A 57,671-nucleotide genomic window follows, 5' to 3' on the forward strand; every position below is an offset into this window, starting at 1 on the left:
AAGGCGTTGCCGTCGCTGTCGCTGAAACCAAAGTCGGCTGCCGTGAAGACGTAGCTGCCGTTTTCCAGTGCCACCACCGTCTTGTCGGTGCCGGCCGGTGCATCATTGACAGCGGTGACATCGATGCTCATCGTGTTGGGCGATGCATCCAGATCGATGCCGCCATTGGCCGTGCCGCCATCGTCGCGTACCTGGAAGCTGAAGCTCGCATAGGAAGCCCCGGACGCGCCGGCCGCCGGCGTGAAGACCAATCTGCCGAGGTCGATATCGGCCTTGCTCACGAAATCACCGGCATTCACGGCAACACCGTTGTTGGTCAAGGCCCCGGCACCCGGCACGGTCGTGATCTTCACCGACAGCAAGGCGTTGCCGTTAATATCACTGAAGCCGAAATCCGCCGCTGTAAAGGTATAGGCAGCATCTTCAAGCGTCGTCACCGTCTTGTCGGTGCCCGCCGGCGCACTGTTGACGACCGTGACATCGATCGTCATGGTATTGGGTGACGCATCCAGATCGATGCCGCCATTGGCCGTGCCGCCATCGTCCCGTACCTGGAACGTGAAGCTGGCATAGGCAACTCCGGATGCGCCGGCCACTGGGGTGAAGACCAGTTTGCCGAGGTCGATATCGGCCTTGGTCACGAAGTCGCCGGCATTCACGGCAACACCGTTGTTGGTCAAGGCCCCGGCACCCGGCACGGTCGTGATCTTCACCGACAGCAAGGCGTTGCCGTTAATATCACTGAAGCCGAAATCCGCCGCTGTAAAGGTATAGGCAGCATCTTCAAGCGTCGTCACCGTCTTGTCGGTGCCCGCCGGCGCACTGTTGACGACCGTGACATCGATCGTCATGGTATTGGGTGACGCATCCAGATCGATGCCGCCATTGGCCGTGCCGCCATCGTCGCGTACCTGGAACGTGAAGCTGGCATAGGAAGCTCCGGATGCACCGGCCGCTGGGGTGAAGACCAGTTTGCCGAGGTCGATATCGGCCTTGGTCACGAAGTCGCCGGCATTCACGGCAACACCGTTGTTGGTCAAGGCACCGGCGCCCGGCACGGTCGTAATCTTCACCGACAGCAAGGCGTTGCCGTCGCTGTCGCTGAAACCAAAGTCGGCTGCCGTGAAGACGTAGCTGCCGTTTTCCAGTGCCACCACCGTCTTGTCGGTGCCGGCCGGTGCATCATTGACAGCGGTGACATCGATGCTCATCGTGTTGGGCGATGCATCCAGATCGATGCCGCCATTGGCCGTGCCGCCATCGTCGCGTACCTGGAACGTGAAGCTGGCATAGGAAGCTCCGGACGCGCCGGCCGCCGGCGTGAAGACCAGTCTGCCGAGGTCGATATCGGCCTTGCTCACGAAATCACCGGCATTCACGGCAACACCGTTGTTGGTCAAGGCCCCGGCACCCGGCACGGTCGTGATCTTGACCGACAGCAAGGCGTTGCCGTTAATATCACTGAAGCCGAAATCCGTCGCTGTAAAGGTATAGGCAGCATCTTCAAGCGTCGTCACCGTCTTGTCGGTGCCGGCCGGCGCATCATTGACAGCGGTGACATCAATGGTCACCGTGTTGGGCGACGCATCCAGATCGACACCACCATTGGCCGTGCCACCATCGTCCTGCACCTGGAAAGTGAAACTTGCATAACCGGTTCCGGACGCGCCAGCCACGGGCGTGAACACCAACAATCCGCTATCGATGTCACTCTTTGAAATGTAGGTGCCGGCTGCAAAAGTCGCCCCATTCAAGGTAAGCGTTCCCTGGGAGGGCAATGTGCTGATCAGCACGCGCAATAATGTGTCAGCAGGCGTATTGCCGGGATCCGTGAACCCAAAGTCGGCGGCACTGAACGTGTAGGCAGTACTCTCGATCGTCACCACCGTGTTATCGGCGCCAGACGGCGCACTGTTTGTCCCGGGAACTTGCAGAAGCTGCGAAAATTCCGAAGTATCGCTTGTTGTTTGGTCGGTGGCGGTTACAGAAATCCATTCTCTGTAATGCACGGACGCGGCCAGCGTCGTATTGAAGGATGCATTGCCGGAACCATCGGTCGTGACGAGGATGGATCCAAGATAACGCTCTCCTTCTCCATATCCTGTTCCGTCGGGATTGCTGTTGGCAAAAACCTCAAGCCGGTACGTGCGCGAAGCATTGCTATTAAGGGTACCTGCGATAACGACGCTTGCCCCCGTTTTTATCGCGCTGGTCAGAACCGGGGAGTTCTGGAGATTATTGGCTCCGGTGTCCGCGTCACCGACATCATTTGCACTTACGCCCGAGGGAGTGAGGTCGATACCCAAGCCAGTATTGTTATATATCGAGTTTCCAAGTATCCGGTTGCCAGTCGCTGTGGTACTGAACAAGTAAACGCCGTTGCCGCCATTGTTGGCGATGATATTCCCAGCACCGGCCGCCGTCCCGCCAACCGTGTTGTTGAGCGCCGCTCCCTGGAATCGGATACCGTCGCTCGCATTGGCGAGAGCAGCAGAGCCCGTTGAATCGGTGCCGATATAATTCCCCTGGATGACATTGTTGCTGGAAGCGCCGACATAGATTCCATAAAAGGCATTGCCGGAGATGACGTTTCTTGCCCCCGCCGTCGCGCCACCGATTGTGTTGTTGTCGGAGGAACTGGAAAGATAAATGCCTGCGCGCGCATTGCTTATCGCGCTATTCCCGGTTGCATCCAGACCGATGTAATTTCCGAGAATGCTGTTGCTGGTGCTGCTGGTTGCGAAGATGCCATCCCGACCGTTGCCCGAAATGACATTTCGCGCGCCAGCCGAAGAGCCGCCAATGACAGTGCTGCTTGCGGTATTCAGGTGAATGCCATCACTCGTATTTCCGACTGCGGCAGTTCCGGCCGCGTTGATACCAATGTAATTGCCAAGGATGCTGTTGTTGCTGCTTTGTTCGATGAGGACACCGTAGTTGGTGTTGCCCGAAATGATATTTCTGGATCCGGCCGCTGCCCCGCCGACCGTATTGTTGCTGGATGCAGAGTAAATCCAGACGCCGCTGCTCCCATTTCCGATTGCGCCAGTACCGGCAGCGTTCACGCCTATGTAATTGCCGAGCACCGTCGTGCCATTGCTCGCATTGATCTCCAGGCCTGCGCCGGTGTTGCCAGAAATAATATTTCCCGCGCCGGCTGCGGTGCCACCGATGATGTTGCCCGACGCATTGGCCACCTCGATGCCGGCCCCCGCATTGGCGATCGCGCCGGTTCCCAAGGAATTCACACCAACATAGTTGCCCAGAATGACGTTGTTCGAGCCCGAATCGATGGATATCCCCGGCCCCCCGTTACCTGAAATAACATTTCTGTCCGCCGCACTGGTGCCGCCGATCGTGTTATTCGACGCGCTGGTGAGATCGATCCCGAAGGTTCCGTTTCCGCTTCCGGCCGTGCCAAGGAAGTCCGTGCCGATATAGTTTCCGGCAACTGTGATGTTCGATGCCTGAAAGACATAAATTCCGGAGGATGTGAAATTGTTGATGATCAGACCGCGTACGCTGCTGCCCGAAGCGCCGGACAGAAACGTCAAACCATCTGCGCCTGCGCCGGCCGACGAGCCATCCAATTCGATGATGGGGGCAGACGTAAAACCAGGTTGTGTAGTGCCGTCGATGTTGACAACGTCGGCGATGTTGGGAAGTGCCGAAGCGAGAGAAATCGTCTGCAGACCGGAACCGATATTGAAATTGATGGTGTCCGTGCCGGCATTGGCATTCGCATCATTGATTGCCCGGCGCAAGGAGCCCGCACCGGCGTCATTGGTATTCGTGACGCTGTAAGTCGCCAGGACCGCATTGAATTCGGCCCTGGCGCCGAGGTCAGGCGCAAGTGCCGATTCGATTTTGCCGGTGGCGAATTCAAGCGTCCAGTCACCTCCCAATGCACTGGTGCCTGTCAGGTTTGCGCTGGCATTGATATCCGCACCAGTCAGTTGACCAAGGGCCCTGACAAAATCGCGCCCGGACTCGTCGGCAGCGACATCGCAACCATAAAGAAGAATGTCGCCATCCTCGCGCAGTGCATCGCCCCACTTCGAAATCGCAACAGCGTTGCCCAGCAGGCTCCGGCTGTCGAGGTGGGTATCGCCGATTTGAAGCGCGCCATCCTCTCCATGCGAAATGAGGTGCACCGCATCCAGATTCCGGTGCAGTCCAAGAACCTTGCTGATTTGCTCAACGCCATCCTGCCCGGAGTCGAGTATGACGACTTCCAGTGAACGCGCATCGGTATTGCTCGCCGCGAGCCTGCGTGCAAGTTCCTCCGACCCGGCGACGGCGCTATCGATGAATACGATCTCGTGTCTCTGCCGACTTTCAGTTTCGGATCCATCGATCGTCGATTGGCTCAAGGATATCGGCGCCAGCACGGAGCTGCCAATGCGATCGACGTTGTTGAGACCATGATCTCCAAGCGGCAGCGCCAAGCCACCGCCCAACAGCGACGATGCGTCGGCGGAATAGAGAATACGAGGCTCAATCGCCTCGACGATCAACGAGCTCGAATCAAGCCTTGCGGACATGCTCTGCTCCTTCACTCACTGTCTTGCCGGCACAGCTTGTACTTGCTGTGATACTCGGTCGATTCGAGGCGCATTCGCGACCTCTCCTGAATGCGAGGACTGTGCAACGCTATCAGCGCCGCCGGCCGGAGCCGGCGTACCGTGCTTCGGTTTTTGCCCATTCCCGAAATCGGCGACACAACGCAATCCCGCAGGAATGCTGTGGTCCGGGTTCGGCAGGCTCAAGCGGGCACGAAATGTGTTGCTGGCGGCATCGATCACGCGATCGACCAGAACCACCTTTGCGATCAGGCTCTTCTCGCCAGTGATATCTGTCTTGAGTTTGACTGGTGCGCCAACGGCAACATTGCCGAACTCCGCCAAGGGCAGGACAACTTCAACACGTAGCGGGTCTATTTTTGCGACACGCACGATCGGGTCCCGTTCCACACGCTCGCCTTCAGTCCGGTAACGGTCCACCACTATGCCCGCAAACGGGCTGGTAATACTGCGTTGCGCAAGTTGGGAGCTGGACAGCGCCAATTCCTGCTGGGCGATGGTTTTTGCTTCCTGCGCTTGCGCAACGCGATTTTTCGCGATCCTGGCTTCCGCTTCGGCCTGATCCACCGCTTCTTTCGAGATAAAACCCACACCCGCCAGCTCGCGCGCGCGCGCAACTTTTGCCTGCGCAAGGTCATGTCCGGCGATTGCTGCCTTGAGGTCCGCCTCGGCATTGGCCCGTGTGGACGCGACGGCGACGGAAGCACGTTCGATATCGGCCCTCAGGTAGGCCACCACTTGCCCGGCTTTGACAAAGTCACCTCGCTCCACCGGAATTCTTTCGATAATTCCGATGGAGGGTGAGCCGATCTCCGTCACTTTCTCGGGTTCAATCAAGCATGCCAGCGGCGCCGCCCATCCGTATCGCCCCGCCATCAACACCACGACCATCGCTGTCTTCAGTACTCGCATAGCGCTCCGTCCCCGCTCCATTGCATCACTCATTCCGGCCAATAAAAGCAAGCTGCCGATCTCTCCAACGATCATTCAAAAACAAAAGCCAATGCTCTCGGCGTCGCAATCTTTCCCTTCCGGCTTGCTCGATCAAAAACAAAACCGTGAGCCAGCGCGGCAATTCAGAGGCAGCCTCAGTCACACGTCCGAATCGCGCAGCAATCTTCGCGAAAAGAGACATCGATGACAGGCTGTCCTCGACGCAATACAACTGCTCCACGCTGCCCGGGTCCCCCTGCCGCGCGCAGCGGCCATATAGTTGCCGATCAATGCGCCGGGAGTCGTTCGATTGGCACACAATCACATGCAGTCCGCCCAGGGCAGCAACATCCGCGCCGAGCCTGATGTCGGTACCGCGCCCGGCCATGTTGGTGGACACCGTGACTGCACCCGCTTGCCCGGCTTCGGCGATCGTGCGCGCCTCGTCGGCATTGCAACGTGCATTGAGGACGGCATGTCGTATGCCGGCGCGCGCAAGCTGTTCCGACAATGCCTCGGAATCATTGACCGAACCAGTGCCAATCAGCACCGGCTGCCCCAATGCAGCCAGTTCACGCACCCTGCCGACGACATAGCGCCATTGCAGGGATTTATCCAGGAACACGCGGCCGGGAAGAATTCGGCGCCGACACGGAAAGAGCAAAGGAACCTGCACCACCGGCAAACCATAAATGGCAAGCAATTCATCCCGCGCCTCGGACAGCGTCCCGCTTACGCCGGACAGGCGCAGATATCTGGAAAAGAAACGCTGGAAGGTAATCTGCGCTGCGGTTTGTGCGGGTTCGGTCAAGGGGCAGTTTTCCTTTGTCTCGATCAGTTGTTGAAGCCCGCTTGACCAGACCCGCCCCTCTGCCGGACGCCCCGTCGTCTCGTCAATGATGATTACCTGTTTGTCGCGCACCAGGTAATGCACGTCCCGCACGAACAGATGCTGCGCAGCCAGAGCAAGGCAGAGTGTCTCCTCGCGCCGTCGCACTGCGCTCCATCCCGCCCCCATGTGCCCGGCGAGAATCTCGGCGTGCCGTTTCCCCTCTGCCGTGAGGCAGGCTGTCCGCTGGCGATACTCCAGCAGAAAATCGCGATCTTGACTGAGCTGTGCTGCCAGGAACAGCGCCTGCCGGTAAAACGCCGACTGTTCTCGATTCGGCGCCCCCTCGCTCAGGATCAATGGCATGCGGGCTTCGTCGATCAACACACTGTCTGCCTCGTCCACGATCGCCATGCACAGGCCGCGCAATCGATGCTCTGCCGGCCCCTGGTCAATGCCCCTATCCGCTGGCGACGCCAGATGATCCCGCAAATAATCGAAGGCCAGCTCTTTTGCGGTGCAATAGGTGATGTCGCAGCGATAGGCTTGTGCGCGCGGTTGGGTAGACATGCCGGAGATCACCGTGCCGACAGTCAGCCCGAGAGCATGAAAAACTGGCGCCAAGCAGGCAGCATCTCGTTCAACGAGGTAGTCATTGCTCGTCACCACGTGAACCGGGATGCCTGCAAGTGCACAAGTGGCGGCGGCGACCGCGACGGCAAGCGTCTTGCCTTCCCCTGTCTGCATCTCGATCAAGCGCCGGTCCAGCATTAACCACGCCGCCAGGAATTGCGTATCGTGCAGCCTCAGGTTGAGGTACGCATGCAATGTGGCATCGATCAGACCGAAGACTTCTGCAACCAGCTGCGTTTGCATTCCATCCAGAATGAGCCGGGAACGCATCTGGCGAATGCCGGCGGCGACAAACTCCTTGTCACATCCGATCAGCCTGGCCCTTCTCTGGTGAATCAGGCGAAGGAAGCCGGCTCGTTCCCAGGAAGCAGGCGATCGCGCACTGGACAGCCGCGCACGAAGCAGTTCCACCGAAAACAACGGCGACGGTTCGCGCTCACGCACTCGCTCGGGATAGGCTCCGTAACGCACGCCAGGTCGCGGAATGCTGAGGGTTTTATGCATCACTGCGCCGCCATGGAAAATATTCTCAGGAATAACTGCCGAAATCGCCAGACAACAACCTCTACCAGTGGTTTGGCGTCGTAGCTGAAACGAACCGCAGCACGGCTTCCGGCGTGCATGAGGCTGTACTCCGGCACTTGAACATCCACCAGGAAAACCGGCTCCAGCGCGGTCACACCCTCGGGATCCGCCGGATCCGTGATCAGGCTGCCGCCTCCACGATCGCCGATAGCCTTGCTGGGCAGTGTGCGTGTCGCCGCGGGCTCCATTCGCACCAGCCGACCCGCAAAAAGTTGGTTGCCGGTTTCGGCCAGCCGCACTGAAATCGCACGCGCTTCCGATCCTATGCGGCCAATATCATCTTGAGAAACCGCGACCCGCACCGTCGCACTGTCAGGGGCCAGGACATAGGCGACGAGCGCGCCCTTCGGCACATGCCGGCCCAACAGCTCGTCCTGATGCGGCAAGACAAACCTGCCGTCGACTTCGGCGCGCAAGGTCAGGCCGGCGATAAGTTCATCAAGCTGCGCAAGGTCCGCCCGCAGACGCGAAATCTGGTCTGACGCATTGCGGCCTTGTTGTAGTGATGTCTGCCAACCGTTGGCCTGTTCGGTTTCTGCCGCTGCGATCCGAGCCAGCAGGCCTCGCTTCTCGGCAAGCAGATCCGGCGCATCGATGCTCACCAACGCCTGGCCCTTGATCACGTGCTGGCCGTCTCGCGCCAGGATGGCGGCCACCTGGCCCGCGCTACCGGTCCGCACTTGCGATTGTTCCGGTAGCCATACGATTCCCTTCGCCACCGCCCCATCCGGCACGGGAACGAAAAACAAGGCGCCGAACGCAAGCACGACCGCACTCGCGACCGCCGCAAGCCTTTTCCAACTTTGGCTGCCGGTTTGCACTGCGATGGAGAAGCCGGATATCCAGCCCCAGGTTGGACGCAGGAGCAATACAAAAGCCAGCCATAGCAGCGCTATCAGTCCAGCCAGAATTGACTTCGTCACGACCCATTGCACGATGACGACCGAGATCGCGAGACGGTAGAGCCACGACGACGGTGCATAGAACACGAGCCAGAAGAGTTCGCTGCCGTGCACCGGTTTGCCGCCGCCGCTCCCAAGGAGATAACGTGCGCGTTGTGCCCACCAGTTCTGGCTGCGTGAAGCCAGATTCGGCAGTTCGATAAGGTCGCACAGGATGTAATAGCCATCGTAGCGCAGCAATGGATTGCCGTTGAACATCACGGTGGATACGCCACCGATTACCATGACCACAAGGGCCAGGTCTCGCACCAAGCCGTCTTCCGTCAGGCTCCAGACGCCTAATGCCAGTGCCGCCAGCGCCAGTTCAACCGCAATACCGGCGAAACCGACCGCGGCACGCCGCCACTTCGCGCCAAGTGCAGTCGCAGCTGACGCATCGACATACGGCGCAGGCACCAGCAGAAAGAAACCGATACCTGCCTCTTTTACTCGCCCTCCCCAGTGGCGCACCACGAGCGCATGCCCGAGTTCGTGCAGAAACTTCATTGCCGGATAGGCGGCCCATGCCAGAAACAGGCAGCGCGGGGTCAGTAGATGGATCTTCGCATACGCATGGATCTCTCCCCAGTCGAGTGCGGTACGCGCCAGCGCCCATGCGACAAGCACACACCAGGTCCAGGCGGTTACCCGATGCATCAATATGGACTTCAGCGGCGACAATTTATCCAATAGCGATTCGGGATTGAACAAGCGCAGCCGGAACGCAAACGGATTGAGGCCCGTAATACGTTTTCGCTTGCGCTGTGCATGTTGATATTGCTGCAGCATCGACAAGTCGGGCAAGCTGTCGAAGAGCACCAATCCGATTTCCAGCAGTTGCGCGAGCACGGCAATCACTTCGTCTTGTGTCGGCGCATCGTCGCCAAGCGTGCGCTGCAAGCCTGTCCACAGCGCATCGAGTGTGTACTCTCCGTTGAAACGCCCAATGAGCTCATAGGCCTTCCTGTTCAGGCGATAGTGCTGTCCGCTGATCGGGTGCGTGAAGACAAACCATTCCTCGCCGCGCAGGATTTGTCGTTGAATACGGGTTCCTGGTTGCAGGCGCGGCGTCAGCGGCCCCACGCGGTACCAGTACGCGCTATACAGCGAGCCCTCTCCTGTAGGGTGAGTCATCCGAGCCGGCTCCAGATGGCGTAGACCAGAGCGTGCCAAACGCCGGCAATCCATTTCCAGCCCACCGGCTCGCTGCCAGTGGTGATTTTCGCGACGCCTTTCAGTCCGGGCGCCAGGCTCGCAATGCGCCCTGACTCCACTGCAGCTTCCACTTCGAATACGTTTTTCCCCTCCGGTGTGACGTTTGCGACCGGCGTCATCCGCAAAGTCCGAATGCGGAAGGTTTCGGAAGGAAGGGCAGCCAACACGAGCGTGCCGTCCTGCCCGGCCCGGATATCCGAGATATCCCGTTCATCGACTTCCACAATGACGCGAAAACCGTCACCTTTCGACAAAGTCAGCAAGGTATCACTGCGCTTCAACGGAGAACCCAGCATCTGTGTCAGATCGCCTTTGATAACCACGCCGTCAAATGGCGCAATCAGCCGGGTCTGAGACAGCTGATTGTCGATAAGATCTCTTTGTGCGACGACCTCATCCAGCTTCGCGCTCCGGATCGCGACTTGGGTGCGATCTGCTTTTACCATTGCCTCAGCAAGCGAATTTTCAAGCTGAGCGGCTTCAGCTTCGACCTTCCGACGCTGGGCAAGCAGGGTGTCTTCGTCCAATACCGCCAGCAGCTGGTTCGCCCGTACGCGATCGCCCGGCCGCACCCGCACTTCTTTCAGGTAGCCGTCAATCGGTGCGGTGATGAGACGTTGGACCGATGCTTCAAGCCGAGCCTGGCCAGATATCTTGTTCGGGAACGGAATGATAAAGAACATCACTGCGCACAACATCGCAAGCGCCGTGCCCGCAATCCGTATCTGCCGCGGCCTGGAATCGGATTCAGCAAACGGATTGGGGCGAAGCATGCTCAACAACCGAACCCACAGAGGTCGTTGCAATGACCATTTCAGGTAAAGCAGCGGCCCGATATCCGAGGCGAGTTTTTTCAGCAGCCAGATCTGGTCAAAATCCGAGGCATCGGTCTTGCAATTTTCCAGTGTGATAGCGCCGATCAGTACGCCCTGTCGAGCCAACGGCACGGTCAGTACATTCGATAGATTATTGCGTCGCGCCAAGTCCGCATGAGCGACGACAATATAAGGGAAGTCGCTCAGGGAATGCGGATAGGCCAGCAATGAATCCTGCAGCACGCTCTCCTCCATTGCTGCAGCGACTTCCGGCAAGACCGCATCGACCATGTCCTGATAGTGGCGCGAAACAGCGCACACCTTGACGGTATGGCCGTCGACGAATCCCAGGCTCGCCCGGTCGCAAGCCGTCACTTGGGTCAGCCTGGACAGGAATTCCGACGCAGCGAGCGGGAATTCCTGCTCGACGAGCAATGGGCGAATCAGCGCAAGAAAGGCTGCGATACGGTCCGCAGCTGATTGCAACGGCGTTGTGTCATTTGGCTCTATCATCCGGCACCCGCTGTCTCAACCTGCCTATTGCCATACCGAAATTTTCTGAATTCCTGCAAGTTCCTTTGACGACCATCGTCACCGGCAATCGGAATTCCAGTCGGCGCTATCCTCAGAGAGCAGGATGCGGCACCGGCCTGAACCGCCAACGGCGACGAAAATCGCAACCCAGCTTGTCACGCTGCAAGGCTTGAAGGCTCTGTATCCGTGAAATTCGGACGAGGAACACTGTGGCGCAATCATGCAGTGTCGATTGTTGTCAGGCAATCTATACGAAAGTATGGAGTGCTTTCCCTCCATCTCAGCGATGCTTCACCCAAGCTTTGTCCTGAGCTGCGATCCGACAAACGAGGCGCCCGTATGAAATGCCAACCGCTACAGGTGGTTACGGCGGTCACATGGCAACACCAAAGTCGGCGCAACGCCTTGATACTCTTCACTTTCCACCTCGCGCACATACTTCCGTATAGATGCTTTAAAGATAACTGGCGGTTACTGTTTCCATCATGCAGACATATTTCCGCAGTGCGGAAACCGGTATTGAGAAGACAACATCCTCTGGCCCAAGCAACTTGTCCGATACATCTTTCACGCAAATTGCAGTCGACCAGAACTCATTTTTGAAATGCAAATCGTTGCAAAGCGCTGGGTACTGTGCTCGCCATGAACATCGCAAGCAATTTAATTCTGACGGAAGCGAAGCGCTGCGACCTCGTGCAGCAAGCCGATGTCGTCCTGGAGCATTTGTCCGCAATGGCGCAAGAAATCACCACACAACTCGATCCCGCCGCGATCTTTCAGGCGCTGAACCTATATCTGCATGAACTCGTCAGTGCAGATTCATTCCTCGTCTATTTACTCGATCCGAATACCCTGTCCTTGAACCTGGCATTCGGCGTCGACGCCGACAAGCCGCTTGCGCCGCACCGCATAGCGCTTGCCGATTCCACCTCCCACGCGGCGCGCTGCGTGCGCGAACGTCGCAATCTTGCAATTGATGCTCCGCGCTTTGGCGGTCAGGATCATGGCCTCTGTTCGCCCACCTATTCCAGCGCCCTGTTCTTTCCCCTGAGGGTTGGCAACAATGTGCTTGGCGTCATGAGCATTCAGTCGAGGCAACCGCATGCTTTCGGTGATCGAGAGCAAGGGATTTTCCAACTCTTGTGCGCGTATGGCGCCATCGCGCTCGACAATGCTGCAACACACGGCCAGCTCAAGGAAAGCTTGACGATATTGCGCGAAGCGATGGACGAGAAGCTTGAACTGGAACATGCCAATCAGAAGCTGAGGGAGGCCAGTCTTACCGACTCGCTGACCGGCCTGCGAAATCGGCGCGTTCTGCATGAGCATCTGGATGGCGATATCCGCGCATGCCTGCGCCGCTATGACAAATGCTTGAATGATCGGTCGCAGGGATTGCCTGACGAGGCAGACCTCCTCTTCTTCATGGTGGACATCGATCATTTCAAGGAAGTCAACGACAATCATGGTCATGCTGCGGGTGACCGGGTGCTGGTGCAACTGGCGGAACGTCTCCGCGAAGTCTCACGGCATTCCGATTACCTTGTTCGCTGGGGTGGCGAGGAATTCCTGATCGTGGCGCGTTCAGCCAATCGCGCCACTGCCGCACAACTTGCTGAACGCATTCGCACCGCAGTTGCGGGCCGCGACTTTGTCCTGGGCGACGGCTTGAAGGTGGCAATTACCTGCTCTGTCGGGTTTTCCTGCTTTCCTCATTTGCCTACAGATCCTCACCTGCTGTCCTGGATTGCAACCGTAGGCCTCGCCGATCAGGCCTTGTATCGCGCAAAGATCGAAGGGCGCAATACGTGCCGGGATGCATACGGCGCCACGCCCGAGCTGTCTGTTTCTGTCGTACGGCAGGCCGCACCATCGTGCGACACCTTGAATTTTCACATCTAAACGGCATTTGCTCGGGCTTCCAATGAAACTGTTCGCGCGCGATGACGAGGTCATGGAGCTGGAGGCCGAGCTGCCGTCACAACGCGGTGCTGATCAGCTGAAGACTTTGGTCGCGTTATCGTGGCACCTGCGCCAACGGAATACGCGACGTGCGCTTGCCCTGGGCGATGCAGCGAGCGTGTTGCTCACCCATATCGTGTTGCCCGAATACGAACGTCTGCGAATCGATGCTCGCTTGCTATTGGTTCGTGGCGAAGCCAAATGGCTGTTTGGCCGGTTGGACGAGGCCGAGGAGCGAGCAAACGAAGCACTACGGATATTCACGCTGCTTGACGACGGAGTCGGTATTGCAGACGCACATTGGCTGCTTGGATTCATCGCGAACGAACGTGGAGACCAATCCACCTGCATCGCCGAGCTGGCATTTTCCGCGAGAGCATGCAGCGCCGTCGACGGCTTGCGCTGCACCGCCGCAAAATTTGCGCTGGCACGTCTCGCAGTACTTCTCGATCGTGGTGCCGCACAGGCGCGCTGGAGCAGTCATGTCGACGCTCCACTCTCATACGTCGACCCCAGCCTGGAAGCCCTTGCCGACGATTTCCGAACGACGCTCGCTTTTGAGTCAGGCGATTTCAAGACTGCACTTGCAACCGGGATGCGCACCTATGGCGCGGCGCTGGCGACCGGTCAGATCAAGCGAGCCATCATTGTGTCCGCCCGGATTGGTACTGCATTTTCCAAGCTGGGCAAGCTTGACAGTGCTCTCGAGTGGATGCAACGCGGCCTTGAACTCGCTCGCTCCGCCGACTGGCCAATCAGCATTGGATGGTGTCTTGTAAATACCGGTAACACCTTGCAAATGCTGGACCAACCGGCATCGGCGCTCAGCCTGCTGAATGAAGCTCTGGACATATTGAAGCCGTTCCCCGCCTCGGAGGTATATACGATCGCGCTTCGGCACAAGAACATTCTGACGATTCAAGTCACCGACTATACAAATTCGGCAGATGGCGACAATCCACGCCACCCTCTCTCGACTTCACCTTTTCTGCTGTAGCAGCTCTACGGGACGACTGATCGTGCAAAAGCCACCCCCTGTCGACCTCGTGCAACGACGCGGCAGTTCCTCGTTCTTCACGCTACATTGCAACCGTGATCAAAGAACATACTTCTGTATAAATTGCAAAGCGTCAGTTAAATGTTAATTTCCACACCGCGGAAAGTAATTTGATTCACGGAAATTGAAACGAGAAATTCTCATCACGAATGACAATGGAACCAGGCATTTTTGCTTTCACTTCCGGATATCTCAAGAAGACTTGGCACTTGACGATGGGACATGCGAATACTGAGCACCAGACCTCAACAAGAGGCACGGCGCAATCGACTAGCGGCACTTCTCGACACCGGAAAAATGCGATCCATTTCGGCCGGTACCCAAGCCGGCTCCCAGGATTTTGCACATTTCCGTTTCGCTTGCATCACTTGTTTCACTTTGAACCTGACACGCGCAAATCCGCATCTTTTCGACGAGGCAGCCGCAAGGTCGCATTTTGGACTGCACAACACAACTTCAATTCATGGGAAAGCCGCGTATGAAATCACTGCTACTTCTTATTGCCGCATTGCTCGCTTCCAGCGCGGCGCCCGCCAATACCGACATCGGCGTCATCAGCTACTGGGGTACTAACCAGGCGCTCTATGACCAGTTGCCGGAGGGCTCGGTGGCGCTTGTCAATCCGGACAACGGCATATTCGTCTCTGCAGGCCAAACCAAGACGCTTGTTCCGAACCTGAGTGACTACAAGACGATTGTGAGAAAGGCCGCGCGGCGCGATATAGCCATGCTCGGTTATGTCCCGACAGGCTACTTCAACCATACTTGTGACGCGATCGGCCAGTGCCAGACCTGGGAGAGGATCGAGGCGCAGGTTCAAGCGTATTTCACCAACATGCCGCGCCTGGAAGGCATCTTCTTCGACGAAGCCGCTCCCGCAGCCTGGGATTGCAATGCGTTCCCTGCCGAATACCAGCGCCTGCGCGACATCGTCTATAAATACAAGGGCAACGCAACGATCGCGTTCAATGCAGGCGTGCCGGATAACTGTGCAGTGGCGGGTGCGGAAGCGGGCGACATCCTGGTGTTGTTCGAAAGCGATCAGAACGCTTATGCCGCGCAAGCACAGAACGTTCAGGTATCCACCACGACCGCTCTGAACAAGGGTGTGACGACCTGGCATCTGATTCATTCCGTGAAGACCCTGGACGGCCTGAATGCCGTTCTCGCCCAAGCGAAGGCGACCAACGTGGACTTGTTCTATGCCACGGATATCGGCGGGAACTGGCAGGCGGGCGAAAACACCTGGGGCTCGCTGCCCTCCTACTGGCAGCAAGAGGTTGCTCTGTTGAGCGGCGCATCGGAACAACTCGCGCCGACCTGCAGCAGCTTGGCATCCGCACCGTCCGGGCAGATCGTCAGCAAGGTCAGGTGGGAAGATGTCGGCAAGCCTGGCTATATCTATATTGGGGCCAGAGATACGAACGGTCGCACCTGGATGCATGATGGGCGTACCTGGACCGAATACACGACCGGCACCCGGAGCGTCTACACCTCGCAGACCATCACGGGCCTCCTGTCGCTACCCTATGATCGCGTCTCAGCCCTGCTATCCACCTTGCCCGCCACGCCCAAGGCGGTCTGGACCGCCTACGCACTGGCGGATGACAGGGATCACCTCAAGAGGAAAAAGCGTATTTGTGTGAATCGATAAGCCGCCACGTCGCTCCTCCCACGTGCCGGAATGTTCCATCGGATCTTTCCGCTGCTCGCCGTGGGTTGCCGGAGTGGCGACAGAAGCCCGGCTAAACCTGTGTCCCAAGGCAGAAAGGACGAGGCGGCACAGTGGAGTGAGGGAGAGTTCGTCCGTTGTTCTGTGCCGGTCGGCAGCGCTACCCTCGCATTTTTATAGAAAATAGAACAATATTCAACTCAGAAGTAATATATGACCTACGGTCACCACCACGCATTCACATCACTTGGCTCATGACAAAATCTGCACTCATCGTTGAGGACCACCCTATCTACCGCGACGCGCTCATGATGTTCCTGCGCGGCCTGCTGGGAAATTCCAGTGTGATCGCCGTAAGTTCGACTGAAGAGGCGCTTTCCCTGTCCAGCAACCTGGATGGCCTCGCTCTGATACTGCTCGATCTGGGACTCCCCGGAATGCACGGCGTGGAAGCGGTGGCCTCGTTACATCGAAAGTATGCAGATGCGGCCATCGTCGTCGTTTCGGCTTCAGAGGATCGCCGCGAAGTGGCCGCAGTGCTGCGAGCAGGCGCAAAGAGTTTTATCTCCAAGGCGGTGTCGACAAAAGTGATCTCGGAGGTGGTCGCGAAGGTCCTGGCTGGCGAGCGGCTCGAGTCGGAGTGGATTACGGCCAGGGGCAATCAAGCCGTCGGGGATGAGCCCTTGTTAATGCTGACCCCACGTCAGCGAGAGACGCTCGTCTATCTGTGCCAAGGCCTCTCCAACAAAGAAATCGGCCTTCGATTGGGTGTTGCGGAAATCACCATCAAGACCCATATTTCATCAATCTTCCGCGCATTGAATGTCGTCAATCGAACCCAGGCAGTGCTTGCTGCGCGTCGATTCGGTCTCTACTCTCCCGGCGCTGAGGAGTGAACGAATTCAAGCGCCACCTTGGAATCGGTTCCCGGCGCCAAAGACCATCGATTCGGCTTCCAGGCCTTGCAACGCGGGAGCGGGCCGGCCGGTGACCGACCGGCGCCGCGTCCGGTCAGCCTTGCTTCATCGCGGCATGTGAATGCCAACGCAGACGATCGTATTGCCGGCACCTTGCTCGCAATACGATTTCTTGGGTTCGTAGACGTTCGTGTTGGGATTGTTAAACTTGTAGGGGCCGTACCACCCCGGTCCCTTGCTCTTGACCATGTCGATCATTCCCTTGATGAGCGCGTTGCCGTCGACATCTTTCATGCCGATCAGGTTCTTTCCGACCATCTTCGGATTGGCGCCTTGCGCAAGGCAGTTGCCTTCGAAGTCGTAGACAAAAACGTACAGATCGCGGTCCTTGAATGCCCCATCGGGATGATCGGTAAAGCTTTTGTAGGCTTTTTCCGGTCCTGCCGATTTGATCAATGCGACCGCCTGCTTCACCATGGCTTGTGCTTCAGCTTCGGAACCGCGATCGCCCGCCGCTAACGCTCCGGCCGAGATAGCAAATTGCGCTCCCAGTACTGCTACCGCGATCATGCTTTTCTTCATGTGTGTCCCCTTGTGCTTGTCTTAATAGTGATAAATCACCGCGTTATTGATTTTAACTATCTTTCTTTGCAGCAAGATTCAATTTACCATATGACCAATAAATTTCAAGCGAAATCGTTCTCCCTGTCGCCGCAATGCAAATCCTGACAAATGCCGGCGGTGCCGTTCGCACTGGCGAACTCGCTGAATTACAATGGGATCGCTGATTGCCTGTCAATGCGGCAGCCCGTTCGTGGCTGCCGCAGCGTGTTCCGAATTGAGGCGTCGTTACCTCAGCGGTTGGGGATGCGGTAAATCGCGTTGTTGCGATCGGCGCTAAAGTAGACATTTCCGCGTGCGTCGATCGCGACGCCCGTTGGGATGTACGACGGCGGCATGCCTGCACCACCCTCGAAGCCAATCGGCAAATCGCCCGCGATCACCCGGCGCGTGCCGCCAATCGGGTCGATTTCAGTCAACTGCCGTGCTGCCGCTTCCGCAATGATAAGGCGCCCGTTCGGCGTTTCGGCCAGGCCTTCCGGCAATTTGAGGCCTTCCGCGACGACCGATTTGCTCCAATCCTTCGTGTTGATGCGGATCAGCTTGCCTGCGGCGACGGTCACATAGAGATTGCCATCTCGCGCAAGGATTAACTGCACCGGCCCCTCGAGCCCCTGAAGCACGACTTCCCGATTCTTGTAGCCGTCGCCGTTAAGCCGCACCAGATTGCCCGTAGCGATTTCGGATACGAGAACCGAACCATCCGGCAGTTCAACCGCATCGGTCGGCGCCTTGAATCCGCCCAGCTCGGCAACAGTCTTCATGGCCCCGCGGTCGATGATTTGCAGGCTGCTGGTAAACCAGCTTGTCAACAGCAAGTGCTTGTCGCTGGCGCCGACCGTGAACGGATATTCCAGATCGGAGTCCTGCATGCGCTTGATGTCGGTGACTTTGCCTGTTTGAGTATCGACCGCTCGCAGGGCGAAAATGTCGGCGACGTACAAGGTCTTTCCGTCCGCAGAGAGCTTGAGACCGCCCGGCACGGCGACTTCGCCCTTGGTGATATAGCGCGATTTTCCGCTCGCGGGGTCGACTTCCTCGATCGAGTTGTCCGCCATGTTGGAGACATAAATGTGGTCCTGCTTGTCGATCGCCAGGTTGTCGAGCGCGCTCTTCAATTGCGCGACGGTCGTCTTGCTTCCGCTGGCCGGGTCGATTCGCACCAGCTCTCCGCTTTTGGTATCGACTGCGTACAGATTGCCTTTTGAATCGAAGTTTGCAGCGGCAGGCGTCTTCATGCCGGATGCAAGCGTCTTCACTTCACCCGAATCAGGATTGACCTTCACGATCTGTCCCTTGAACCAGAGCGGTCCGTAGATCCAGCCGTCCTTGCCGACTTCAAACCCGTTCAGGCCGCCCAGCTCCTTCTTGATCAGGCGCGGCGGTTTCTGACCGCCGATGTCGATCTCCCACAGCGCATCGCCGAGGAACACCTGCGAGGCGTAAAGACGTCCATTTTTCTGGTCAAAGGCAAGCGAATTGATGCCCGTCAGATCCTTGGCCAAGACCTTGATCGGCGCAGAATCGGACTCGCGATAGCGCAGCACGCCCTGAAGAAAGGAAGTCCATGCCAACTCGCCCTTCGGGCCGATCGCAATGTCGTCCGCCTGCCCCTCTGGCGCAGGAATGAAGACCGATGCCTTGCCGCTGTTGCGATCGACTTCGTAGATCGCACTCCCGATCACGCTGCCGGCGAGCAAACGCCCCTTTGTGTCGACGGCCAGGCCGTGAACGCCTTTGAAGTTCGACGGAGCGACGAGCACTTCGGGCTGTCCGTATTCATGCATCGTGGAAGGTGAAGTCGCGCATCCGGCGACCAGCGTAGAAAGGCCGAACAAGACTGCTGAAGCAATTCGATTGCACATGGTGTCTCCTGATTTTTATTAAGGGCGGACGAAAATATCGGCGCTGCCAACCGGTTCTTGTACCGGCTTGAAGGACGCAAGCTCCCGTGGATGCTGTGATTTTGATAATCCACGGCAAGCCTGCAGGAGAAAAGCTTAAAAGGATGACCACACCATATCCAATGATTTCCTTTGATATTCGGATATGCATTCCGTGCATGGAGTCGTCGCATCAGGAAAAACCCTTGCACCTCGCTTGCGTGGACGAAGAGACTGACGGTGAGCCCCGCCGTGCTGGGGAAAACAAGCTCGCAGCGCTGACTTGACATCGCGGGCCAAGCGCAAAAAGTTAGATTGTTTCCTCTGAAAAATGATGATACATAGTAAGCAACGGCGATTTAATCGGACCGTTGCACTTTGGGGCGCCGCAGCTTCACCCGTGAGTCTGGGCACGGGCACATATAACAACTAAAGAATTATCGCCGCGCGCCGCCCCGGGAAAAATGACGAAAAACAACCCTCTGGAGGCAATATGTTTGGAAAAAAACTATTGGCGGCGCTGTCCGCCTGTGCGCTCGTCGGCCTTGCGTCCGCCGGCGAGGTCAGGATCGGATCAGTAACCGGCATTACCGGTCCCAATGCATCGACTTCGCATGACGGCATAACGATTTTCAGCGGCTACCTGTCGATGATCAACGACAAAGGTGGCGTCAACGGAAATACCTTGAAGGCGGTGGTCAAGGACGATCAGTATGACCCGGCAAAGACGGCAGCGATGGCCGCGGAAGCGATCATGAAAGACAATGTGGTCGGTCTTGTAAACGCGGTCGGTACCGTCAATACCATCGCGGTCATGAAAACCGGGGTCCTGAACAAATACAAGGTCCCTCTGGTCGGTGTCTTCAGCGGCGCGGACATTATCCGAGGCCCTGGTTCCGAGCAGATTTTTCATACACGGGCCAGCTATACCGATGAAGTCAAGAAGATTGCGCGCCTGTCCTCGACGCTCGGTTTGAAACGTGTCGCGGTGCTGTACCAGGACGACGGCTTCGGCGCCGGCATCCTGCAAAGCATCGGCCAGGCTGCGCAGGAATATGGCTTCGAAGTCATCAACAAGACGCCTTACAAGGCTGGCGAAACCGATTTCTCCTCGCATGCCAGGCAAATCATCAGCGCAAAGCCGCAAGCGATTTTCCTGATGGCCCTGCCTGAAGCGGTCATGCGCTTCATGAAAGTCTACGACGCCCCGGTCGGCGCATCGCAGATCTATACCTTGTCCTTCGTGCCCGCCAATATGCTGGCTGCCGTCGCCGGCGAACGGCATGCACGCGGCGTGGGCATCAGCCAGGTAATTCCGAACCCGAGTTCGACCACCCTGCCGCTGGCCAAGGACTTCCAGACATTCCTCAAGTCGAAATACGGCAAGGGCGTTCAACCCACACCAACCAACTTCGAGGTCTACATGAATGCGCGTCTGATGGTCGAGGCCGTACGCATGGCCGGTCCGAACCCGACCGCCGAGAAAGTCACGAAGGCGCTGACATCGATGAACGGCTACATGCTTGCCGGCTATCCGATCAACTTCAGCGAAACCAACAGACTGGGAACGCACTATCTGGATATTGGTGTCGTCGGTGCAGGCGGACGACTGAATTATTGATCGCTGCATGAGGCTGTGCCCCGGATCCGGCAGCGTTCGGATTCGACCAAGGCCGACAACGCATCAACATCAAAAGGGAAGGAACGCGCCAAGCGTTCCTTCCCTTTTTTTCCATGCGAGGAGGTTCTGTCGTTTTATTGTGCAAAATGCTAAACTGCAGAGCGAACCAACTGAGCGCAAAATTGACAAAGCACACAAGCCGTCTTGTCCCGCATGAGAGAAAACATGAACGATACGCTTGATCCCGATTCACCGAAAGCCGGAGAAGACCGGTACTTCATCACCGCGCTGTCGCGGGGTCTCGATGTGCTGGCGTGCTTCCGCGCAGGGGATGCGTCACTGAGCAACCAGCAGATTTCGGAGCGCTGCGGATTGCCCAAGTCGACCGTGACACGCATCGTCTACACGCTCATGAAACGCGGCTACCTAGTACAGGTCGAGCCGGGTGGCCGGTATGCGCTGGGGACGGCCACGCTGGCACTGGGCAGTTCAATGCTGGCGCGCATGGATATTCGCCAGTACGCTCGGCCGCTGCTGCAGGAACTGGCGGATTTCGCCGGCGCCACCTTGGCACTGGGCGTGCGCGACAGACTGTCAATCATCTATACCGAAGTCGTCCGCAGCACCGCGACCCTGGCACTGACCCTGCAAGTCGGATCGCGCATTCCGATTGCCTCATCCGCAATCGGCCGCGCCTATCTCGCCGGCGCACCCGAGCAGGAACGCAATGCCATCATGCGCCTTGCATCTGAGCTCGACGAGTCGGCTGCAGACGCAGTGCGCGAGGGGCTGGAACGCGGCCGACAAGACTATGAGAAGTATGGATGCGCCACCTCGTTCGGCGAGTGGCAAAAAGACGTGAACGGCATCGCCGTCACCTTCCGTTCAGTCGGAACGATTCCGGTGCATGTGCTGAACTGCGGCGGTCCCTCGTCCAGCCTGTCGAAAGAATTCCTGCTGAACGACGTCAGGCCGCGCTTGCTGGCCCTCGCCCGCAAACTCGAATCGTCGGCGCTTTCCTGACTGTTTTCCCGTTGCGGACAGCAGCCCGCCGAATCCTTCACCGTCTGTCCGTCCAAAACGGTCCATCACGGAATTGGCGAAGCGCTTCAGAACAGCATCGCCCCCACATGAAATGGAAGTGCCGCTGACGGACGGCGGATGATGGCGGCGATCGTCCCGCGCAAGCCTCTCACTTCGCCGCGAAAACGCCGCTCGCACGGAGAATGCGCTTCTCACCGACCTTGAGATAGCAGTTGGCGAATGCCAGCCGCGAACCGATCTTCTGTATATCCACGTGGGCCTCGACCCAGTCGCCGGGATGCGCGGCTTCGACAAAATCGGTGGACAGATTGACTGTCACCATCGGCTTTTCATGATTGGCGATCGTGATCGCGATGCCGAGCGCGCTGTCCGCCAGGGTCATCAGCATGCCGCCATGCGCCAGCCCTTTCACGTTCGTGTGTTGCGGCCCCACCCGCAAGCCAAAGACGAGCTGATGGTCGCTGATCTTCTTGCAGTACACCGGACCAATCATGGCGAGGAACGCACTTCCACGGTCCATGGGTTCAAAGCCCTCGGGAACACTCGGCGAATCACCGGCCCGGACAGCGGACGGCATGCAATCGATACTCTTCATTTCCTGTTTACCCGATAAAAGTTTCGCACTGTGGAATTGCCACTTGATATTCGGAACCATTATGCCCAAAAACTTACAAATGGGCATTTATTCGCCAAGCGACGAATTCTACCGCGATTGCTCGCCTCATCATCCTGTTCTCCTCGGGAAAACTGGAACTTATCAAGCCCGGCTTTACAGCTTCACAACTGCCTGCTAACATCGCAACATCATTTATGGAACATCGTTTTACTCTGCAAAACAAAGAGCAGCAAGCGACCTGACAGCGGTCGCTCGCAGCCGGAACAAGACCACCTCCAGGGCATCCCGCCAAGCGAAGATGGCCGTTCATCACTCCAGGAAGCGAACAGAAAGAACACCGCCATGGAACACGCCGAATACACCATCAACCACGATGTCGCAGTCATCACCCTCAACAACCCTCCGATCAACGGTCTCGGACTCGATCTGCGCCGTGCCATCATCGCCTCCATCGAGCGTGCAGCCGACGACCCGGCCGTGCGTTCGATTGTCCTGATCGGCTCGGATCGCGCCTTTTCCGGCGGTGCGGACATCAAGGAATTCGGCACGCCCAAATCGAGCCAGGAACCCAATCTGCTGACCGTCATCCGTGCCGTCGAGTCGTCTACGAAACCGGTGATTGCGGCGATTGCCGGCGCATGCATGGGGGGTGGCCTGGAGCTGGCGCTCGGTTGCCACTTCCGGGTCGCCAGGCCCGACGCGCAGATCGCGCTGCCGGAGGTCAAGCTCGGCATCCTGCCCGGCGCCGGCGGCACGCAGCGTCTTCCGCGTCTGGTTGGGCTGGAAACCGCGCTCAACATGATCGTGTCCGGCAATCCGGTGCCAGCGTCGCAACTCAAATCGACCGCCTTGTTCGACGCCATCATCGAAGGCGACTTGCTGAATGGCGCGATCGACTTCGCCCGCAAGGTAATCGCCGAAAAGCGCCCGCTGAAACGCGTGCGCGACATCAGAATCAACGAGCCGGCTGGCGAAGCCTTCCTGCAGTTCGCGCGCAACACAATCACCGCCGCCGCCAGGCACTTCCCTGCTCCGCTCAAATGTCTCGATGCGGTCTCCGCTTCCTATTTCAAACCCTTTGATGAGGGCATGAAGATCGAGCGCGAGGCTTTCCTGTGGCTGCTGAATTCACCGGAATCGCGCGCCCTGCGCCATGCCTTCATCGGCGAACGCGCAGCCGCCAAGATTCCCGACGTTCCGGCCGACACGCCGACGCGCAAGATCGAACGCGTCGCGGTGATCGGCGCTGGCACCATGGGCGGCGGCATTGCGATGAACTTCCTCAACGCCGGCATTCCCGTCGTCCTGCTTGAAATGAAGCAGGAAGCGCTCGATCGCGGCATCGCGACGATACGCAAGAATTACGAAAACACGGTCAAGAAAGGCAAGCTCGCCGCGGACAAGATGGCGGCTCGCATGGCACTGCTTGCGCCATCGCTGTCCTACGACGACATCGAGGATTGCGACCTGGTGATCGAAGCGGTGTTCGAGGACATCGGCGTGAAGGAACAGGTGTTCAAGAAGCTCGATGAGGTCATGAAGCAAGGCGCGATCCTCGCCAGCAATACTTCGACGCTCGACATGAACAGGATCGCCGGCTTCACGAACCGGCCACAGGACGTCGTCGGCCTCCACTTCTTCAGCCCAGCGAATGTGATGCGCCTGCTTGAAGTCGTACGCGGCGAGAAGACCGCCAAGGACGTGCTCGCTACCGTCATGCAACTGGCGAAAAAGATCAAGAAGGTCGCAGTAGTGTCGGGTGTGTGCGACGGCTTCATCGGCAATCGCATGTTGAAGTTCTACCGCAATCAGGCCAATGAGCTGATGGAAGAAGGTGCATCGCCGCAGCAGATCGACCGCGCACTGGAAAAATGGGGCATGGCGATGGGGCCGTTCCGCATGGGCGACTTGGCGGGTCTGGATATCGGCTGGTCGATTCGCAAGCGGCTCTACGCGGAAAATCCGGGCATGAAACGCTCGGTGATCGCCGACCAACTCTGCGAACTGGGTCGCTTCGGACAGAAGACCGGAAAGGGCTGGTATCGCTACGAGCCGGGCAAGCGCGACGCGCTGCCTGATCCGGAAGTCGAGGAAATCATCGCCGCCGCACGCAAGAGCGCCGGCATCACGCCACGCAAAGTGAGCGATGAGGAAATCATCGAGCGCTGCATCTTCGCACTGGTCAATGAAGGTGCGCGCATTCTGGAAGAAGGCATTGCCGCGCGTGCTTCCGATATCGACATGGTGTATCTGACGGGCTACGGCTTCCCGGCCCATCGCGGCGGCCCGATGTTGTATGCGGAAACCATCGGCCTGACCAAGGTGGTGGAGAAGATGCGCAATTTCGCGGCACAAGCCGGCGGCGATGCCGTTTTCTGGAAGCCGGCGGACTCGCTGGTGCGCCTGGCCCAGGCCGGCGAATCATTCAACTGATCTCACTGACAGGAAAAACTACCCATGATGAGTGACGCTGTCATCGTCTCGACCGCCCGTACCGGACTTGCGAAGTCCTGGAAAGGCGCATTCAACATGACCTATGGCGCGACGCTGGGCGCACATGCAGTGCGTGCTGCCGTCGAGCGCGCCGGCATCGACCCGGCCGAAGTCGAGGACGTTCTGATGGGCGGTTCGCTGTCGGAAGGCACGACCGGCGGCAACATTGCGCGTGCCATCGCCTTGCGCGCCGGCTTGCCGGTGACCACCGCAGGCGCCACCGTCAATCGCTTCTGCTCATCCGGCCTGCAGACAATCGCCATGGCTGCGCAGCGCGTGATTGTCGATCGCGTCCCCGTCATGGTTGCCGGCGGCGTCGAATCGATCTCCTGCGTGCAGAATGAAACCAACCGCCACATGCGCATGGACCCATGGCTGGTCGAGCACAAGCCCGAAATCTACTGGAGCATGCTGCAGACAGCGGAACAAGTGGCGAAGCGTTACAACATTTCGCGCGAACGCCAGGATGAATACGGCGTGCGCAGTCAGTTGCGTGCTGCAGCGGCGCAGGCCGCCGGAAAATTCGACGACGAAATCGTGCCGATGACCACCACCATGGGCGTGGTCGACAAGGAAAGCGGCCGCATCACGACGCGTGAAGTGACGATTGCCGCCGATGAAGGAATTCGTGCCGATACCACGCTGGAAGGCGTGTCGAAGATTCGCCCCGCCCTGCCCGGCGGCGTCATCACCGCAGGCAATGCCAGTCAGTTCTCGGACGGTTCCTCGGCATGCGTGGTGATGGACAGCAGGCTGGCGGAAAAGCGCGGCATCCAGCCGCTCGGGATTTTCCGCGGGTTCGCGGTTGCCGGCTGCGAACCCGATGAAATGGGCATCGGTCCGGTGTACGCCATTCCGAAGCTGTTGCAGCGCAATGGCTTGAAGATGGACGACATCGGCCTGTGGGAACTCAACGAAGCGTTCGCCGTGCAGGTGCTCTATTGCCGCGACAAGCTCGGCATCCCGGACGAACTGCTGAACGTCAATGGCGGCGCCATCGCGGTCGGTCACCCTTACGGTGTATCCGGCTCGCGTCTCACCGGTCATGCGCTGATCGAAGGCAAGCGCCGCGGCGCGAAGTATGTGGTCGTCACGATGTGCATCGGCGGCGGCCAGGGTGCTGCCGGCCTGTTCGAAGTCTGCTAAGGGGAGCACGATGAGTGTCAGGGAGTTGTTCAAGCTGGATGGCCGTGTGGCACTGATCACCGGCGGATCGCGCGGACTTGGCCTGCAGATGGCCGAAGCACTGGGTGAAATGGGATGCAAGCTGGCGATCACCGCGCGCAAGGCCGACGAGCTGGCCGAGGCCAAGGCGCATCTTGAAAAACTGGGCTGCGAGGTGCTGACGATCGTCAACGATCTCGCCAAGGCCGAGCAGATTCCCGCCATGGTCGATCAGGTGCTGCAACGCTTCGGCACTATCGACATCCTCGTCAACAATGCCGGCGCCACCTGGGGCGCACCGGCGGAAGAATATCCGGACGAAGCCTGGCGCAAGGTGCTGGGACTGAACGTCGATTCAGTCTTCTTCCTGTCGCGCGAGGTGGCTCGGCGCTGCATGATTCCCAACAAATTTGGCAAGATCATCAATATTGCGTCGGTCGCGGGCCTGCGCGGCAGTGCGACCAATGTCAGCACGATTGCGTACCACACTTCCAAGGGCGCGGCAGTGAATTTCACCCGTGCACTCGCATCGGAATGGGGCAAGTACAACATCAACGTCAATGCGATCTGCCCCGGTTTCTTCCCCTCGAAGATGTCCGCCGGCTTGCTGGAAAAGGTCGCGGAAGGCGTCATTGCGCGTGCCCCGCTGCACCGCATCGGCGGCGACGAAGACCTGAAAGGCGCGGTTGTCTTCCTCGCCTCCGAGGCATCGCGGCATATCACCGGGCAGGCCTTGGCGGTGGACGGCGGCATCACTGCGGTGTAAGCACGCGACGGCTATTCCTTTCCAACTTGCCTCTCAAGGCTTCAAGGATTCACACACTTACCCTCTCATGAGCCAGGACAACAACCTCGCACGATTTACCGGCACGCGGCCGGTAGCGCCACAGCATGCCTTCGACATCGCACGGCTCGCCGCCTTCATGCGCGAACAGGTGGAAGGTTTCTCCGGCGAACTGCAAGTCGAACAATTCAAGGGCGGGCAATCCAACCCGACTTTCTTGCTCAGCGCCGGCGGCAAGCAGTATGTGATGCGCCGCAAACCGCCGGGTACCTTGCTGCCCTCCGCGCATGCAGTCGACCGCGAGTACCGGGTGATCACAGCGCTGGCCAGGACCGACGTGCCTGTGGCCAGAACCTATGCGCTGTGTGAAGACGATTCTGTGATCGGAACCGCCTTCTACATCATGGACTATGTACAGGGCCGCATCTTGTGGGACCCGACGCTGCCGGGCATGCGGGCGGACGAGCGCCGCGCGATTTTCAATGAAATGAATCGCGTGATCGCCGCGCTGCACAGCGTCGACTATGTCGCGGTCGGACTGGAAAGCTACGGCAAGCCCGGCAATTATCTGGAACGGCAAGTCGCGCGCTGGACCAAGCAGTATCGCGCCTCTGAAACGGAGCGTATCGACGCTGTCGAGAACCTGATCGAATGGCTGCCGAAGAATATTCCGGCGGGCGATGAGACGCGCATCGTGCATGGCGACTTCCGCATCGACAATGTGATCTTCCATCCAACCGAACCGCGCATTCTCGCCGTGCTTGACTGGGAGCTGTCGACACTGGGTCATCCTTTGTCGGACTTTGCGTATCACTGCATGACCTGGCGCATGTCGCAGGACAATGCACGCGGCCTCGCCGGAGTGCCTTTGCGCGAGCTCGGCATACCGACCGAACAGGAATATCTGGCTGCGTATTGCGAGCGCACCGGACGGAAGGAAGTGTCGAAGTCTGCGTGGGAATACTATATGGTATTCAACATGTTCCGCCTTGTAGGGATTCTTCAAGGCATCACGAAGCGCGCACTGATCGGCAATGCCGCCAGCGCCGAAGCAGCGCAGGCCGGCAAACGCACCCGGCCACTCGCCGAGCAAGCATGGGCGCTGGTGGAAAAAATCGAAGCACAATAGTCGCGCGACGAGCGCCTCGGACAAACAACCCTCTACTGGAGACCAGCATGACATTCACTTTTTCGGAGAAGTCCCTCGATCTGCAAAAACGCGTCAAGGAATTCATTGATAACGAAATCATCCCGGCTGAACACGCTTACAAGGAAGAAATGGCCGCCGCACGCAAGGACGGTAATCCCTGGATCGTGTCGCAGACCATCGAAGGACTGAAGGTGAAGGCACGTGCAGCGGGCTTGTGGAATCTATTTCTGCCGGAATCGAAATATGGCGCCGGCCTGACCAATTTCGAATATGCGCCGCTGTGCGAACTCATGGGGCGCATGTCGATCGCGGCCGAGGTGTTCAACTGCGCCGCCCCCGATACCGGCAACATGGAAACCCTGGTGCGCTATGCGACGGAAGAGCAGCAACAGCAATGGCTGGTGCCCCTGCTCAACGGCGAAATCCGCTCCGGTTTTGCGATGACTGAACCGGCCGTTGCTTCCTCGGACGCCACCAACATCGAAGCCCGCGTCGAGCGTGACGGCGACCATTATGTGATCAATGGCCAGAAGTGGTTCACCTCCGGTGCCAGCGATCCGCGTTGCAAGATCCTGATTTTCATGGGCAAGACCGATCCGAACAGCCCGAACCGCCATCGCCAGCAATCGATGATCCTGGTTCCGACCGAAGCACCGGGCGTGACCATCCTGCGCAACATGTCGGTATTCGGCTTCGATGATGCACCGCATGGCCATGCCGAAGTGCGCTTCGAGAACGTGCGCGTACCGGTCTCCAACATCCTGCTGGGCGAAGGCCGCGGCTTCGAAATCGCACAAGGCCGTCTTGGCCCGGGCCGTATCCACCACTGCATGCGCCTGATCGGCCGCGCCGAAGTGGCGCTGGAACTGATGTGCCGTCGCACTCTCGCGCGTACCGCGTTCGGCAAGAAGATCGCCGAGCAAGGTGTCTGGCGCGAGCGCATCGCCAATTCCCGCATCATGATCGATCAGGCCCGCCTGATGGTGCTCAACGCTGCGCACATGATGGACACGGTCGGCAACAAGGTCGCCGCCAAGGAAATCGCAATGATCAAGGTGATTGCGCCGAACATGGCTTGCCAGGTCATTGACTGGGCGATTCAGGCGCACGGCGGTGCAGGCGTGAGCCAGGACACCCCGCTGGCGCATTCCTATGCGAGCGCGCGCTCGATCCGCCTGGCCGACGGCCCGGACGAAGTGCACCGCAACGCCATCGCCAAGCTGGAACTGGCACGATATATCGAACGTTGATTGCCATAGAACCATCCATGTCCGACCGTCATTTTGCATTCTGGCCAGCCGGCCATGCGAGGCACCTCACGGCGCCGCAGACCAATTTGTTCTACAACGTGGAAGTGTCAGCCACGAGGTATCCCGACAAGCCTTACATTCTGTTCTATGACACGCCGATCACTTTTTCCGAGTTCAAGGACGAGGCGGAGCGCATTGCCGGATATCTGGAACAGGTATGCAAGGTGAAGAAAGGCGACCGCGTCCTCCTGTACATGCAGAACAGCTCGCAGTTCGTGCTCGCGTATTACGGCATTCTTCGGGCCAATGCGGTGGTCGTACCGGTCAATCCGATGAACAAGACCAACGAGCTGCTCCATTATGTAAAGGACACGGGTGCCACGGCCGCGATCGTGGCGCAGGACCTGTTCCAGCAAATGGCGCCGATGCTGGAGCATGGACTTGAAAACATTCTGGTGGCGGCGTATTCGGATTATCTGAAGCGCCCAACCGGCCTGAAGGTGCCGGATTTCGTCGCCGCTCCGCGTGAGCCGCTCGCCGGCAAGGGCGTCACCTTGTGGAACGATATGCTGGAGCGCAAGTTGCGTCCCGGCCCGTTGACTGTCGGACCGGATGATCTGTGCGTGATGCCCTACACCTCCGGGACAACCGGCCATCCCAAGGGCTGCATGCATACGCATCGCAACGTCATGTTTTCCCTCGTCGCGAGCATGCAGTGGTTCAATACAAACCAGGATGCGGTGACACTGAGCGTGTTGCCTTTCTTCCATGTGACCGGCATGCAGGGCAGCATGAGCGGTCCGCTGTATTACGGCAGCACCATCGTGATCCTGCCGCGCTGGGACCGCGAAGTGGCGGCAGAATGCATCCAGCGCTACCGGATAGCGACCATGCAACTGATCTCGACCATGGTCGTCGACCTGCTGGCCAATCCGCGCATCGACGAATACGATCTGTCGAGTCTGCGCGGCATCCGTGGTGGAGGCGCTGCGATGCCGGAAGCGGTCGCGCAAAAGCTCAAGGATTTGCTGGGTGTCGCCTATGTCGAGGGCTACGGCATGTCCGAAACGATCGCGGCTACCCATATCAATCCTCCCGACCGGCCCAAGAAGCAATGCCTCGGCATCCCGATCTATAACGTCGATGCACGCGTGGTGGATACCTCGGATTTCCATGAACTGCCGCCAGGTGAAGTGGGCGAAATCGTGGTCAATGCGCCGCATGTCATGCTGGGTTACTGGAATCACCCGGAAGCGGCGAAGGACGCCTTCGTGCAGATCGACGGCAAGCGTTTCCTGCGCACCGGCGACCTGGCAATGACCGATGAAGACGGTTATTTCTTCATGATGGATCGTCTGAAACGGATGATCAATGCATCCGGCTTCAAGGTCTGGCCGGCCGAGGTCGAGACGCTGTTGTATCAGCACCCGGCGATCCTGGAAGCCTGCGTCATCGCGGCACGCGATCCCAAGCGCGGCGAGACGGTCAAGGCCGTGATCGTGTTGCGCGAGGCTTATCGCGGCAAGATTACCGAACAGGAAATCATGGACTGGGCACACCAGAACATGGCCGCCTACAAGAGTCCGCGCATCGTGCAATTTGTCGACAGCTTGCCGAAGTCATCGACCGGCAAGCTGCAATGGCGCGAGCTGCAGGAGCGCGAGACAGAAGTCTGAAAGAGCAGTCTGACAACGGAGGAACATGATGCGATTTGACAGCAAGGTAGCTATCGTCACCGGCGCGGCCAGCGGCATCGGCCGGGCGACAGCCCGACGTCTGGCAGCAGAAGGCGCTTTCGTGGCACTGGTGGACCGCAATGAAGACGGGCTCGCGGAAACAGCGGCGACGCTGCCGGATCAGTCCAGGGTCTGGTATCGAGCACTCGATATTTCGCGCGAAGAAGAAGTCGAGAAATGTGTTGCCGACGTCTTCGCCAAATGCGGACGGATCGACGTACTTTGCAACAACGCCGGCATTGCCGGCGGCGATTATTCGAAGATCACCGAAACCGACACCGAGGTCTGGCAGCGAATTCTCGCGGTGAACATCATGGGCGCAGTGCATTTCACCAAGTATGCGGCACGCATCATGCGCGATCAGCGCAGCGGCGCGATCGTCAATACCGCATCCGTTGCGGGCGTACGATCGGGTGCCGGCGGTAATGCCTACAGCGCTTCAAAGGCAGCGGTGATCAATCTGACGATGACCAGCGCATGCGATCTGGGCGAATGGAACGTTCGCGTCAATGCGGTATGTCCGGGCCTGATTGAAACCGGGATGACGGCGCCGGTATTCGAGCGTGCCCGTGCCGCCAACAAGGAAGACAAGCTGGGCTCGCGCTGCGAACTGCGCCGTTACGGCCGCCCGGAGGAAATCGCCGCCGCGATCGCGTTCCTGGCGAGCGACGACGCGAGCTATATCACCGGTCAGGCACTGCCGGTCGACGGCGGCAATACGGCTTCGCTCAACCTGCCGGGCATGAAGGTGTGACTCCCGATTCTGCCGCTTCGCTCATGAAATCCGAAGAAGCGACTGCCGGGGAAGCGGCGCCATCCCGCCCACAGCCGGAGGAAAAGCAAGATCGCGCTTTCGTGGTCGCGCTGGCGCGCGGGCTGGATGTTCTCACATGCTTCAGCGCGGGCGACGACATCCTCACCAATACGGAAATCGCGCGCCGTTGCAAGCTGTCGAAGTCGAACGTTGCCCATCTCACCCATACGCTTGCCCAGCTCGGCTATCTGAGCCATGGCGAAAACTATCCGGGCTACCGCCTCGGCACCGCCACAATCGCGCTTGGCAGCGCAACGCTGACCCAGCTCGACATCCGGCGCATGGCGATGCCCTTGATGAAGGAACTGGCGGAGTTTGCGCGCGCCGATGTGTCGCTCGCCGTGCGCGAGCGCCTGAGCATGTTCTGCATCCAGACCTGCCGCAGCCATGCCGCCTTGACGCTGGGCCTCGATATCGGATCGCGCATTCCGATGGCGAAATCGGCCATGGGACGCGCCTGCCTGGCCATGATGCCCCAGGCGGAACGCGAGGAACTCCAGGAACGTTTGCGCGAAGCCGAGGAGATGCACTGGCCCGAGATCGTCGCGGCGATCGACGCCGCCGCGGTGGAATTTCGGGAATCCGGTTGTTGCGTGTCGCTCGGTGAATGGCACGGCGCCAACGAAATTGCGGCAGCCTTCAGTCCTGGGGATCGGTTACCGATCGTCGCAGTCGGCGTCGGCGGTTCGGCGCACAACCTCACGCCGGACTTCCTGCGCAACGAGATCCGGCCGCGTTTGCTGGAACTGGTGCGGCGGCTCACCTATCCTTTGCGCGGCGCGGTACGATTCTGAACTCGGGATCAGTAGGCGCTCAAGCGCGCCCAGCGGTCTGCGTGGAAATTCGAATCACCCAGCAACTCTTGCGCGACCCGCTGGCGCTTCATGAAGAATCCGATGTCGAACTCGTCGGTCATGCCGATACCGCCATGCATCTGCACGCCCTCTTGCACCGCAAGCAGTGCCGTCGCACCGGCGCGCGCCTTGGCTGCGGACACGATGGCCGCTGCGCCGCTGTCTCCTTCGTCCAGCATCTGCTGCCCGCGAAGTACAAGTGAACGGGTAATTTGAATCTCGCTGTAGAGGTGCGCGGCGCGATGCTGCAGCGCCTGAAACTCGCCGATGATTTTGCCGAACTGCTTGCGTTCCTTCAGGTAATCCAGGGTCCGTTCGAAAGCGGCATCGGCAATCCCCAACAATTCGGCCGCCAGCGCAATGCGTCCGATGTCAAGCGCATCGTCCAGCACGGGCCAGCCCTGCCCCGGCTTTCCGATCACCGCGCCGGAACTCACATCCACTTCCGAGAAGTCGATGCGTGCAGCATTGTGCGCATCGACCATGACAGTCCGCTCGACGTTCACACCAGGCGCCTTGCGATCGACCAGAAACAAGCTGATTCCGCCTTGATCACCTTCCGCACCGCTGGTGCGCGCGGCGACGATCAGCGTATCGGCGACATGTCCATCGACTACAAATGTCTTTGCGCCATTCAGCCGGAAGCCGCTGCCGCCGGGTACCGCACGCAGGCCTTGCCGTTGTGGCTGGTGCTTGCCAGTCTCATCGACAGCGAGCGCCATGACGATGCCGCCGTCGGCGATTTTTTTCAGGTATTTCTGCTTTTGATCTTCATTGCCATGCCGCGCAAGCAGAGACGCAGCGACCACCGCCGTGGAAAAGAAGGGCACGGCGCTGAGATTGCGGCCGATCGATTCCATGATTGCGCCCGTCTCCACCTGCCCCAGCCCGAGGCCGCCATAGGCTTCGGGGATCAGCACGCCGGTGAAACCCATCTCGGCAAAGCTCTGCCAGAGATCGGGTGAGAAACCTGTCTCATCCCGACTGTCGCGCAATGTGCGCAATTGCGAAACCGGCGCATTCTCGCGAAGGAAAACCATCGCGCTGTCGCGGAGCATTTCCTGTTCCTGATTCAATACGAGTGCCATGTCTGATCCGTATCGGTGAGTGTGATTGGGTGCCGTGGCTTATGCGCCGGGCAGGCCGAGAATGCGCTTGGCGATGATATTGAGCTGCACTTCGCTGGTGCCGCCTTCGATCGAATTGGCCTTGGTGCGCAGCCAGGAGCGCGCGAGTTCACCGCCGCGGCTGCGCTCGCTTTCCCATTCAAGCGCATCCGCGCCGCCGGATGACATCAGCAGCTCGTGCCTGCGCTTGTTCAATTCGGCGCCGTAGTATTTCAGCACGGAAGAAAATGCCGGTTCGGCACGTCCCTGCCGCGCGAGGTCGCCCGTGCGTTCAAGCGTCAGGCGGAAGGCGGCCTCGTCGATCTCGAACATGGCGATCTGGGTGCGCAGCATCGGATCATCGAGTTGCCCGCGGTCGTTCAAGCCGACGGCCGAGGAGGCAAAGGCCCCGAGCGGTCGACTGACTGCACGATCGCCCACGGCGCCGATCATTTCGCGTTCATGCGTCAGCAGGTATTTGGCAATTTCCCAGCCGCCATTCGGTTCGCCGACGAGATTCTCCTTCGGCACCTTCACATCATCGAAGAATGTCTCACAGAAAGGCGACTTGCCTGAAATCAGCGTAATAGGCCTGGTCGACACGCCCGGCGATTCCATGTCGAACAGCAGGAAGCTGATGCCGGTATGCTTGCGCGCATTGAAGTCGGTGCGCACGAGGCAGAAGATCCAGTCCGCCTTGTCGGCATAGGATGTCCAGGTCTTCTGGCCGTTGACGACAAAATGATCGCCGTGGTCGTCGGCGCGGGTCTGCAGCGACGCCAGATCGGATCCTGCATTCGGTTCGGAGTAACCTTGGCACCAGCGGATTTCACCGCGTGCAATCTGCGGCAGGTAGGTGCGCTTCTGCTCTTCGGAACCATATTTGAGCAATGCCGGCCCAAGCATCCAGATGCCGAAGCTCTGCAATGGCGGACGACAACCCAGAGCCTGCATCTCCTGCCGCAATACCTTGCCCTGCTCCTTTGACAGTCCGCCGCCGCCATAATCGCGCGGCCATTCCGGCACCGTCCAGCCCCGTTCCGCCATGCGCTGCAACCACACGCGCTGGGCCTCCGACTGGAAAACGAATTTTCGCCCGCCCCAGCAGATATCGTCTTCGCCCTGCGCCGGCTGGCGCATTTCGGGCGGACAGTTCGCTTCGAGCCATGTCCGCACTTCCTGCCGGAATGCTTTCAGGTCTTCCATGGTGTTCTCCAGGTCAGATAGTTGCGCCGCCATCGACGACGATGCTTTGGCCGGTCATGAAGCTGCCTGCCGCCGAGGCGAGATAGACCGCGGCACCTGCGATTTCATCCGGCTCGCCGATGCGGCGCAGCGGCGTTGTGCTGGTGGCGCGCTTGAGCGTATCGGGGTTTTCCCACAAGGCGCGCGCGAAATCGGTCCTGATCAGGCCCGGGGCGATGCAGTTGACCCGGACATTGTGCGGGCCAAACTCAACGGCGAGATTGCGCGCGAGCTGGAAGTCCGCCGCCTTCGAAACGTTGTAGGCGCCGATGACCGGCGAACCACGCAGGCCGCCGATGGAGGACACGATGATGATTGCGCCATCCTTGCGCCCAACCATCTGCGGCGCAACCATCTGGATCAGCCAGTGGTTGGCGATGACGTTGTTTTCGAGGATCTTGCGGAACTGGTCGTCCTCAATGCCGGCCATGGGGCCGTAGTAGGGATTCGATGCCGCGTTGCAGACCAGGATGTCGATCTTGCCGAAAGCCTGCATGGCCTCGTCGACCAGGTGTTTCAGCTCATCCTTGGACGAGATATTGGCAGGGACTGCGATCGCGCGCCCTTCGCCATAGCGTGCATTGATGGCGTTGACGACCTCCTCGCAGGGACCCAGCTTGCGGGAGGAGATCACCACCTTCGCGCCCTGCTCCGCCATTCGTTCAGCGATCGCCCGCCCGATGCCGCGCGAGGAGCCGGTAATGACGGCAACCTTTCCATTCAAGTCGAATAGGGACATTGCCATTCCTTTCAAAATGCGTTTCTGCATCAGGAAACGGAAAACAATCCGTTTTTTCTAAAACATCGATGAAATGCTGCCAAAGTCAAACTGTTTTATAGCTTCTTGCGGGCGTGAATGTCAATACCGTTTTTACGAAAAAGCATGGCTTTGGAAATTGCGCAATGCCGCTCGCCATCAGGAAGCGACGTGCCGGCACATAAAAAAACCCTGCAAAGCGCTAACGCTCGCAGGGTGCGAATGGCAACTTGACGACTGCTGCCTACTCAGGATCTCCGGCGATGATTCCGACCGTGATCCTTTTCTTCGAGTTCAGAACTCTTCCCAGCTGCCGCCGGCGGCAAGCCTCGCCTGCCGCAGCGGCTCCTCTCTTGGCGATACGCTGTTCGAGAGAATTTTCGCTCGCGCCTTGCGTTCGGCAGCAAGCGATGGAATTCCCGCACTTGCCGCGCTCTGCGCGTGATTCAACTTGAACACACCGACGACTTGCGCCAGCTTGCCGGATTGCTGCTGCATGGCCTCCGCAGCCGCAGCCGCCTCCTCCACCAGCGATGCATTCTGCTGCGTCATCTGATCCATCTGGGCGATAGCGTGATTCACCTGCTCAATGCCGCTACGCTGCTCCTCGCTGGCGGTGGCGATTTCCGCGACAAGTTCGGTCACGCGCTTCACGCTGCCGACCACCTCATCCATCGTTACGCCGGCCTGATCAACCAGCTTGCTGCCCGTCTCGACCTTTTCAACCGAATCGCCGATCAGCGCCTTGATCTCTTTTGCCGCACCCGCCGAGCGTTGCGCCAGGGTTCGCACTTCGGAGGCAACCACCGCGAACCCGCGCCCCTGCTCACCCGCGCGCGCCGCCTCGACCGCGGCGTTCAAGGCGAGAATATTGGTCTGGAACGCGATGCCGTCAATCACTCCGATGATGTCGACAATCTTCTTTGCAGAATCATTGATGGAGTCCATCGTATGAACGACTTTCGATACCACGTCGCCGCCCTTGACGGCCGCCTCGGAAGCCAGCTTCGCCAGGTCGTTCGCCTGCAGCGCGTTGTCCGCGTTATGACGAACCGTCGAGGTGAGCTCCTCCATGGACGAGGCCGTTTCCTCCAGCGATCCAGCCTGTTGTTCGGTGCGCGAGGAAAGGTCTCTGTTACCCGTTGCAATCTGCGTTGATGCCGACGCGATGGTGTCCGTGCCGACGCGAACCTGGCTGACGATGTTGGCCAGGCTGTCGCGCATGGCGCACATCGCGAACATCAGGCTCGACTTGTCGCCCGGTTTCAGATCGATGGGCACCGCGAGATCTCCGGCGGCAATCTTGTTGGCAAGTTGTTGCGCCTCTGCCGGTTCGGCCCCGAGTTGGCGATTGATCCTTTGATACAGGAACAGCAAGGCCGCCACCGAACCAAGCACCGAAATGGCCAGCAGCATCGCCGCGGCCATGAAGGCCTGGCGGCTTGCGCTGTTTGCCGCTTCCACCGCGCTGAGTGTGCGTTTGTCGAGCAGCTCGAAGAATGCGTCGACCGGCTTCATGATCTGGCTCTTGTACTTGTGATAGTCGTCGCTATGCACAAGCTTGCGCGCCATCTCCATGTCCGGCGCATCCTTTTTGACAAACTTCCCGCTACCGTCGTCGAACAGCCCCTTGACGGCATTCATCGCGATGACTTCGGTCTTGACGAGCGCATCGGAATTGTCCTGCGCCTCTTTCAGCTTGGCGAATTCCTGTTGCGAGAAGCCGGCCTTCTTCATCAAATCGGCCAGCGCAATGGTTTCGCCGTCCGGGCGGGGTTTGCTCTCACCGGCTGCAACGAAATCCCAGTAGATTCTTTCGTAATTCTGCGGGCGTGGCTTCTTGCCGTTGCGGATGTCGAGAATGTCCATGTACTGTCGCTCGTACTTGGCATCGCCGGTTACCACATAAGTACGCGCAAGACGCGTCAGGTCGTCCGAGCTTTGACGCAATTCATCAGCGAGAAGATAAGACTCATAGCGCAGCTCGTTTGCGCGCACCACTTGTGCCTGCGTTTTCCAGACCTGATACAAGGCACCGATGAAGAACAATGCCAGCGCGGCGCCGCCGGCCAGCAACACGCCAAACAGCTTTTTGAGAGTCAACGCATCTTTCATAAACTTCCCTTCTTTTTATGTTTCCAGAAGGAAATTTGAACCGAATTCCGGCGAAGCGACCACCCATGTTTATGGGATTGTTTCGCATGCGATGGTGAGAATGGCCGCTAAAGACAAGCGTTTGGAGGGATGAGGTCGCGCCTAGGCGGCAAGAATTCCGAGAAACAGCGGACGCACAAAAAGATCGACCGCGTTTTCCGCCGCAATATCCGGCACCCAACGATCGAGCAAGACGGCTGCATTGATCATGCCGCTGACCTGGTAGGCGGCGATCGACTGATCGAGCGGACGGATGGATCCGTCCTTCATGCCGTCGACCAGGAAACCGACGAAACGCTGCCCGAGCTGATTGATGGTATTCAGCTTGTGCTCGCGGATATCGTCGGGAAGCTCGCTCCAGGCGGACATGCGCAGCAGCGGCCCTTGTTCGGAAAACTGGTAACGCACGAGCGCGCGCGAGACGGCGCTCAACTTGTCCCAGCCGGATCCCGACGCACTGCGCGCGGTCATCTGCATGCGTCGCGTCACGGCGAAGGTCCGCTCGAAGCACGCAGCGATCAGATCTTCCTTGTTCGGATTGTGGTGATAGAACGAACCCTTGGTCACGTTGAGTCGTGCCGATATGCGGTCGACCGAGGCGCCGCGGTAGCCTTGCTCATTGATCAGCGCGGTTGCCGCGCGCAGGAACGCGTCCTGCGTGGTCTCGGCCCCGCTGGATACGTGCGCGAGCTCCTCGTCGAGCGCAGTGCAATGCCAACGGGACGATTCTGATGCGAGTCCGCCGATCAGCACATCGCTCATGCGCTCGGCCACGAGTTCATGATCTTCCGGGTCGTAGCGAGAACTCCAGCTCATTGCGCTGACCGTCAGCGTCAGCAACAAATGGCTGCGCGCGTTCAGCGAGACGCGGTTGGCGCTGTGCGCGGTATCCGTCGCCAGCAACCGCCGCACGCGACGGAACATATCCGTATAGGCCGCAAAAATCACTTCCGCATGCGGACTGCCCAACACCGACACTTCCCGGAAGGTCATCATTTCCGGCGCCTGATTGCTCTGGATCTTTGCCAGGCGCGCGAGGAACAGGCGGATGAACTGCCGGACGCGCTCTTCCGGCGACGATGATTCCGCCGCAGCCGCGATGATGTCGTTGATGATCTCGATCGATCCGAGCAGGCAGGCCACCACCAGCTCTTCTTTTTTCTTGTAGTAGTAGGTAATGCTGTTGGTGCTCAAGCCGACACGCCCGGCCACGTCGGACAGCGTCGCCCCCTTCACCCCATGCTGGTTGAACAATTGCGCAGCCGCATGGAGGATGGCATCGCGCTTCTTCACATAGCGCTGCGTCATGCGGCTTGCCTGGGTTTCCTGATTCATGTGCGGAATGCGTGGGTAATGAAATGGTCGGCGGATTATACCGTTGTTGCCCTGCGATTCGAACTGCCCCGGAAGTCAGGCGCACTCTCCCGATTGCACCCGCAGATCGGCATACCGGTATTTTCAAAACAACAAATCATGGCAAGCTTGTCTTTCGAAACCCGATGGATGCAATCGTATTCATGGGGCAGCGTATGCTAGAATCGCTTCGATCAAAGCATACCGCTTTCCCTAAAAAATCGCATCAAATGTTGAAGCTTCTGGCATGAGCGCCAACGCGCCACACATCGCGGAACTGGCGGAGCAGCCACCGGACGAACGAAAATATTACGAACAGGTACGTCGCGACCTGCCGCGCAACTTTGCCGCCAATCTCGTGCACGGCATGCTGGGCGTGACCGGTTTTCGGCTTGTCACCGCACCGACCTTCGTGCCCGCCTATATCTATTTACTGTCCGGTTCGAAAATGGCCGTGGGCCTTGCCCTCTGCGCGCAATATCTCGGCATGGCGCTATCCTCGATCTGGGGCGCAACCCTCATCGAGCATCGGCGGCGGGTGATGCGCGTGGTGTACAACGTCGGATGGTTGATGCGCGCGCAGGTGCTCGGACTGGCCGTGTCGGCCTATTTGCTGTCCGGTTATTGGGCGCTCGTTGCCGCCTGCGTATTCCTCGCGCTGTTCGGATTCTTCAACGGCATGCAGAGCGTGACCTTCAGCTTTCTCATGTCCAAGGTAATCCCGGTTGAGCGTCGCGGGCAATTGACGGGCATGCGCAATTTCCTGGGCGGGCTTATCGCGTCGGGCGTTGCCTATCTCGGCGGCCGATATCTGGTGGAGAGCAATGTGTTCGGCAATGGCTATGCCACTACTTTCCTGGTCGCATTCGTCCTGACCAGCATCGGCATTTCCGCGCTGACCTTCGTGCGCGAGCCGGACTCCCTGATGGTCAATCAGCAATCGGACCTGTGGGAGCGTTTGATGCAGGTGCCTGCAATCCTGCGCTCCGATGCCCATTACACCCGTTTTTTCATCGCGCGCACGCTGGCCGCGCTGGGGGCGACGGCCCTGCCCTTTTATGCACTGTACGCCGGTAAATCGATCAACCTGTCCGGCGCAATACTTGGTTATCTCTCGCTGGCCTTCCTGCTTTCGCAGACCGTGAGCAACCTCGCATGGGGCGGCATCGCCGACCGGTATGGCTATCGCCTGGTCTTCCTGGTGAGCATGGTACTGTGGACTGTTTCAACGATAGGCCTGATGTTTGCCGGTAGCCTCATCTTCATCATGGTCGCGTTTTGCGGACTAGGCGCGGGCTTCGGCGGATATTTCGTCGCGTCGCAGAATTTTGTGCTGGAATTCGGCGCGCTGCATGAAAGACCGATGCTGATCGCCGTCTCGGATACCGCTTCGCACCTGATGATGGCAATCGGCCCGCTCCTGGGCGGGATGGTCGCGCAAGGCTTCGATTTCATCTATGTGTTCTGGCTTGCCGTCGCGGTCAAGGCACTATCAATCGTGGCGATCCTGCGCGTGGAAGAGCCGCGCTACCGCTTGCAGCGCGTCCACACGGAGGACGACTGAAGCGTGCGCGGCGTGAGCTTGAACGGAACTTGAAGATCGGCTGCCTGTTCGTCCAATCATGTCCTGGGTTGCGTATTGCGGTCGGCAAACGACTTCCTCAGCTCGATGGCTGCCGCTTGCGCCGTCTGCATTGCGTCCTCGTAGTATCCTGAGCCAGTCCCATCCTTCCGCGGCAGCGTAGCCTCAAGCGCGGCGATTCGTTGCGCCTGCTCCTCCTTGCCAAGTCCCGGATCGGATGCAATACGCGCGGTCTCGATGGCGACGCGCGCCTCCGCTTCCTTCGCACCGAACAATGCGTCGGCATCCTTGCCGAAGAATTCCCGCCGCACGCTGCCCACCAGCCTGAACATGTCGGCGGCGTCGATCACATCGTCGCCTCGCCGCTCGGCCAGCAAGGCCGTTTCGGTGTCACGATAGGCAAGATAAGTGCGCAGCAGTTTTCCTGCCTTTTCCGCCGCTTGCGCCGACAGTCCGGTTTGTACGGCCTGCTCCGCGCGCGCCATTTCTTCATCACGATAGTCTGGCGGAAGTGCCCGCAGGATGATATCCAGCTTGTCGGCCGTGCGCGCATCGATTTCGACGTCGCCGTTGGCGGTCTCGCGGAATATGGCGCGACTGTATTGCGCAGTGATCAGGTTTTCACGCGGCGTTGCAGCCACGCCGGGAATTCGTGCTAATCGCTCAAGGCGGGCCATCGCCTGCGCCGGCCCGTCGAATTGCAGTTGAGGGGGATACAGATACATCACACCGGCCATCCAGGCCACGGGCAATGCGACGACGAAGGATTTGACAGAAAGTCTCATGGCGTGATCACCGTCCGAAAAGTCCTGAATGCGCGCTGCCACTGGTCTCGCCCGTACGGCGAGATGCGGCAAACGTCCCTAAACCAGTCACCCTTTGATTCAACATGGTTCTCCTCGAAAAAGAACTTCGGCTGTTGGTTCGGCGATTGAAAGGATTATTCCGGCTGGCGGTCACAGGTCCGTCCATTCGTCGATAACGCTGTTCGCATCACGGCTGGTAAAAAGCCGGCGCCAACGTCGACAGGTGCAGCGTATTCGGAACGGATGGTGTGCTATGTGAAGCAGGAAGCCATTCTTGTCTCCTTGTCGTTTTTTATTTACGCCGGCCGGTGCACAATGGCTGTAGGAAAAAATGCGTCGGATTACGGCGTTCTTAATAATATATACAGAAAGAATGTTTTGGCAAGGTGAACCTGCTCAAAATCGACGTCCGGCAACTTTCCCGCCCCAGAAAAACGCATCGCCCGGCGATCAGCGTGATCGACCGGGCGATGTTGTTGCCAATTTTCCAGCGCAAAATCAGTGCGCCGCCTCCTCCTTCAGCGCCGCCGCCTCCGGCCGGAACTGGAGGGATTTGTACTCCAGGAATTCTTCCAGTCCATACGCTCCCATTTCGCGGCCGCGGCCAGATTGCTTGTAGCCGCCAAAGGGCGCGCCGAGATTGAACTGGCCGCCGTTGATTTCGACCTGGCCGGTACGCATCCTTCTTGCCATCTTCATCGCGCGCTCGTCGCTGCCGGCCCATACGGCGCCCGACAAGCCGTACAGCGTGCCGTTCGCGATCTTTGTCGCTTCGTCTTCATCGCGATAGGTGATGATGGACAATACCGGCCCGAAGATTTCTTCCTGCGCGATGGTGCTGTCCGGCTTCACGCGACCGAAAATCGTCGGCTTCACGTAGTAACCCTTGGACAAGCCTTCCGGCGCATCCGGCCCACCGCACAGCAGATCGGCACCCTCTTCCATGCCCTTGCGAATATAGTTGCGCACGCGTTCGCGCTGCGCGTCCGAAATCAGCGGTCCCAGTCTCGCTGCGCCGCCGAAGGGGTCGCCGACGGTGAAACCCTTTGCAGCTTCCACCGCCAGTTTTGCGACTTCTTCATAACGCGATTCCGGCACCAGCATGCGGGTGTGCGCCGAGCAGGTCTGGCCGCTGTTGAGGAAGCAGGCGTTGATCGTTCCCTTCACTGCCGCGGCGAAATCAGCGTCGTCCAGGATTACCGATGCGGATTTGCCGCCGAGTTCGAGCGCCACGCGCTTGACGCTGGCCGACGCCACTTCCGAAATGCGCTTGCCGGCGCGTGTCGACCCGGTGAACGAAATCATGTCGACATCCGGATGGCGCACGAGCGCCTCGCCGATTACCGGGCCGGTCCCGGTGACCAGATTAAACACGCCCGGCGGCAGTCCGACGGAATCGATCACTTCAGCCAGCACGAAGGCGTTCAGCGGAGCGACTTCGGAGGGCTTGAGAACAACGGTGCAACCGGCGGCGAGCGCGGCGGCGACTTTCGCGGCGATCTGGTGCAAGGGGTAATTCCACGGCGTGATGCATACTGCGACGCCGACCGGTTCGCGCACCACCAGCGAATTGCCGGTGACTTCCTGCCACTGGAACGCATTGGCCAGTCTGGCATAAATGCCGAAATTCGCAATCGGAGAGCCGACCTGAATCATGGCGGACATTTTCAAGGGCATGCCGACTTCGCCGGTGATGATCTTGGCAAGTTCCTCGCTGCGCGCCTTCAATCCCTCCTGGATCTTGCGCAGGTATTCGCCGCGCTTGGCGGGTGGTGTCGTGCTCCACGCGTCGAAGGCCGCGCGCGCTGCGGCAACGGCCGCGTTCGCATCGTTTTCGTCGCCGTCGGGAATGCTTGCCATGACTTCCTCGGTCGACGCATTGATCACATCGATCCTGTTGCGCCCGGAAGCAGGAACCCATTTTCCATTGATATATAACGTGTCACGTTTTTGCATTTTCATTTCTCCCCAAAAGGAGCCTTATTCAAAGATGATGACGCCGCGCGCATTGCGTCCCACCTGCATATCGGCGAAGGCTTGTGGCGCTTGGTCGATGGTGTAGGTGTGACTGATCAGTTCGTCGAGCTTGAGACGATGTGCGCGGTAAAGACCGATAAGACGCGGAAAATCCTCGCGCGGACGAGCCGAGCCGAAGTAGCTGCCGGTCAGTGTTTTTTCGCCGAAGGTGAGCGAAGCCGTGCGGATGGAGGTCATGTCCTTCGGCCCGGCGACGCCGACCACGACCGCCGTGCCGCCCTTGCGCAGCACGCCGTACGCCTGCGCGGCGATTTCACCCAGGCCCACGCATTCAAACGCATAATCGGCGCCGCCCTCGGTCAGCTTGAGAATGGTCTTGACGACGTTTTCCTCGCTCTTGCTGTTGACCACATGCGTCGCGCCGAATTTGCGCGCCATCTCCAGCTTGCCGTCGTTGGTGTCGACCGCGACGATCATGCGCGCGCCGGCGATGGCGGAACCCTGAATCGTGTTCAGGCCGACGCCGCCGCAGCCGAAGACGACTGCGATCGATCCAGGGTCGACCTTGGCGGTATTGACCGCGGCGCCGACGCCGGTCATGACGCCGCAGCCGATCAATGCGGCCTTGTCGAGCGGCATCTGCTGGTCGACCTTGACCACGTTATCGATGTGCAGCGTGGCGTACTCGGCCATCACGCCGCAACCTGAAAAGATGTTCAGCGGATTGCCGGCCAGGTCGCGAGTGCGCAGGGTCCCGTCCGGCAATGTGGTGGCGGCCTTGCCTGCCTGGTCGCAGAGTTGCGGGCGTCCGGTCTGGCAATAACGGCACTTGCCGCACATGCTCACGAAGGAGCTGACCACGTGGTCGCCCACCTTGTAATCGGTCACGCCCTCGCCCACCGCAACAATTTTTCCGGCACCCTCGTGGCCGAGAACGACGGGCGGTGGGAACGGAATGGTGCCGTTGGTGGCGGACAGATCGCTATGGCAGACACCGCAGGCCGCCAGCTTGATCATGACCTCGCCGCGGCGTGGCGCATCGACGAGGATTTCTTCGACCACAACCGGCTGATTGATTTCGCGGCAGATGACTGCCTTCGCTTTTTGTTCCATGTTTTCCTCCGGTTCATGAATGCAACAAGCCGGCATGCTCGCCGGCTTGTCAAAACGGGTGCTCGGCTGCTGCTTACTTGCCGGAAGCGATTCCCCGCAGGTTCACCGGCTGGACCTTGCCGCCGTCCACATACGCGACGAGGGTGTTGGCCAGTGTTCCGCCAACCTCGTTGAGTCCGTCGAAGTCATTCGGATTATATTCCGGCGGCAGCGTATTGAATGCCTTGCCCATCTGCGCGCGGATCGCAACCGGATCGGAAACCGTGCCTGCCAGTTTCATGGCAATCGCGGTCGCATGCACCGCCGTATAGTTCAGGGCGATTTCCGAGCTCGGATCCTTGCCGGGATTGAGCTTGCGGAAACGCTCGACGAAGGACTTCGCGTTCGGCCGCTGATCATCGACCATCGGCAACACGCCGATCGAACCTTCCAGGGGCGCATAACCGCCGATGACTTTCGCCATTTCATCCATCTTCGCCTGATCGAGCACGATGAAGCCGCCCTTGAAGCCCAGTTCGCGCGCCTGCTTGATCACCAGTGCAGTCGGCTCCGACGGACCGCCCACGAACAAGACATCCGGCTTGGCTTGCAACACGCGGCTCACGCCGCTATAGAAGTCGGTCGCCTTGTTGTAGGACATCGGGTTTTCCGCAACGACCTTGCCGCCGGCCGCTTCCCATGCCGGCTTGAACGCGGCGATCCATGCCTTGGCATAGTCATGATCAGCGCAGGCGATGCCCACGTTCTTGCCGTACTTGCTCATCTCGGTCTTGATGAACGGGTCGATGTAACCCGTGATTTCCGGGGGAATGCGAATCGTCAGCTTGTTGCCGCGTGCCGTGACCTGCGGCAGGCTGGTGTAGGCCAGCAGCATGACTTTCGATTTCTCGTTGAATGCCTGCACGGCGAATACGCCGCCCGAATGCGGTACCAATACAGCCGGAGTCTTGTACTGCTGGATCAAACGCTGCACGTTGATGCCGGTTTCGCTCGGATTGTATTTATCGTCGAGCGCGACAATTTCCACCTTGTATTTCTTGCCGCCGACTTCCAGCCCTTTTGCATTGATCTCGTTGGCGGCCATTTCCATGCCGGTCAGGACGTTCTTGCCGTAGAGCGCAGCGCCACCGGAAAGCGGACCGGAATAGCCGATCTTCACGACTTCCTGCGCGAATACGGCGCCACTGCCGAGTGCCGCACCGATTGCCAGCGCTGCCGACAACTTGCTCAGTTTTGCTTGAATCTTCATTCCTTGCTCCTCTTTGATGTTTTCACCCACTGATGACTTCACCCGTTATCCGATCAGGCGCCGATATAGGCCTTGCGCACCTGTTCGTTATTCAGCAATTCGTCGCGCGTGCCTTCCAGCACGATGTGTCCGTTTTCGATCACATAAGCGCGATTGGCAATCTTCAACGCGGCGAACGCGTTCTGTTCCGCCAGCAGCACCGTGGTGCCGGTGCGGTTGATTTTTTCAATCACCTCGAACATCTGCTTGACCACCAGCGGCGCCAGGCCGAGCGAGGGCTCGTCCAGCAACAAGGCTTTCGGTCGGCCCATCAGCGCGCGTCCGATGGCGACCATTTGCTGCTGGCCGCCGGACAGCGAGCCGGCATTCGCTTCGCGCCGCTCGTGCAGGATTGGAAAGAGCTCGAACACTTCGTCCAGGGTTTTCTGAATGCCCTGCTTGTCGCGCCGATGCACGTACGCGCCGAGCGTCAGGTTCTTCAAGACCGACATGCCGGGAAAAAGCTTGCGGCCCTCCGGGCAATGCACCACGCCGTCATGCACGATCTGCGACGGCTTCATGCCGACGAGCTCCTTGTTGCGGAAACGGATGCTGCCGGCCGCTGCCTTGTTCAGGCCGCTTACCGTCAGGAAGATCGAGCTCTTGCCGGCACCGTTGGCGCCGAGCAGAACAACCAGTTCGCCTTCCCTGGCATGAATGCTGACCTGGTCAAGCGCCCGGAAGCTGCCGTAATTCACCGAGATCTTGTCAAGCTGCAGCATGTTCACTCCCGAGATAAGCTTCGATGACGACCGGGTTGGAGCGAATCTCCGAGGGCGTTCCTTCCGCGATCTTTTCACCGTAGTTGAGCACCATGATCTTGTCCGCGAGGTTCATGATCATGCTCATCTTGTGTTCGATCAGGCAGACGGTCAGACCGGTCCTGACCATTTTCCGGATCAGCTCGGCCAGTCCGATCGTTTCTTCCGGATTGACGCCGCCAGCCGGTTCGTCCAGCAAGACCAGCGAGGGATTGGTCGACAAGGCCAGCGCGAACGCGACGCGCTTGCGCTCTTCCTGGGTAATGTCGGCAGCGATCCGGTTCTCGATATGCGAGAGACCGACAAAGTCGAGCGCGGCGCGCGCCTTCTCCCGGCATTCGCGTTCCTCATCCTTCAGGCGGCGGGTTCCGAGCAAGACGTCCAGCAGGCCCGATCTGGTGCGCAGCCGGTGTCCGACAATCAGGTTGTCGAGCACGCTGGCCGCGTCGAACAGGTGCGTGGTCTGGAAGGTGCGGGACACGCCCAGCCTGGCCATCTGGTCCGCCCGCAGATTGGTCACATCCTGTCCCTCGAAGACGATGCGGCCCTCGGTTGGCTGGAATACCCCGCTGATCAGATTGAAGAACGTCGTCTTGCCGGCGCCGTTGGGGCCGATGATGGCGTTGATCTTGCCGCGCTCGATGGTGGTGGAGACGTTCCGCACCGCGGTCAGTCCGCCGAAGCGCTTGGACAGGGATTGGATCTCAAGCATGGCTGCCCTCCTGTTGTTGCACCATCTTCACCGGCGCGGGCTTGACCTGCGCGCCGGAGGAGGATGCACGCGACACAACGCGCGCCTTCCATGCGAGATAGGTTCCGACCACGCCGTTGGGCAGGAAGATCACCAGCAGTACGAGAATCGGGCCGAAGACGACGAAACGATAATCCTGGAGGAATTGCAGATACTGCGTCACCCACGGCATGGAGACCGAGCCGAGCAGCGGGCCGAGGATGGTTCCCGTGCCGCCGATCAACATGTACATCGTCATGTCGAAGGTCTGATCGACACCGGCCAGGCCCGGGCCAAGGAAGCGCACCGCACCCGCATACAAACCGCCCGCCAGGCCGGCATAGAAAACGGAGAGCATGAATGCCAGTACCTTGTTGCGCATCAGGTTGATACCCAGCGCTTCGGCAAGGTCGTCGCCATTGCGAATGGCCATGAAAGTGCGGCCGAGCAGCGAGTTGACAATGCGATGCATGATCCACACGCTGACGACAAGGAAGAACAGCACAAGGTAGTACTGGGCGCGCGGACTTTCGAAGTCGATGCCGGCAACCGAAGGCGCTGCGGGAATGCCGATGATGCCCACCGTGCCGTGCGTCAGTCCTTCCCACTTCTCGATCAACAGGTACATGATGTAACCGACGCACAGTGTGAAAATCGAAAAGAAGTGTCCTTTCAGCCGCAGCGACAGGATGCCGACGAAGAATCCGATCGCGGCGGCAACGAATCCCGACAGGGCGAAGGCAATCCAGAACGGCACCTGGTGATCGACCGTCAGGATGCCCACCGTGTAAGCGCCGACCGCCATGAATCCGCTGTGCGCCAGGTTGTACTGACCGGTGTAGCCGGTGATGAGATTCAGGCCGACGGTTGCGATCGCGTAGATGTAGGCCAGCGACATCACCGTCAGGTAATAGTCATTGCCTGCGAGGTACGGAAAGGCGACGGCCAGGGCGATCAGCAGCAGCCACCCGATTTTTCGGTCCAGGTATTTCATTCTCAACGCACCCCTTTAGTGAACAGCCCCTCCGGGCGAATCGAAAGAATGGCTACCAACAGGACAAAGGCGATGATGTCCTTGTAATCGGTGGAGATGTAAAACGCGCCGAATGCTTCCGCAAAGCCGATGATCAGCCCGCCGACAATGGCACCCGGCACGCTGCCCATGCCGCCGAGGACGATGATCACGAATGCCTTGGTGATGACAAGGTTGCCCATGCCTGGATACACCAGGTTGATCGGTGCGTAGAGCGCTGCCGCAACTGCGGCGAGGACACCGGAAATGGCGAATGTCAGCATCGCCACGCGATTGGGGTCGATGCCCACCAGCGCGGCGCCGTCGCGATTCTGCGCCATCGCGATGATGGTGGCACCGGTGACCGTCTTTTTCAGGAACAGGTGCAAACCCGCCACCAAACCAAATGCCGCGAGAATGATCAGCAGGCGCTGTTCCGGCAGGACCAGTCCTGCGAAGTTCATGATTCCGTTATACGGGGTCTGCATGCGGTGGAAATCGGCGCCCCAGATTGCCTGGGCACCGGATTCCAGAAAAAGCAGTATCCCGATTGCGGCAATCATGTGATGCAGGCCGGGCGCGTGACGTAGGGGATGGAAAACCAGTCGCTCGGCAACCACAGCGAGCGCTGCGACGGCCACTGCCGCGCCCGCCATTGCCAGCCAGTAATTCACTCCCATGGCGCTCATCAGATAGAACGCAACATAGGCACCGGCCATATAGAACGCGCCGTGGGCGAAGTTCGGCACCTGCAGAATGCCGTACACCAAAGTCAGGCCAAGGGCGACCAGACTATACACGCCGCCCAGCGTCAATCCGTTCAAGATCTGTTGCAGAATCAAGTCCAAAACATTGCCTCCTGTAATGGTTTTTGTTGACGCTGGTCAATTTTTTTAGAAAATCCGGTTTGTTACCATGGCGTTTTTCGCAAGTTACCGGGACTTCGGATTCCTGTCAACGAATTCGGAACGATGTTTTGCATAGCAAAACGCGAGTACCGAAAAATGGCCGTGGATCGCATGAAATGGCAGTGGAAATCGGCTCCGCAAGGACTCAGGGAGCATGATGGGGAACGACGCAGGCTGTCTTGGGTCTGCGTGGATAGCGGCAGCCAGCTTTGCGAAACGAGCAAAACAAAAAGGCCCGCATTGCGCGGGCCTCTCTTTCGACTTGACGGCTTAGGGCAGTTTATTTACCAGGCAGTTTGCCGGCAACACCCTCGACATAGAAGTCCATCTTGTTGAGCGCGCTGTCGGGCATCGGCCCCTTCTCCTGCCGGACCTTGCCTTCGTTGTCCTTCACTGGACCATCGAACGGTGTCATCTTGCCGGACACGATGTCCTTCTCGACGGCGGCAACCGTTTGCTTCACCTCGTTCGGAACGCCGGCGTTGATGGCTTCCAGCGTAACGAAACCGTCCTTGATGCCGCCCCAGACACTGGTCGGCTTCCATTTGCCGTCAATGACGTCCTGCGCGGCCTGCGTGTAGTACTTGCCCCAGTGATGCGTCACCGCGGCCAGCTGTGCCTTGGGACCGAACTTCTTCATGTCGGAGTGGTAGGCCACCGCGTACTTGCCCTTTTCCTCGGCAGCCTGCACGACCGCATGGGAGTCGGTATGGTGCGTCACGATATCGGCGCCCTGGCCCATCAGCGTGATGGCGGCGTCGCGTTCCTTGCCCGGGTCGTACCAGCTATTGACCCAGATGACCCGCACCTCGGCCTTGGGATTGACGCTGCGCATGCCGCGCGTGAATGCATTGATGCCTTGCAGGACTTCCGGAATCGGGAAGGCGCCGACATAACCGGCGACATTGGTCTTGGTCATCTTGCCGGCGAGGACACCCGCGAGGTAGCGGCCTTCGTAGAAGCGCGCGTTCAATGTGGCGACGTTGGACGCGGTCTTGTAGCCCGTCAGGTGCACGAACTTGACGTCCGGGAATTGCTTGGCGACCTTCAGGGTCGGATTCATGTAGCCGAAGGAGGTCGTGAAGATCAGCTTGTTACCTTGCTGTGCCAGGTCGCGGATCACGCGCTCGGCATCGGCGCCTTCAGGCACGTTTTCGACGAACTTGGTTTTGACCTTGTTGCCGAGATTCTTTTCCAGTTCCTTGCGGCCCATGTCGTGCTGGAAGGTCCAGCCCGCCTCGCCGATCGGGCTGACATAGACATAACCGACATTGAGCGGAGCGGAATCCGCCGCCATTGCGGGAGCCAGCGCAACGGCTGGCAGTATGGCAATCGCGGACAAGGCCCCGCGCATGAAGCTTTTCGACATGGTTTTCCTCTACAGGTAACTCCCGCTGATTGATCAATGAACGCTCCGGCACGCCGAGCGGGAACACCAGCATGCCTGCCGGACGCGATGTCTCGCGCCGACGTCCAAATCCCTTGTGGATGCCGGTCCCGCACATCCGTAATCCGGTCCTGCCAAAACTGCCTGCCTCAATGCGGATGGAAATTCTTGCCGAGCGAGGCCGGCATGTTGAGCTTGATCCAGGTCGCATTGGTGGATATCAACACCAGCACCACGATGGTGGCGAGATACGGCAGCATCGACAGCCATTGCGAGGCGATCGACACGCCCAGCCCCTGCGCATGGAAGGTCATGATCGTCACGCCGCCGAACAGATAGGCACCGATCATCACCCGCGCGGGGCGCCAGGTCGCAAATGTGGTCAGCGCCAGCGCAATCCAGCCGCGCCCGGCCACCATGCCCTCGACCCACATCGGGGTGTAGACCAGTGACATGAACGCGCCCGCCAGGCCGCAGCAGGCGCCGCCGAACAGCAAGGCCGCGAGCCGGATCAAGCGCACGTTGTAGCCGAGCGCGTGGGCCGACGACGGCGACTCGCCGACCGCGCGCAGCACCAGACCGGCGCGGCTGCGATACAGGAACAGAATGATCGCGCCGCACAGAAGCAGCGAGAGGTAAACCATCGGATGCTGCTTGAACAAGGCGGTGCCGACAAACGGCATATCGGACAGGAGCGGCAGCGCGAACTTCGGATTCTCCAGGCTGTGGCCGACGTAATCCATGCCGATATAGGCCGAGGCACCGCTGCCGAACAGTGCCAGCGCCAGCCCGGTCGCATACTGGTTGGTGCCCAGCCAGACCGTCAGCAAGGCGAAGAACCCCGCGAGCAGCATCCCGGCCGCCGCGGCAGCAAGGAAACCGGCCGTCACGCTGCCGGTATTGACGGCGGTGGCGAAACCGACAATCGCGGCAACCAGCATCATGCCTTCCGCACCGAGGTTGACGACGCCCGACTTCTCATTGATTAGCAGGCCCAGTGCAGCCAGCATCAAAGGCGTGCCGGCATTGATGGACGCGGCGATCATGGGGGCAAGATCGGCTGTCAATGCACTCATGATTTCCTCCAGCTCAATTTGTAATGGATCAGCACGTCACAGGCCAGCAGCGAGAACAGCAGGATGCCCTGGAACACGCCGGTAATCGCGCTCGGCATGCCCAGGCGCGTTTGCGAGAGTTCGCCGCCGATATAGAACAGCGCCATGATGAAGCTCGAAAAGACCACGCCGACCGGATGCAGGCGGCCGACAAAGGCCACGATGATCGCCGCAAAGCCGTAGCCCGGCGAGACGGACGGCGTGAGCTGCCCGATCGGCCCGATCACCTCCGATACACCGGCAATGCCGGCCAGCGCGCCGCATACCAGCATCGAGGTCCACAGCGACTTGCGCGACGAGAAACCGGCATAGCGTGCCGCCGCCGGGGCCATGCCGCCGACCTGCAGTCGGTAGCCGGCAAAGCTGCGCGACAGGAACAGCCAGCCGAGCGCGGAAGCGATCAAGGCCAGCACGAAGCCGAAATGCAGGCGCGTGCCCTGGAGGATGTTGGGCAGCAGGAAGCCTTCCGACAACATGCGCGATTGCGGAAAATTGAACCCCTCGGGATCGCGCAGCGGACCGTTCACCATCAGGCTCAGCAACAGTTGTGCGACATACACCAGCATCAGGGACACCAGGATTTCGTTGGCGTTGAAGCGGTCGCGCAGGAAAGCCGTGATCGCCGCCCACGCCATTCCGCCGACCATGCCGGCCAGCAGCATGAGGGCAATCATCAACGCGCCGCCACCTTCGCCGTGGTCGAAATAGAGCCCGACCGCGCCGCCGGCGATGGCACCGATGACGAGCTGGCCTTCCGCGCCGATATTGAAGACGTTTGCGCGGAAGCAGATCGCGAGGCCGACGGCAATCAGCAAGAGCGGCGCGACTTTCACGCCGACTTCCGACCAGCCGCGCAGATCCTTGATCGGTTCGATGAAGAAGACCGACAGGCCGGCCACCGGGTTCTTGCCAAGTGCGAAGAACACGATGACACCGAACACGACCGTCAGCAGCACCGCCAGCACCGGCGACATCCAGGACATCAGCGCCGACGGGCTGGGCCGTTTTTCCATCTTAAGCATTGGCCACCTCCTGCCGCAGAGCCTCGTCGCGATCCCACAGGCCGCTCATCCACTGGCCGATCAGGTCGACCGTCGCCTCCGAGCATTTGATCGAGGGCGACAACCTGCCCTTGGCGATCACCACCAGACGATCCGATATCTCAAACAATTCATCGAGCTCTTCCGACACCACGAGCAGTGCGCAACCCGCATCGCGCAAGGCGACCAGCTCCGCACGGATCTGTGCGGCGGCGCCGACGTCCACGCCCCAGGTCGGTTGCGCAACGATCAGCACTTTCGGATCGCGCATGACTTCGCGTCCGACGATGTATTTCTGCAGATTGCCGCCCGACAGGCTGCCCGCGGTGGCATGCGGACCTGGCGCTTTCACCTTGAAGCGGTCGATGATGGCGGCGGCGAGATCGTGGATGGCGCGAAAGTTGATCAAGCCGTGCCTGACCGTGTTCTTGTTCTGGTGCGAAAGAAGGACATTGTGTGCCAGCGACAGATCCGGAACGGCGCCGCGGCCAAGACGTTCTTCGGGCACAAATCCGAGTCCGCGTCGCCGGCGCCGCGCGGCATTCATGCGGCCGACCGCTTCGCCGTTGAGCACGATCGCATCCGGCCGCGCGCGCGGATCTTCGCCGGACAAGGCGACGAGCAATTCCTGCTGTCCGTTGCCGGATACGCCGGCCATGCCGACGATTTCGCCCGCGCGCACATCAAGGTTGATGTCGGCAAGCGTCGTCCCGAACGGGTGGCTTTTCTGCAAGGAGAGATTGCGCAGCGACAGCATCTTCTCGCCAGGTTGCCGGTCGATCGACTTGATCGCCGGCGGTTCCGAGCCAATCATCATGCGCGACAGGCTGGCGGCGGTTTCCTGTGTCGGATCGCAGATGCCCGTCACTTTCCCGGCGCGCATCACGGTGCACTTGTGGCAGAGCGAACGAATTTCATCGAGCTTGTGGCTGATGTAGAGAATGCTGCAGCCTTCCGACGCCAGCTTGCGCAGCGTTTCGAACAGTTTTTCGACTGCTTGCGGTGTCAGCACCGAGGTCGGCTCATCGAGAATCAGCAACTGGGGTTTGGCCAGCAAGGCGCGCACGATTTCAACGCGCTGGCACTCGCCGACTGACAGCGTGTGCACATGACGCTGCGGCTCCAGCTCCAGGCCGTATTGATGCGCGGTCGATTCGATCTGCTTGCTCAATGCATCGAGATTGGTATCCCGCGGCAAGCCGAGCGCGATGTTTTCGGCCACGGTCAGTGTGTCGAACAGCGAAAAATGCTGGAACACCATCGCAATGCCGAGCTTGCGCGCCTCCGCCGGATTGGCGATGTGCACTTCTTTTCCGTTCCAGAAAATCTGTCCCGCGTCCGGCTTGACCGCGCCGTAGATGATCTTCATCAGGGTGGATTTTCCCGCGCCGTTCTCGCCCAGGATCGAGTGTATCTCTCCCGGAAGCACATCCAGATCGACGCCGTCATTGGCGATCACGGAAGGATATCTCTTCGTGATCCTGCTCAGGGTTAGGCGGGTGTCCATGTCTCACTCTTCTTGAAGCCACTACGCGAAAAACCGATATGGTAGTAGCTCTGTTGTCTGAATATTCTTGTAATTGATGAAAATTACAGGAAATATCTCGGGTCAATATACATTTGTCTGTATGTGAAATATAGAAGAGCGGATATAGGCACGACGGAATCGGTCTGTACTGCAATTGACGGGAAGGACATGCATCGGAGAAGCGGCTTTGCTGAGGCGCGGCGTCTGTTCTGGTGGATCGCAATTGTCTCATGCAAGCGCGAAACTTGCGCAGCGTGCAACGCAAAAAAGTCATCGTGTCGCACGTCTGTGATGCATCGGCTGGAAGCCAATTCCCTGGATGTCATCAGGGCTGAATTTTCGAACCCGCACCCGGCACAGCTTGCACGGTTCAGCGTGTTTAGCTGCCGCGGTAGGTCGAATAGGCCCAGGGAGATACCACCAGGGGTACGTGATAATTTTCGTCGGGGTCGGCTATTCCGAACGCGATGATGACGCGATCGAGGAAGCGCGGTTGCGGCAGCACGAGACCGTGGCCGGCGAAATAATCGCCGGCGCCGAACACCAGCTCGTATTGTCCCGCGCGCATTTCCTCACCTTGCAGCAAAGGCGCACCGCAGCGGCCATCATGGTTGGTCACGGTACTGCAGAGCAAGGTCCGCTGGGTGGCTTTTACTTCATACAGTTCGACAACAACCCCTGCCGCCGGTTTGCCGTGGGCGATGTCCAGCACATGCGTGCTCAGTTTTCCCATTGCATTCTCCTGTTGTGTTGATCCGGCAATGATATATCCGCATGCCGTCCTCCATATTGCGCAGGCGATATAGGCTGCATCGCCCTTCCCGCATGAAGGCAAGCCGGGTGCTCATACGCTTGCCCATATACCATCTATTGCCGCCCATGCGCTGACGCGTGTGTCCGCTTCTTGCATGATAAAACTTTCCACCGCCACCGGATGGACGTAGTCGCTCGCCATGCCCGGCACCAAGCTTCGGCAAGTGCGATTTGCGATGCTAATCTAGAGAAATCCAAGCGAGACAGCATGTCACAAGCCATACGTTTTCTATACCGCGGTGAAGTCAGGACGGTTTCCGATGCATCGCCCACCCGGACTGTCCTGCAGCATGTGCGCGAGGACCAGCACTGTACGGGAACCAAGGAGGGCTGCGCAGAAGGCGACTGCGGCGCGTGCACGGTCATTATCGGCGAGCTGAAAGGCGACGCGGTTGAACTGAAGACGGTCAATTCCTGCATCCAGTTCCTGCCGACGCTGGACGGCAAGGCGTTGTTTACCGTCGAAGATTTGAAGCAGCCCGATGGGAGCCTGCACCCGGTGCAGCAAGCCATGGTGGATTGCCATGGTTCACAGTGTGGTTTCTGCACGCCCGGTTTCGTGATGTCGCTCTGGGGGCTGTATTTGAAGCAGGACGGCAAGACATCGCATCCGGAGCGCAAGGAAATCGACGACAGCTTGTCCGGCAACCTCTGCCGCTGCACCGGCTACCGGCCGATTGTGGACGCCGCCCATCACATGCTCGATCTGCCGCGCGTCAAATTCGACCGGGATGCTCTCGCGGCAATGCTGAAAAATATCCAGCGCAGCGAGATGCTGACCTACGCCCATGACGGCCGGAAGTTTCACGTACCACAGTCGCTGGACCAGCTCGTGAGAATCCGCGCGGAGAACCCGGCCGCGACCATCCTGTCCGGTTCGACCGACATCGGCCTGTGGGTGACCAAGCAAATGCGTGAACTGGGCGACATCATTTACATCAACCAGGTCGCGGAGCTGCAAACGCTGGCTGAAAAGGATGGAACGCTCGAGATCGGTGCAGCCGTGACCTTGAACGATGCCTACGCGGCACTCTGCAGGCACTATCCGCAGGAATTGTCCGAGCTGTGGCAGCGTTTCGCATCGCTGCCGATCCGCAATGCCGGCACACTGGGCGGCAATGTCGCCAACGGCTCGCCGATCGGCGACTCAGCGCCCTGGCTGATTGCGCTCGGCAGCGAGATTGTCTTGCGCGGCAAGAATGGCCGGCGCGTCATGCCGCTGGAGACGTTCTACCTCGATTACCAGAAGAAGGATTTGCGGCCTGACGAAATCGTCGAGGCGCTGCGCGTGCCGCTGCCGCAAGCCAATCGCCGTTTTCGCACCTACAAACTGGCGAAGCGCTTTGACCAGGACATTTCCGCTGTGTGCGCGGCCTTTGCGATCACGCTGGACGGCGAGATCGTGCGCGAGGCGCGCATTGCCTTCGGCGGCATGGCCGCCACCTCACGCCGCGCGCCAAAAGCGGAGGCGGCACTCAAGGGTCGCGCCTGGGACGAAGCCGCCCTGCAGGATGCCATGCAGGCGCTGAGCGAGGACTATGCTCCGCTTACCGATATGCGCGCAAGCGCTGCCTACCGCGTCAAGGCCGCCCGCAATCTGCTGCGTCGTTTCTGGCTGGAGACACGCCTCGATGCACCGCTGCCCGCCACTGCCGTCAACGCATTCGCGAGCGCATGACGAGACGATCATGAACAAGCAAACAGACTCTTTCATCACGCAACCCGCTCAAGCCCGATGGGCCGCCGTCGGCATTGCGCAAGCGCACGAGTCCGCGCGGCTGCATGTGCTGGGCGAGGCAACTTACACCGACGACATTCCGGAACTGCAAGGCACCTTGCACGCCGCGCTCGGCCTGTCGCAAAAGGCACATGCCCGCGTGAAATCCATCGATCTCGCCGAAGCCAGGAAGTCGCGCGGCGTGGCGGCGGTGCTCACCGCGAAGGACATTCCCGGCACCAATGACTGCGGCCCGATCGTCCATGACGACCCTATCCTCGCCGACGGCCTGGTGCAGTATGTCGGCCAGCCGGTATTCATGGTGGTGGCCGATACGCACGACAATGCACGCCGCGCCGCCCGGCTCGCCAGGATCGATTACGAGGAATTGCCGGCGATCCTGACGCCCCAGGACGCCAAGCGAGCGCAATCCTGGGTCTTGCCGCCGATGCATCTCGCACGCGGCGATCTCAGGCAGGCGTTCGAGCAGGCACCAAATCGCGTGAAAGGCGAACTGTATGTCGGCGGCCAGGAGCAGTTTTATCTGGAAGGCCAGGTTTCGTACGCGATCCC

Annotated in this window: 44 protein-coding genes (1 of these 44 running past the window's edge); 18 read left to right on the top strand and 26 right to left on the bottom strand. The window is 59.4% G+C overall.

Features of this window, described 5'->3' with window-relative positions; genetic code table 11:
• From E6W33_RS27000 to E6W33_RS09680, 5 genes are all read right to left on the bottom strand, one after another.
• Positions 1-4,544 (bottom strand): DUF4347 domain-containing protein (locus E6W33_RS27000; RefSeq protein WP_168798596.1); only part of this gene is annotated, 4,544 nt, incomplete at its 3' end.
• A 15-nt stretch (positions 4,545-4,559) separates the two neighbouring features.
• Positions 4,560-5,495 carry an efflux RND transporter periplasmic adaptor subunit gene (locus E6W33_RS09665; protein ID WP_168798597.1) on the bottom strand — a complete coding sequence of 312 codons (936 nt, stop codon included), beginning with the start codon at positions 5,493-5,495 and terminating at the stop codon, positions 4,560-4,562.
• 25 nt (positions 5,496-5,520) lie between these two features.
• On the bottom strand, positions 5,521-7,482 hold the full coding sequence (locus E6W33_RS09670) for a DEAD/DEAH box helicase (RefSeq protein ID WP_136416942.1): 1,962 nt from the start codon (positions 7,480-7,482) through the stop codon (positions 5,521-5,523).
• On the bottom strand, positions 7,482-9,638 hold the full coding sequence (locus E6W33_RS09675) for a biotin/lipoyl-binding protein (protein WP_168798598.1): 2,157 nt from the start codon (positions 9,636-9,638) through the stop codon (positions 7,482-7,484). The genes E6W33_RS09670 and E6W33_RS09675 overlap by 1 nt, the downstream gene beginning before the upstream one ends.
• Positions 9,635-10,909, bottom strand: coding sequence for an HlyD family efflux transporter periplasmic adaptor subunit (locus E6W33_RS09680; protein WP_247869617.1), 1,275 nt, complete (start codon positions 10,907-10,909; stop codon positions 9,635-9,637). Before E6W33_RS09680 ends, E6W33_RS09675 begins: the two co-directional genes overlap by 4 nt.
• Here E6W33_RS09680 and E6W33_RS27520 point away from each other — a divergent pair.
• The 5 genes from E6W33_RS27520 (at position 10,865) to E6W33_RS09700 (ending at position 16,655) form a co-directional block, all read left to right on the top strand.
• Positions 10,865-11,014 carry a hypothetical protein gene (locus tag E6W33_RS27520; protein WP_247869621.1) on the top strand — a complete coding sequence of 50 codons (150 nt, stop codon included), beginning with the start codon at positions 10,865-10,867 and terminating at the stop codon, positions 11,012-11,014. The genes E6W33_RS09680 and E6W33_RS27520 overlap by 45 nt on opposite strands.
• A gap of 696 nt (positions 11,015-11,710) precedes the next feature.
• Positions 11,711-12,970 carry a GGDEF domain-containing protein gene (locus tag E6W33_RS09685; protein WP_136416948.1) on the top strand — a complete coding sequence of 420 codons (1,260 nt, stop codon included), beginning with the start codon at positions 11,711-11,713 and terminating at the stop codon, positions 12,968-12,970.
• A gap of 22 nt (positions 12,971-12,992) precedes the next feature.
• Positions 12,993-14,027 (top strand): tetratricopeptide repeat protein, encoded by a 1,035-nt coding sequence (locus E6W33_RS09690; RefSeq protein WP_136416950.1) that lies wholly within the window; start codon positions 12,993-12,995, stop codon positions 14,025-14,027.
• A gap of 538 nt (positions 14,028-14,565) precedes the next feature.
• Entirely contained in the window at positions 14,566-15,741 is a 1,176-nt protein-coding gene (locus E6W33_RS09695; protein WP_168798600.1) for a spherulation-specific family 4 protein, read from the top strand.
• A 272-nt stretch (positions 15,742-16,013) separates the two neighbouring features.
• Positions 16,014-16,655, top strand: a complete 642-nt coding sequence (locus tag E6W33_RS09700) for a response regulator transcription factor (RefSeq protein ID WP_136416954.1) — start codon at positions 16,014-16,016, stop codon at positions 16,653-16,655.
• Positions 16,656-16,781: 126 nt separating this feature from the next.
• Here E6W33_RS09700 and E6W33_RS09705 read toward each other — a convergent pair whose 3' ends face one another.
• A complete protein-coding gene (locus tag E6W33_RS09705) occupies positions 16,782-17,258 on the bottom strand; it encodes a cache domain-containing protein (RefSeq protein ID WP_247869601.1) in 477 nt (158 codons plus the stop codon).
• A 272-nt stretch (positions 17,259-17,530) separates the two neighbouring features.
• Positions 17,531-19,162, bottom strand: coding sequence for a PQQ-binding-like beta-propeller repeat protein (locus E6W33_RS09710; RefSeq protein ID WP_136416956.1), 1,632 nt, complete (start codon positions 19,160-19,162; stop codon positions 17,531-17,533).
• Positions 19,163-19,673: 511 nt separating this feature from the next.
• Here E6W33_RS09710 and E6W33_RS09715 point away from each other — a divergent pair.
• Both E6W33_RS09715 and E6W33_RS09720 read left to right on the top strand, forming a co-directional pair.
• Positions 19,674-20,801 carry an ABC transporter substrate-binding protein gene (locus E6W33_RS09715; RefSeq protein ID WP_136416958.1) on the top strand — a complete coding sequence of 376 codons (1,128 nt, stop codon included), beginning with the start codon at positions 19,674-19,676 and terminating at the stop codon, positions 20,799-20,801.
• Between the two features lie 225 nt (positions 20,802-21,026).
• On the top strand, positions 21,027-21,824 hold the full coding sequence (locus tag E6W33_RS09720; protein WP_136416960.1) for an IclR family transcriptional regulator: 798 nt from the start codon (positions 21,027-21,029) through the stop codon (positions 21,822-21,824).
• A gap of 169 nt (positions 21,825-21,993) precedes the next feature.
• On the opposite strand, the gene E6W33_RS09725 is transcribed toward E6W33_RS09720, so the two are convergent.
• Positions 21,994-22,440 (bottom strand): PaaI family thioesterase, encoded by a 447-nt coding sequence (locus E6W33_RS09725; protein ID WP_211097294.1) that lies wholly within the window; start codon positions 22,438-22,440, stop codon positions 21,994-21,996.
• Between the two features lie 363 nt (positions 22,441-22,803).
• Between E6W33_RS09725 and E6W33_RS09730 the strand changes: the two genes are divergently transcribed.
• The 8 genes from E6W33_RS09730 (at position 22,804) to E6W33_RS09765 (ending at position 32,646) form a co-directional block, all read left to right on the top strand.
• Entirely contained in the window at positions 22,804-24,894 is a 2,091-nt protein-coding gene (locus E6W33_RS09730) for a 3-hydroxyacyl-CoA dehydrogenase NAD-binding domain-containing protein (protein WP_136416962.1), read from the top strand.
• 27 nt (positions 24,895-24,921) lie between these two features.
• The gene (locus tag E6W33_RS09735; protein WP_136417446.1) at positions 24,922-26,100 is read left to right on the top strand and encodes an acetyl-CoA C-acyltransferase; all 1,179 of its coding nucleotides are present in this window, start codon (positions 24,922-24,924) and stop codon (positions 26,098-26,100) included.
• A 10-nt stretch (positions 26,101-26,110) separates the two neighbouring features.
• A complete protein-coding gene (locus tag E6W33_RS09740) occupies positions 26,111-26,884 on the top strand; it encodes an SDR family oxidoreductase (RefSeq protein WP_136416964.1) in 774 nt (257 codons plus the stop codon).
• Positions 26,885-26,951: 67 nt separating this feature from the next.
• On the top strand, positions 26,952-28,031 hold the full coding sequence (locus E6W33_RS09745; RefSeq protein ID WP_136416966.1) for a phosphotransferase: 1,080 nt from the start codon (positions 26,952-26,954) through the stop codon (positions 28,029-28,031).
• A gap of 47 nt (positions 28,032-28,078) precedes the next feature.
• A complete protein-coding gene (locus tag E6W33_RS09750) occupies positions 28,079-29,302 on the top strand; it encodes an acyl-CoA dehydrogenase family protein (protein WP_136416968.1) in 1,224 nt (407 codons plus the stop codon).
• Between the two features lie 17 nt (positions 29,303-29,319).
• On the top strand, positions 29,320-30,978 hold the full coding sequence (locus E6W33_RS09755; RefSeq protein WP_136416971.1) for a long-chain fatty acid--CoA ligase: 1,659 nt from the start codon (positions 29,320-29,322) through the stop codon (positions 30,976-30,978).
• 25 nt (positions 30,979-31,003) lie between these two features.
• Positions 31,004-31,792 carry an SDR family oxidoreductase gene (locus E6W33_RS09760; protein ID WP_136416973.1) on the top strand — a complete coding sequence of 263 codons (789 nt, stop codon included), beginning with the start codon at positions 31,004-31,006 and terminating at the stop codon, positions 31,790-31,792.
• Between the two features lie 23 nt (positions 31,793-31,815).
• Complete coding sequence (locus tag E6W33_RS09765; protein WP_136416975.1) at positions 31,816-32,646, top strand: IclR family transcriptional regulator; 831 nt, start codon at positions 31,816-31,818, stop codon at positions 32,644-32,646.
• A gap of 8 nt (positions 32,647-32,654) precedes the next feature.
• Here the strand turns inward: E6W33_RS09765 and E6W33_RS09770 are convergent, their stop codons facing one another.
• The 5 genes from E6W33_RS09770 to E6W33_RS09790 all read right to left on the bottom strand — a co-directional run bounded on the left by E6W33_RS09770 (position 32,655) and on the right by E6W33_RS09790 (position 39,303).
• Positions 32,655-33,794 (bottom strand): acyl-CoA dehydrogenase family protein, encoded by a 1,140-nt coding sequence (locus E6W33_RS09770; protein WP_136416977.1) that lies wholly within the window; start codon positions 33,792-33,794, stop codon positions 32,655-32,657.
• A 39-nt stretch (positions 33,795-33,833) separates the two neighbouring features.
• Entirely contained in the window at positions 33,834-35,018 is a 1,185-nt protein-coding gene (locus tag E6W33_RS09775; protein WP_136416979.1) for an acyl-CoA dehydrogenase family protein, read from the bottom strand.
• A gap of 13 nt (positions 35,019-35,031) precedes the next feature.
• Positions 35,032-35,796, bottom strand: coding sequence for an SDR family oxidoreductase (locus tag E6W33_RS09780; protein ID WP_136416981.1), 765 nt, complete (start codon positions 35,794-35,796; stop codon positions 35,032-35,034).
• Positions 35,797-36,108: 312 nt separating this feature from the next.
• Positions 36,109-37,929, bottom strand: a complete 1,821-nt coding sequence (locus E6W33_RS09785) for a methyl-accepting chemotaxis protein (RefSeq protein WP_136416983.1) — start codon at positions 37,927-37,929, stop codon at positions 36,109-36,111.
• Between the two features lie 141 nt (positions 37,930-38,070).
• The gene (locus E6W33_RS09790) at positions 38,071-39,303 is read right to left on the bottom strand and encodes a TetR/AcrR family transcriptional regulator (RefSeq protein ID WP_136416985.1); all 1,233 of its coding nucleotides are present in this window, start codon (positions 39,301-39,303) and stop codon (positions 38,071-38,073) included.
• A gap of 265 nt (positions 39,304-39,568) precedes the next feature.
• On the opposite strand from E6W33_RS09790, the gene E6W33_RS09795 reads away from it, so the two are divergent.
• Positions 39,569-40,885 (top strand): MFS transporter, encoded by a 1,317-nt coding sequence (locus E6W33_RS09795; protein WP_136416987.1) that lies wholly within the window; start codon positions 39,569-39,571, stop codon positions 40,883-40,885.
• A 56-nt stretch (positions 40,886-40,941) separates the two neighbouring features.
• Here E6W33_RS09795 and E6W33_RS09800 read toward each other — a convergent pair whose 3' ends face one another.
• From E6W33_RS09800 to uraH, 13 genes are all read right to left on the bottom strand, one after another.
• Positions 40,942-41,688, bottom strand: coding sequence for a lipase secretion chaperone (locus E6W33_RS09800; RefSeq protein WP_136416989.1), 747 nt, complete (start codon positions 41,686-41,688; stop codon positions 40,942-40,944).
• Positions 41,689-42,207: 519 nt separating this feature from the next.
• Entirely contained in the window at positions 42,208-43,665 is a 1,458-nt protein-coding gene (locus tag E6W33_RS09805) for an aldehyde dehydrogenase family protein (protein ID WP_136416992.1), read from the bottom strand.
• 24 nt (positions 43,666-43,689) lie between these two features.
• On the bottom strand, positions 43,690-44,799 hold the full coding sequence (locus E6W33_RS09810) for a Zn-dependent alcohol dehydrogenase (protein ID WP_136416994.1): 1,110 nt from the start codon (positions 44,797-44,799) through the stop codon (positions 43,690-43,692).
• A 73-nt stretch (positions 44,800-44,872) separates the two neighbouring features.
• Positions 44,873-46,048 carry an ABC transporter substrate-binding protein gene (locus tag E6W33_RS09815; RefSeq protein ID WP_136416996.1) on the bottom strand — a complete coding sequence of 392 codons (1,176 nt, stop codon included), beginning with the start codon at positions 46,046-46,048 and terminating at the stop codon, positions 44,873-44,875.
• Positions 46,049-46,101: 53 nt separating this feature from the next.
• The gene (locus tag E6W33_RS09820; protein ID WP_136416998.1) at positions 46,102-46,809 is read right to left on the bottom strand and encodes an ABC transporter ATP-binding protein; all 708 of its coding nucleotides are present in this window, start codon (positions 46,807-46,809) and stop codon (positions 46,102-46,104) included.
• Entirely contained in the window at positions 46,796-47,560 is a 765-nt protein-coding gene (locus E6W33_RS09825) for an ABC transporter ATP-binding protein (protein ID WP_136417000.1), read from the bottom strand. Before E6W33_RS09825 ends, E6W33_RS09820 begins: the two co-directional genes overlap by 14 nt.
• Positions 47,553-48,572: a branched-chain amino acid ABC transporter permease gene (locus E6W33_RS09830; RefSeq protein WP_136417002.1), complete on the bottom strand. Its 1,020-nt coding sequence runs from the start codon at positions 48,570-48,572 to the stop codon at positions 47,553-47,555. The genes E6W33_RS09825 and E6W33_RS09830 overlap by 8 nt, the downstream gene beginning before the upstream one ends.
• Before the next feature lie 2 nt (positions 48,573-48,574).
• Positions 48,575-49,438: a branched-chain amino acid ABC transporter permease gene (locus E6W33_RS09835; RefSeq protein WP_136417005.1), complete on the bottom strand. Its 864-nt coding sequence runs from the start codon at positions 49,436-49,438 to the stop codon at positions 48,575-48,577.
• Positions 49,439-49,778: 340 nt separating this feature from the next.
• The gene (locus E6W33_RS09840; RefSeq protein ID WP_211097295.1) at positions 49,779-50,867 is read right to left on the bottom strand and encodes a BMP family ABC transporter substrate-binding protein; all 1,089 of its coding nucleotides are present in this window, start codon (positions 50,865-50,867) and stop codon (positions 49,779-49,781) included.
• Positions 50,868-51,034: 167 nt separating this feature from the next.
• Positions 51,035-51,961 (bottom strand): ABC transporter permease, encoded by a 927-nt coding sequence (locus E6W33_RS09845; protein ID WP_136417007.1) that lies wholly within the window; start codon positions 51,959-51,961, stop codon positions 51,035-51,037.
• A complete protein-coding gene (locus E6W33_RS09850; protein WP_136417009.1) occupies positions 51,958-53,022 on the bottom strand; it encodes an ABC transporter permease in 1,065 nt (354 codons plus the stop codon). The genes E6W33_RS09845 and E6W33_RS09850 overlap by 4 nt, the downstream gene beginning before the upstream one ends.
• Positions 53,015-54,547, bottom strand: coding sequence for an ABC transporter ATP-binding protein (locus E6W33_RS09855; RefSeq protein WP_136417011.1), 1,533 nt, complete (start codon positions 54,545-54,547; stop codon positions 53,015-53,017). Before E6W33_RS09855 ends, E6W33_RS09850 begins: the two co-directional genes overlap by 8 nt.
• A gap of 400 nt (positions 54,548-54,947) precedes the next feature.
• The gene (gene uraH, locus E6W33_RS09860; RefSeq protein WP_136417014.1) at positions 54,948-55,301 is read right to left on the bottom strand and encodes a hydroxyisourate hydrolase; all 354 of its coding nucleotides are present in this window, start codon (positions 55,299-55,301) and stop codon (positions 54,948-54,950) included.
• Positions 55,302-55,589: 288 nt separating this feature from the next.
• On the opposite strand from uraH, the gene xdhA reads away from it, so the two are divergent.
• Together xdhA and xdhB are read left to right on the top strand one after the other, a co-directional pair.
• Complete coding sequence (xdhA, locus tag E6W33_RS09865) at positions 55,590-57,059, top strand: xanthine dehydrogenase small subunit (RefSeq protein WP_136417016.1); 1,470 nt, start codon at positions 55,590-55,592, stop codon at positions 57,057-57,059.
• 10 nt (positions 57,060-57,069) lie between these two features.
• On the top strand, positions 57,070-57,671 hold the beginning of the coding sequence (gene xdhB, locus E6W33_RS09870) for a xanthine dehydrogenase molybdopterin binding subunit (protein WP_136417018.1). 1,744 nt of this gene lie beyond the right edge of the window; 602 of the gene's 2,346 nt are visible here — the first part of the coding sequence; the start codon lies at positions 57,070-57,072; the stop codon falls past the right edge of the window.

Source organism: Herbaspirillum sp. ST 5-3 (genome assembly GCF_004804275.1).
Taxonomy (GTDB): domain Bacteria; phylum Pseudomonadota; class Gammaproteobacteria; order Burkholderiales; family Burkholderiaceae_D; genus Noviherbaspirillum.

Coding starts and splice junctions, on each gene's coding strand:
- E6W33_RS27520 (WP_247869621.1), top strand. CDS start 10,865: ATGGCCGTCGACGAATCCCAGGCTCGCCCGGTCGCAAGCCGTCACTTG.
- E6W33_RS09810 (WP_136416994.1), bottom strand. CDS start 44,799: ATGGAACAAAAAGCGAAGGCAGTCATCTGCCGCGAAATCAATCAGCCG.
- E6W33_RS09850 (WP_136417009.1), bottom strand. CDS start 53,022: ATGCTTAAGATGGAAAAACGGCCCAGCCCGTCGGCGCTGATGTCCTGG.
- E6W33_RS09825 (WP_136417000.1), bottom strand. CDS start 47,560: ATGCTTGAGATCCAATCCCTGTCCAAGCGCTTCGGCGGACTGACCGCG.
- E6W33_RS09690 (WP_136416950.1), top strand. CDS start 12,993: ATGAAACTGTTCGCGCGCGATGACGAGGTCATGGAGCTGGAGGCCGAG.
- E6W33_RS09830 (WP_136417002.1), bottom strand. CDS start 48,572: ATGAAATACCTGGACCGAAAAATCGGGTGGCTGCTGCTGATCGCCCTG.
- E6W33_RS09685 (WP_136416948.1), top strand. CDS start 11,711: ATGAACATCGCAAGCAATTTAATTCTGACGGAAGCGAAGCGCTGCGAC.
- E6W33_RS09710 (WP_136416956.1), bottom strand. CDS start 19,162: ATGTGCAATCGAATTGCTTCAGCAGTCTTGTTCGGCCTTTCTACGCTG.
- E6W33_RS09745 (WP_136416966.1), top strand. CDS start 26,952: ATGAGCCAGGACAACAACCTCGCACGATTTACCGGCACGCGGCCGGTA.
- E6W33_RS09820 (WP_136416998.1), bottom strand. CDS start 46,809: ATGCTGCAGCTTGACAAGATCTCGGTGAATTACGGCAGCTTCCGGGCG.
- E6W33_RS09665 (WP_168798597.1), bottom strand. CDS start 5,495: ATGCGAGTACTGAAGACAGCGATGGTCGTGGTGTTGATGGCGGGGCGA.
- E6W33_RS09700 (WP_136416954.1), top strand. CDS start 16,014: ATGACAAAATCTGCACTCATCGTTGAGGACCACCCTATCTACCGCGAC.
- E6W33_RS09730 (WP_136416962.1), top strand. CDS start 22,804: ATGGAACACGCCGAATACACCATCAACCACGATGTCGCAGTCATCACC.
- E6W33_RS09800 (WP_136416989.1), bottom strand. CDS start 41,688: ATGAGACTTTCTGTCAAATCCTTCGTCGTCGCATTGCCCGTGGCCTGG.
- E6W33_RS09785 (WP_136416983.1), bottom strand. CDS start 37,929: ATGAAAGATGCGTTGACTCTCAAAAAGCTGTTTGGCGTGTTGCTGGCC.
- E6W33_RS09775 (WP_136416979.1), bottom strand. CDS start 35,018: ATGGAAGACCTGAAAGCATTCCGGCAGGAAGTGCGGACATGGCTCGAA.
- E6W33_RS09725 (WP_211097294.1), bottom strand. CDS start 22,440: ATGAAGAGTATCGATTGCATGCCGTCCGCTGTCCGGGCCGGTGATTCG.
- E6W33_RS09705 (WP_247869601.1), bottom strand. CDS start 17,258: ATGAAGAAAAGCATGATCGCGGTAGCAGTACTGGGAGCGCAATTTGCT.
- E6W33_RS09670 (WP_136416942.1), bottom strand. CDS start 7,482: ATGCATAAAACCCTCAGCATTCCGCGACCTGGCGTGCGTTACGGAGCC.
- E6W33_RS09780 (WP_136416981.1), bottom strand. CDS start 35,796: ATGTCCCTATTCGACTTGAATGGAAAGGTTGCCGTCATTACCGGCTCC.
- E6W33_RS09770 (WP_136416977.1), bottom strand. CDS start 33,794: ATGGCACTCGTATTGAATCAGGAACAGGAAATGCTCCGCGACAGCGCG.
- uraH (WP_136417014.1), bottom strand. CDS start 55,301: ATGGGAAAACTGAGCACGCATGTGCTGGACATCGCCCACGGCAAACCG.
- E6W33_RS09840 (WP_211097295.1), bottom strand. CDS start 50,867: ATGTCGAAAAGCTTCATGCGCGGGGCCTTGTCCGCGATTGCCATACTG.
- E6W33_RS09815 (WP_136416996.1), bottom strand. CDS start 46,048: ATGAAGATTCAAGCAAAACTGAGCAAGTTGTCGGCAGCGCTGGCAATC.
- E6W33_RS09720 (WP_136416960.1), top strand. CDS start 21,027: ATGAACGATACGCTTGATCCCGATTCACCGAAAGCCGGAGAAGACCGG.
- E6W33_RS09715 (WP_136416958.1), top strand. CDS start 19,674: ATGTTTGGAAAAAAACTATTGGCGGCGCTGTCCGCCTGTGCGCTCGTC.
- E6W33_RS09845 (WP_136417007.1), bottom strand. CDS start 51,961: ATGAGTGCATTGACAGCCGATCTTGCCCCCATGATCGCCGCGTCCATC.
- E6W33_RS09750 (WP_136416968.1), top strand. CDS start 28,079: ATGACATTCACTTTTTCGGAGAAGTCCCTCGATCTGCAAAAACGCGTC.
- xdhA (WP_136417016.1), top strand. CDS start 55,590: ATGTCACAAGCCATACGTTTTCTATACCGCGGTGAAGTCAGGACGGTT.
- E6W33_RS09675 (WP_168798598.1), bottom strand. CDS start 9,638: ATGACTCACCCTACAGGAGAGGGCTCGCTGTATAGCGCGTACTGGTAC.
- E6W33_RS09695 (WP_168798600.1), top strand. CDS start 14,566: ATGAAATCACTGCTACTTCTTATTGCCGCATTGCTCGCTTCCAGCGCG.
- E6W33_RS09760 (WP_136416973.1), top strand. CDS start 31,004: ATGATGCGATTTGACAGCAAGGTAGCTATCGTCACCGGCGCGGCCAGC.
- E6W33_RS09755 (WP_136416971.1), top strand. CDS start 29,320: ATGTCCGACCGTCATTTTGCATTCTGGCCAGCCGGCCATGCGAGGCAC.
- E6W33_RS09735 (WP_136417446.1), top strand. CDS start 24,922: ATGAGTGACGCTGTCATCGTCTCGACCGCCCGTACCGGACTTGCGAAG.
- E6W33_RS09765 (WP_136416975.1), top strand. CDS start 31,816: ATGAAATCCGAAGAAGCGACTGCCGGGGAAGCGGCGCCATCCCGCCCA.
- E6W33_RS09740 (WP_136416964.1), top strand. CDS start 26,111: ATGAGTGTCAGGGAGTTGTTCAAGCTGGATGGCCGTGTGGCACTGATC.
- E6W33_RS09805 (WP_136416992.1), bottom strand. CDS start 43,665: ATGCAAAAACGTGACACGTTATATATCAATGGAAAATGGGTTCCTGCT.
- E6W33_RS09795 (WP_136416987.1), top strand. CDS start 39,569: ATGAGCGCCAACGCGCCACACATCGCGGAACTGGCGGAGCAGCCACCG.
- E6W33_RS09855 (WP_136417011.1), bottom strand. CDS start 54,547: ATGGACACCCGCCTAACCCTGAGCAGGATCACGAAGAGATATCCTTCC.
- E6W33_RS09790 (WP_136416985.1), bottom strand. CDS start 39,303: ATGAATCAGGAAACCCAGGCAAGCCGCATGACGCAGCGCTATGTGAAG.